We start from the raw sequence: 42,730 nt of genomic DNA, 5'->3' as shown, positions 1-42,730 counted from the left end.
TGAGTCCTAGACCCAGCACGGCGACTTCGCATTTTCGCATGAAGGCCTCGCGAGCGATGCTACGACTCGCCGATCATCCTGATGATTTCGCGGGTTTACAAGGTTTACGGGAGGACGATTACGTAGCGAAAGGGACCGCGGGGCGACAGCGGGCCAGATCCGAAGTTCTGAATAGGAGCCGCAGTCAACGGCGCCCGTCTCCATAGCTTTAGTTTCGGCCGCAGGAGCAGGTCGGTCGCGGCTTAGCGCGACCATGGCCACGATAACGACGGTTGCGGTTTTATAGCTTGCGGTCTGGCAATTGGCGCCGGCTTTGGCGCCTGGGCAACATTGGCCGACTGCCGTGGACGCGGCAATGGTACTTCCTGCATGACCTGTGGCTTTTCTGGGATCGCGTTCGTAACTTCAGGCATCATCTCCTTTGGTGCTGAGGCGTTCGCCGTGGCGCGGGCGAGTTGCTCTTGGTTTGCGTTGAGGCGATCGCTGAGCGTTTGACTTTCCCGTGCCATCTGGATCTGGATCCCTTTGATATCGTCGATGACACGGCTGTTACGTGCGAGTTCTTCCTGGCGTGTCTTGAGTTGGCGCGCGACATTTTCATTGTCGTGGACTAATTTCTCTTGCGTCACGTTAAGCTGTTCGACTGCTTGCCTCAAGGCAGCGAGATCGCGCGTCATCGACTGCAGCTGCTGCGTCAAGTCGGAAACCAGGGCGATTGCAGACGGCGCCGCGTCTTTCAGGGCCGCAGCATCTCGGGGGCCCCGCGTCAGAGGTGCAGGGTCCGAAGGGGCCCTCATCGCCGGTTGAGCGGAGGACGACCACCACCACCAAGCAGCAAAGGACACAGCCAACAGAGAGCAGACGAAGGCCACGTGGCGCTGTTTCGTCGGTTGATGGTTCGTTGCCGGTGCGCGAGACGTCTCCATGGTCGGCTGGACCGAGGGACCGTCTTCCGCCTTGCGCGTCAGGTGCGAAAGCTCCTCCGCGATCTGCCGTTCCGCGACGCTGTCGTCCCGCGTGGAAGCCATTTGGTGCTCCATATGAACCCTTGACGACGGTGCTGACTTTCGTTGTTTAGCACAGTTTTAGCCTGTGCGCTCGGGCCCAGCGCTGCACGCGAAGGCGCCGTCGGCAAATGAGTCCGATCGCCGAAAGTTCGAGGCTGATCGAGGCAGGAAAATGCGCCTAAACTCCAGAGCGGCGTGTGCTTATGCCGTTGTATGACATCGAATGGCAGGCTCGCGTGTCTTCAGCGGGCGCACTCAACCTCCAGCCAGGCGAGTCCACCACTAAGCATTGATCGATCGTCGGGCAGGGCTGCGCAGGGCCCCCGTAGCATTCCATGCGGACGGACCAGGCTTCCGCCTCCGCCCGGTCGGCTTCTCGAACGGCCTCCTGGGCGCGCTCGCGGGCTCCTTGCGCATGGATCATCGCGCCCATAATCCGGCCGCTCCAGACTACCTCTCCACACTTTTCGCGGAGGATTCCGCAGGTGGCTTGTGAGGCTAGCCGCAGCCGGGAGCCCCACACCTCACTTCGGTCAAGCGCGACTGAGCCTAGCGGCTCCCGCGATCTAATGTGTCAACGTGGCTCGAACCGTAGAAGTGGCAAGCTCCGCGCTGAAAAAACGCAGAGCGCTTTCGCGGAAGGGGGCGAGCTACTGGTCCCTGGTTCTCGCCGCGCCGAGGATATCCACTCCTCCAAACTGTGGGCGCTAAACCCTCGCGAAGACGTTCAAATTTCGCAAACCTTGGACGGCTCTAGAAATAAGCTACGGTAATGAACTACGGTTAACTCGGCCAAATCGCAATACGTGATGCCACTATGGGCATCCGCCTGCAAGGATTTGAACCTCTTCGTCCTGCTGGGTTCTCGCGACTTCGACAGGCATAGTGTCCCTTTGCACGCCTCGCGCGGCTCAACTGCGAATACTTTCTGCACACGCCGGTTTCAATTGGTAGCTTCTAAAAATCTTCCTTGCAGTCGCTCTTCGTCGCGTTCGTGCTCGGAAGGTCGATACCCCCCCGGATTTAAGAGAGCTGCCAGCCTGCACGCAGGATGCAAGTTAGATCAAGATTTCTGACCTCGCTCGGCGTCACCGTCTCGCAATTTCGCCGACGTGAACGGGCGGGGGAGCAGTTGGATCATCGCGGCGAACTGGGCTCAGGCCATGGCATGTAAAGACGCAGCCTGTGGAGAAAGGCATCGATGAGCTGCAACGGCGCACTCTCATGCGGTGACATACCGGCCGGCACGATCAAGAGCTACAAGGCCGGCACGTAGGGCAGGGAACCCCGGCTAATCGTCGAAGCAAGGTCCGCGTTGCAGAGCTGGAACTAGTTTAGACGGGCAGCCGAAGCCAAAGGTCGTTGCTGGACAGCGTACCGGCCGGCGTGGCTATCTCCATATCGACGACGCGAAATGAGCCGGGCTGATCATCATACAGGTAACGAAGATGCCAGGCCGGGCCAAGTTCTGGTGTAATGGCGAAGTCATCTAAGGCACTCGCGACGTATCGAACTGCATCCCGATGTGCTATCGGCGCGGAGAACATCGTGTCCATCAGCGTGGCGAGGCTCATACCTTCCTGGAGCATGGTTCGCGCGACTTCGTCTCCGTGGACGAGCCTAAGGGCCGATACGAGGGCCGCGATAGCGTCAGGGTTCTTTAGAGACACGGCAGATTCGTTTCAGGCCAAAAGCCGGACTGTTGACGTAAGGGCGCGTGGGCGGCCGTTGCGTGCTTTCGCAGGGCAATCTGCTACAACACCTCAGCACGAACCTGCGCAACGCCACGATTTGTAATCCCCAAGCTGCGCGCAGCCGCCAGCGAGAGGTCGAGGACACGGCCACGGACCCATGGTCCGCGGTCGGTGATATGAACGACCACCGACTTATTCGTCTCAAGATCAGTGACGCGGACTCTCGTGCCGAACGGCAGACGGCGGTGCGCCGCGGTTAGTAGATTCCGATCAAACGATGAACCGCTCGCTGTCTTGCCTTTGGAATACGAATAGTAGGACGCTTTTCCGGAAATGAATCGATTGAAGGATTGAGCGCCTGAACGATCTTTCAAAGGCTCTTTTCCGTTTAGCGACTGCGCTTGCGGCTCCTCCTTCTTTGCCTGATCGAGTCCGTCAGGAGCGGGCTCCGCGTGAGCCTTTGGAACGATGGACCATCTGTCATTGAAGGTTTGCCCGACAGCAGGGGTCGCGTGAAGCCCCGTCCAAGTTGAGACCGCTGCAATCACGATCATTCCAGAAAGCGGACGCATGGTCGACCTCGCTACAAATCACAAAACAAAGAAACAATGCATACTCATAAGGCACGTTCCGGCACATCCCCGGTTCATATGTAGAAAGGTGATGTGCTACCCATGGCGGAACGTAGACGCAGTGCAGCAAGCAGATAGCTCGCTGCAACGCACCACGTTACTCGGCAGCAGTTCTAGAGCTCTCTGGCGAAGCGAGCGTCAACACCGCCTGTAGGCGCAGGCGATTCAATCACTAGCGTGAATGTCTTCGCCCGATTGTAGACACGAGGAGGACATTGAACGGACCGCCACAGTTCGGTGGGGCGAGAGGCCGCGAGCCGCCTAAGACGCTCCGTACGTTACCTGCCATGGCTCGATGTTCAGTAGGCCCCATCCTTAGTCGGCGAATCAGCAGGGATTTGAAGGGGGCATCGAAGTGATGAATTATATTTACAGTACTCAGGGCAACGCTGTCGGCTTCATCCGCGGCCGCTACATCCACGACATGCGCGGCAATGCCGTAGGCCAACTCAGCGGCACGCACGTTCACAAGCTATCCGGAAACTGGGTCGGCGAGCTCGATGGTGACATGGTCGTAGACAAGCACATGGAACTTCGGAAACATTGGCCATCCAGGTAACCCCGGCAATGCAGGTTCACCCGGCAGTCCGGGCAGTCGAGGTGCACGAGGCAGGGGCTCCCGTGATGTTTTTACCTTTTGCAAAACTGATGTCAGATCTGCCGGAAACACTCCTGACTGTCCCGATTGGCTTGCCGCTGACGCTTACAATCGAAGAAGCGATGTGTCGTCAGGCCGACGCAGCGATCGATGCGTTCCTCCGTGGGCATTTTGACGTGGCGCTAACGCTTGCTGGAGCAGCAGAGGGAGTGATCGAGCGAACCGGTCTGCACATGTTCGGTGAACTCAGGTCGGCGCCCAAGGCTTTGGAGCGCTTTGCAACAAAGAGTGGATCGCCATCCTGATATGGAGCGGCAACTGGCACGCAGCAGCGACGGCGGAGAGGATCGGTCAGAAGAACAGCTAAAGTTCGCGGGCGCCGCTAACCTTCCGCGCTCCACAGACGACTAGTTGCCAGCTTCCCCTCGTGCCCCAAGCTATAGACAATTCGTGAGTCGGGGGGATTCATGGAACGGAAGCCGTTTGAGGGCAGGTCTGTTGAAGAGCGGTGGCGACTCCACACGCTCGTCAATGACGTTCTTGCCGTGAGGCTCGTGGCCAAGAAGGAAGAGCTGGAGCGACGGCTTGGGTTTCTCAGCCGAGAAGACAAGCCGCTCAATTCATAAGGTCGTCTGGATTGTCGGGGCCCACCGGTTCACGCTCGCGGGCCGCTGTGCTAGCATCAGGGGTGCCGCGCCGATCGTGCGGACCGTCGCCTTGTTGGTCGCAGGAGCAGCCATTAGCCGTTCCTGCGACCTTCACTTTCGAGGCTCCCGGCCCTCGATCCGCAATTGGATTGGCAGCCTGGGAGACCTTGGGGGTAACGCCGGGGCCGCTCCGCCAGCTCAGAGCGCTGAGCTAGCGCGGTTTCATGCAGAATGTGCCCGGCTCGTTCCTAACGGAGCGCCAGGAGGTCACTCCCAGGCGCCAACAGCCGCACGTATGTTCCGCTCTCATGCAGCTCTAGCCATTCCTTCTCGATGGCGCACCTGATGCCGGCGCCGAACTCCGCGCCGGTTCCCTTAAGTGGCATAGTTGACCTTCTCAGTGTGGAAGTGAGCGTCCTGCACCGGTTAAATGGCGGCCGCAAGTTCGACCAGCTCACGGGCGGCGACTTCCGGATCAGCGAAGGGACGTTCTGTCACGAGTCTCATTGCTGAAAACCTCGACCCCATGCTTGGCCTGACTTGCCCGCGACTGTCATGCCAGTTAGGGACGATATGCACAGATCCTGCGGCGCCGCATGCCGAGCAGACAGTCGCAAGCCGAAGTGTGACCACGAAGCGCGTCGAGCCGCACGTCGACCTGCGATCGCAACGACCGTTCAGGCACTGATGGCTGCAGGTCACATGGCCGTCGGCCAGCCATTCAGCAGGGCTGCAGGGCGGATATTGGCCCGCCCATTGTGTACCGACGGGGAGGCGCATACCCGCATCAAGTACAATGCAGATCATCATTTCTAGTGGCGTGCTGTGCGTGAGCGCCCGGAGTCGCGGAGCGTTGCACATTTGCAACCCGCACAGCCGTTCGGGGTAGTAAGCTGGTCTCAGAATGACCGAAACATCTTTCGTTCTCACTTCGACAAAATCAGTGGGGGCGAAAAGTGCTTGATGTCTATCTCAATTGGAAGCGTGACTTGCTAATTCTAAGCGCATGCTCCGCGATACCCGGACTCTGCGGATAAGTGGCGCAAGAGCAGACAAAGAATTCTCAAAGTAAGCGACGAGATTAGGTCAACCGTCCAGCGACAGCGGTTACGTTCGTCGCTTGCACGTCACGAAAGAGGGATCGATTTAGTTCAAACGCATGGGGCCGGATCCTGGGCTGATTGTCGGCCACGAGCAGACGAGCAGACGAGAAGACCAAGGGAAACGAACGTTTCGCAGCGTACCCCTGCCGTTTCGAAGCGCACTCCGTGAAACAAGGGAAAGATCGTCGGCGCGAAGCCACCGCTCCGTAACTCCCGCCGGATGCGGCCGAGCGGTTCCAGGGCTTTCCCTAAAGGGCAGATTGGGCGCTCCACCTCCGTCGCGCCACTCGCCCAGCTTCTTTGCACGATTCTTTTGTCCCCAAATGGGGATTGCGACGCTGCCCAATTTTCATTCAGGGTTGCGTTGCTCGAACTGTACAACAGGGACGATGGGAGGTCAGCCAAGCAAAGCACCACGAAAGCAAGCCTACCCGCATCACGAAAACCTTGAAATAAGGAGCGGAAATCATGGCACTCATCAATGGAACGGCAGGCGACGATATCCTTCCTGGAACGGCAGCCGACGACGAGATCAACGGGCTGGCAGGCACCGATACGATCACCGGGTTGGACGGCAACGACGTCGTGAATGGAGGTGCGGGCGACGACAACATCGATGGCGGCGCTGGCAACGATACTCTGAATGGCAATGCCGGTGTGGATACCATCGCCGGTGGCGACGGCGACGATACTATCAGCGGCGGCGCCGGGGACGACAATCTCTCGGGCAATGCTGGCCTCGACACGATCCACGGCAACGCAGGCAACGACACGATTGACGGCGGCCTTGGAAACGATCAACTTTTTGGCGATGCGGGCGACGACTCCATACACGGCGGAGATGGTGATGATGCCATCCACGGTGGCGCCGGAGCCGACACCCTTTGGGGAGACGCAGGCAACGATACGCTAAATGGCGATGCCGGCAATGACATCTTGAACGGCGGTCTCGGGAACGACACGTTGAACGGAGGTATCGGCGACGATATCATAAACGGCAACGAGGGAAATGACACGCTGAGCGGCGGCCTCGGAAATGACACGCTTAGTGGCGGCGCCGATGATGACGTCTTGAATGGGGGCGCCGGCAGTGACACGCTGAACGGCGACGCTGGTAACGACACCATGCATGGGGACGCCGGAGCCGACCTTATGGATGGCGGTGCCGGTAACGACACGATGTTCGGAGACGCCGGAGACGACACTATGTTGGGCGGAGCCGGAGATGACACCATGAATGGTGGTGACGGCGCGGACGAGCTCAGCGGCGGCACGGGCAATGATGCGCTGAACGGCGACGGGGGCGACGATACGCTTGCTGGCGGTGACAACAACGATACGCTAAATGGCGGCGACGGAGCCGACACGCTCGCGGGCGGAAATGGCAACGATACTCTCGCCGGCGGCGCAGGCGATGACGAGCTGAATGGCGGTAACGGCAACGACGTCCTCAGCGGGGGTACGGGAGACGACGTGCTGACAGGTGGTGCGGGCGCCGATACCTATAATTTCGGTGACAACACCACCACCAACTTCGGTAATGACGAGATAACAGATTTCAGTCTCACCGATGGTGATCTGATACACGTCGATGCTGCACCGGGATTCGATCCAAACTCGGTCGTAGTCAGCGACGATGGCACCAATACCGTGCTCGACTTCGGCTTCGGAACGATTCAACTCGACGGCGTCACGGGAGGCGCAACGCCATTCACAACGGTCGAGGATATCAATGTGGCCGCGGGAGCCACGGTCATCGAAGTCGTGTGAGGCACTTTCGGCGGGGCGGCTACCGATCCGCCCCGCCGCTGCGTTTCTGCAATCTGTAATAGTCAGTCGGTAAAGTTGCCTGCCGGTCATGTATTTGCGTTCGCCTGAGAACCCAGCGACTGGTAAGAGATCGCTGCTCGGATTGATCCCGGGGCGGTCCGCAATCGTGTGGGTCGTGGCCTTCAGCATCTCTGTGAACCTACTGCTTTTGGTCGTTCCCTTTTATTCGATCGAGGTGTTCGATCGAGTGATCAGCAGCGGTAGCGTTGAAACGCTTGTCGGTCTTACGATGATTGCTGCAGCGGCCCTAGTCTTTAGCGGCGCTTTCGATATCTTGCGTAGCCGGCTCCTCAGTCGGTTCGCAGTCGGCTTCGAGCGGTGCGTCGCACCAATTGTTCTCGAAGGCACCATCGTGGAGGCGGCAAGTCGCGGCGATGGGAGGACGCACGATCTTGTCAAGGTCCGCGAGCTAAGGACCTTTCTGTCAAGCGGCACCGTTATAACGCTCATCGATGCGCCTTTTCTCCCTGCTTTCATTCTCATTCTATTCTTCCTCCACGCCTGGTATGGCGCCATCGCTCTGGTCGGGACGGCAATTCTGCTTGTGATGGGCATCATCAGCCGGCGGATCGCGCGCACCGAGACAGCCGACGCCTCGGGAGCCGCCCTGCGGACGCAGGCCGCCCTGGATGGGATCGTCCGGAATGCCAGCCTCGTGCGCGCGATGGGGTGGACTCTCGGCGCAGTTCGCGAATTCATGCGGCTCAACGATCACGCACTGTCGCCCGTTGTGCGAGCCAGTGAACGTGTCTGTGCGATTGGCGTTGCCGCGCGCATGGTCAGAACAACCCTGCAGATTGCCGCGATCGGAGCGGGCGCTTGGCTGGTGCTCCAAAATGAAGTGCTGTCAGGCAGCCTGATTGCTAGTTCACTGCTGGTCGCGCGCACCCTCCAGCCCATGGAAAGCCTGATCTCGGCATGGCGCGCGCTCGCATCTGCGCAGGAGGCTTGGACACAAGTCCAGGCCGCCGCCGCGCCGGTGTTGGCGCGGAAGAGAAAGACCTTGCTTCCGATGCCGTCCGGCCGGCTGGTCATCGATCGCGTAGCTTACCGGCCCGCCGGAACCAAACGCCCCATTCTCGCAGGTATAAACTTTGAGTGCCGACCCTCACAAATTGTAGTTGTCATAGGTCCGACGGGGGCTGGGAAATCGACCCTGCTGCGGCTGATGGCGGCCCTCGAGCCGCCGAGTAGCGGCACGATCCGACTGGATCACGCCGCTCTCCACAACTGGGATTCCGATCAACTCGGCAAGTTCATCGGATATCTTCCCCAAGACGTACAGCTCGTTGGCGGTACCGTCGCAGAAGCGATCGCCGGATTCGACGAAAGCGCGCTCGACGAAGACATCACCTCGGCAGCGATGCTCGCGCAAGCGCATGACATGATCTTGTCCCTGCCATGTGGCTATCAGACCGAGATCGGGCGCGACGGCAGCAAGCTCTCAGGTGGCCAGCGCCAGCGGATCGGTCTTGCGCGAGCCTTCTACGGCGACCGCAAGTTGATGCTGCTGGACGAGCCGAATGCCAACCTCGACCCAGAGGGTGAGGAAGCGCTCTGCTCTGCGGCTTTGGAAGTCAAAGCGCGGGGCGCAACGCTGGTCATCGTGACGCACAGACCCCGCCTCTTGACGATCGCAGATGCCGTATTGCTGCTCAGAGATGGCATGCAGCTCGCGTTTGGTCCGCCGAGCAAGGTTCTGCCGCTCCGTCTGTCTGACGTCAGACCGATACAAAAATCGACCGACGTCCACCGCGAAGCAGAGCCCCGCGTGCTTAGGACCGGAGGAGCAGGTCGATGACCTCGCAAGACCAAGGTCGCAACATCGTCATGTCCCGCCAAGTGGTGACCGGCGATCGGTGGGCAACGTTCACCGAACCACGCTCCGACACGCGGCGCATCGTGACGTGGGGGTGTGTGTTGCTCATTCTGCAGTTCTGCTGCATTGGCGTCTGGGCGACCACCGTTCCGCTCCGCAGTGCGGTCGTGGCGTCCGGCTTCATCAAGGTGCACTCGAAGCGCAAAGCCGTGCAGCATCTAGAGGGAGGTATCATAAAGTCTATCCAGGTCAGGGAAAATGATCGTGTCCAGGCTGGTCAAGTTATTGCGCGGCTCGACACCACGCAGATCGAGGCAATGCTTGGCTCGCTCGAGACGAAATTATTCGCGGACCTTGCGATGGAAGCGCGATTGACCGCTGAACAGGCCGGCAAAAAAGCAATACGATTTCCGGACGAACTGCGAACGAGCTCTGCTGCGGCCGCGGGCGTTGCCGTGCGAACCCAGCAAGCGGAATTTGCGGCGCGGTTGACCGCGATCGAGGGCGAGCGAAAGCAGATCGATCAGCAGATGCTGCAGTCTGAAGACACTATTCGTGGACTGGAAGGCGACACAAATGGGGCAGAGCAGCAACTTGCCCTTCTGAAGGAAGAAATCGCAGACACGAGCTCCTTGCTCGCGAAGGGCCTCGCGCGCAAGCCGCGTTTACTGGCTCTGCAACGCAGTCAGGCTGAAACGGAAGGGCAGATCGCCCGCAATGCAGCATCAATCTCGCAGGCACGAACAAAGATCGCCGAATTGGACGATCGGCGTCGGCAGTTGGAGTTGAACCAGAAGCAAGACATCGCAAAGCAGTTGCATGCCACCAGCGAAGAGATTGGAGATCTTCGACATCGAATTGCCGCGTTGCGCGATCAGCTTGTTCGATCCGAGTTGCGTGCACCTGAAAGTGGAAAAGTCGTCGGCCTCAACAGCAGGGACCTCAGTGCCGTGCTTGCACCCAGGGAAACTCTTCTGGAAATCGTCCCCCTCCAAGACCGGCTTGTCATCGAGGCAACGCTGAAGCCGACGGATCGGCAAGAGGTTTACGTGGGACAGACGGCACGCGTGCGCGTCCTCGCGTTGAACATCCGGCGAATACCGATGCTAGACGCGAAGGTCGTTGCGGTTGCCGCAGATGCTCTGAATGACCCGAAGACGGGCGCGGCCACGTACATGGCGGAACTCGAGCTAACTACCACAACGCAGACGGCTTACTACCTTTCGTCGTTGTTGCCCGGAATGCCCGTCGAGGTGTTCGTCGAGACGGGAGAAAGAACTTTTGCGGAGTATTTGCTGCAGCCTATGGTGCTGCGGATCCACCGCGCCTTCAGGGAGAGTTAAGCTGCTGCCGCAAAGCCGGCTGCATTGATATTGCGGGAGGAGCGATTGCACGGGAATGGCAAGGTACTGCCCCACTGGCAGAACAGAGCTGGTTTTTTCCACGCGGCGGGCGCACGTTCGACGATTGATGCCGAAGGCCGGGTTGAACAGTCGGCGGTGCCTGCTGACCAGAGCGTCGGCCATACGACGATGGAGTGTTTTGGTAGGGGGATTGCGAAGCTCCTCGAATGCCGCAGCTGCTACGTTGCGGCGGCGGTACGCCGGGCTTCTTGCCGGGAACTGCTACAGGTGCGGATCGGGCAGGCGGCCATCGATCCCTCGTGCACGGCCATGGTGGCGCGAATTGTCGGCAAGGGCGCTAGTAAAGGTTGTACGCTTCTCGAACCCGTCCATACGCGTACTACCTTCGTGCGAAGGCTGATAGGACTCGAACCGGATCTGAAAGGTCATTCTGTGATAGGAAGGTTCACTCCTTGCGATGATGTGACGGTCGTCTTCATCGCAGGATGGCGTTCAGCGGGACTTACTCGGGCAGAGGTTCCGTGCTTGGTGCGTGCAGTGCATGCGATTTGGGAGACTGCAAACGATCTGGTACGATTGCAGCAACGCCAAGAAGATGCAGCGGCCTGGCTTGGAGTTTTGGGATTTCCCGCCCTCGTCGTTGACGAAGATCTTCATGTTCACGAAATCAACGACAGCGGGCAATCGCTATTGGCCAAGGGCGAACTCCTCAAGGCGAATGGTAACCGGTTGGCGGGGCGTAGCAGTTCGGTGACGGCTGCCTTGAGGGAGGCGATTCGCGAATCGTTGAGTTCGGGCGCCGATCGGGAGTGGCTGGGGACAACCGTGCCTCTTTCAACCGAGCGCGAGCGGTTTGCCTTTGCCAGAATTGGAGTTGCGCCGCCGCCTTGCGATAGCGGAAAAGCGCTTGTCATCGTGCCGCAGTTCGATGAGGTGGCGGGAGCGCACCGTATTGCCGCCGCTTTCGGCTTGAATTTCGCGGAAGAGCGGATTGTCACTCGGATCCTTCAAGGCAAGTGTCCACGACAGATCGGTGCTGAGCTCCGGCTGACTGAAGCAACAGTGAGAACCTACACCAAGCGCATCATGCTCAAAATGGGAATCAACCGGCAATCCGAGTTCTTTGTGCTTCATCATCTCACGCAATCGCCGTTCGGCTCTGGTCTGCGCGAGAAGTCGGTCCGCCGCCTTGGGTCCGCCTCTCGGTTGAGCGGATAGGTGCAATGCGTGGAAAGGCTTGATCGACGACTTCAAGATTTATGTGCGAAGCATTCATGATGACACCAACGCGTCCGCTCGCAGGAAGCTCATTTCCTCTTTCGTCTGGGATTGGGATCCTTGTGTTCGCAGTCACTGGAATTGCCCTTGCCGAACCCATCCAACTGGGGATGCCGATCGCCTGCGAGCCCGGCAGGACTTGCTACATTCAGAATTATACGGATCGGGACCCCTCACCGGCAGCAAGGGACTACAAGTGCGGCACGCTGACATACGAGGGACACAACGGAACTGATTTTCGGCTCCCCTCGCTGCAGGCACAACGCCATGGCGTTGACGTTCTCGCATCTGCAAATGGGCGCGTCATCCGAACTCGGGAAAATCTGCCGGACGGCGCGTTCCACAAGGCCGCCCGCGAGGCTGTGCGTGATGTCGAATGTGGCAATGGCGTTTTGATCGAACACGCGGACCGCTGGGAAACCCAGTATTGTCACTTGGCAACGGGCAGTCTTCAAGTGAAGCCCGGCGATTCGGTAACACGAGGGCAGCCGCTCGGCCGAGTAGGTCTGTCGGGTTTGACCGAGTATCCTCACCTCCACTTCACGGTACGGCACAACGGTTCGATCATCGATCCTTTCGCCTTCGGCTCGAGCCCGGAATCCTGCGGCGGAGGAGAGATGCTCTGGGATCCCACATTGCAGGCGCGGCTCCGCTATCAAGAGCGCTCCGTTCTGAACACGGGCTTTGCGAGTGCCCCGGTGACGATGGAATTCATCGAGGATGGAAGAACCGATGCGGCGGAATTGCCTTCGGCGACCTCGGCGGCCATTGTCGCTTTTGTCCGCATCATCGGCTTGAAATCGGGCGACTTGCAGCGACTTGTCGTCAGCAGTCCCTCCGGCAACGTGATCGCCCAAGATAACGCTACGCCCGTCGAGCACAATAAGGCTCAAGCTTTTCTGTTCACGGGTCGAAAACGCCCCGCCAATGGCTGGGATCTGGGCACCTACAAAGCGGAATACACCGTTGAGCACGCCGGCCAAGTGGTGCTGAGAGAATTATGGGAACTTCAGGTTGGATCGCATTGATCCAGGATCTTTTCGGCTGGCTGCTCCCAACTATCTCGGTCGTCGCCCGCGATCGTTGCGGGGGATATGGCGAAGCAGCAGCAAAAGCCCTAGCGCACGCGATGCAGGTCGCCGACCCCTGGCATTTGACGGAGAACTACAGCCGAGGGGTTCCTTTTGCCCCGACGAATTCGGATCATCACAAGATTCGTGCAAGCAGGTCACGTTTCTCGGCGACAGCGCCGATTATAGTGTCCTTACAACTGTTCGGCTGCGCTTCTTCTTCGACCTGCCGTCCACTCAAATTAGCGATCCAGCTTTGAGCTCAGCGATCGGGCTAGATGACTTGCGGACGAACGTCGCACTGACTCCATGCGTCTGATGCCCCCACCTTCAAGATTGCAGATGTGGACGGCCCCCCCACTTGTCAGGATTGTAGCAGACTTTTGGCCAGATCGCCTTAGCGTGACGCCGGTGTTCTCGCCGACAAGTGACATTCGCTTTTGCAGTTGCTCACCTCAAGCCCGCATAGGTCGTGCTGACCGTCTTCCCGGTCTCACTCGCCGTTGCAGGTTGCCGGAGTTTGGCGAAGGGTGATCCAGAATTGACAGGTGCGGCCGGACCAGCCTCGGCACCCGCGGGCTGCAAGGGCCGCTAGCTGTCTGCTCCTCAGGGTGGGTGGGCCGCCAGCATTGGATCGCTCTCTTCGTCGAGTCAGCGCTTGGAGAGGTTTTAGGAGGAAGCCCACCATTGGTCGGGGAATGGCTCCAGCAAAGTCCAATCGACTTGGTTGTCGTTGTCAGGGGGGCTGATAGCTCCTGCATTCCCGTTTAGTGGCGCGTGGCGACGGAGGCGAACAGACAAACCGCCCCGTTCACGACGTCGAACGCGGCGCGACGGTGGATGTGCCAAGCGTAATGGAGGCACACCGCGGGCGCTTCGCTCAGCTTCTTGCACCAGATCCCGAAGATCTTCCAACTCTGAGAGTTGAGAAGCGAGTTCGCTAAGTCGTTCGTAAAGGTTTGCGCGAGAGCCTCGCATAATGTCCTCCCCCAGCAAAAAAAGCACTATCAGGACGGCGTCAGAGCAATTAGCGCGAGAGTAAAAGTAGAAGTTCAATACTTCAGGCTCGGTGTCAGGCCTTCTTGAATGCGGTAAAAGAGAAACGGCTCGGTTCCGGGGGCGAGGGGCCCGACTGCATTACCCCACTCGGGGATGAGCATTGGGAAACTTGTGTCAATTGCGGCAACACATCGCAATCGATGGCGTTCGCGATGAATAGGGACTCATGCTGTCCCAGCCCTAGCCTTCTCAGCCAAGTCTTGATTTCCATGGCCGGACCCTGGTGTGTACGAAAGATTCAGCATGTCAGAGCCAAACCTTGGTTCGGCTACTTCATCGCATTCGAATCTCCATTCAAAGCAGTTCGGTCTTATCGCACCGACAATAGCATGCTGTCTGGCCTGTATATGTGAACAGCCTCGCAATTCGTCGCACCTAAATACCTCTTGAAGCATGGTAAGTGTTCCGTCCGACGGCTGCGGCTGTCGTTTCTGTCCCTACATCGCTCATGAGGAGATCCCATGGTGAGCGACGAGGGTGGCACGGTGATGTCCAGCGCTCCGCAGTTTCCAGCAATGCAGCCGGACACAGCTGCTCTTGACCACGTGTGCGCACTGAAGCATTGATCGGATAGCCGCAGACGCGTTCGGCAAGGCCAGCGGGCGCTGGTTCACACATCTCGGCCTTCACGAATGTCGGCCTAACAATCAATTAACGAAGAACCCATAGCGTGTTCCGCCGCTGACCTGCATCCCGTGACGCATGGCGAGGTGGGTCTAGGACGGGGCCGATACCATGGCGGACCTAAGGGAAAAATTGGACAAACTCCGTGCCGATGCCGCGGATTTGGCCCTTATGAGCCGGCGATCGAGCGACCCGCAAAAGCGCGCACTTTTCGAACGCTTGGCAGATGAGCTCGCCATAGAGGCTCTCGAACTCGAGCAGGTGGTGAAGCTGCAAAGCCGGCGCTCCGGTCACAGCGACCCGGACACGGTCGTGCCCCTCCAGGTGCGTCCAGATCGTCGCTGACCCAATCCCGCTTCCCTTTGTGGGCCACCGCCGCAGGCACATTGCGGACGAGGGGGCGGGGCAGTCCGGGAAGATGCCCGGCATGCCGGGCAAGTTGCCAACGCTGCTGTTGAGCGGGCCGAACAGGCGACGGGTCGCGTGCACGTTTCTCTTCATGGAGCAGAGATTGAACACGATCGAGTCTCCGAAGCTGCCCGGCGGGGACGGGCGGCCAGTTGCAGAAGAGTGGCTGCCGGTGGCCGTAAGCTCCGTCGCCGCGCGGCTTTGCTTAGTCTGCTATGGATCGCCCGGGGGCAGCATTCTTTGGCTGATCGCTATTCATGAATGCAGCGGCCTCGTCGACGGCTGCCATCACCTCGGCGGTCGCGGACTGATGGATCATGTGTCCGGCACCAGCGATGCGGTGCAATCTGCTTTGCTCGCTATTGACGTGCAGTCTGGCCGATTGTCTCTCGAAGTCAATTATCCGGTCATCTTCGCGACTATGGCCTGATCTTGGACGTCCGTCGTAATCATTGCAGTGGGCCTTCTTCCTAATGTGATCGCGGCGCTCAATTTGTCTGCCGCTTTTGAACCGAAGCCTGGTCGATTAGGAAATCGTCCAACTTCCGGCCACCTCGAAGCTGCGGCCGCAGCCATCGAGGCAGTCTGCCGCGGCCGGACCATGTCTCCGCCGGGTTCTTTGGGTTGCTATATTTGGGGCGAACGGGCGGGTATGGACGGCGCTTACGATCGAACCGTACAGCTTTCTCGGCCAGTCCAATTTTGCGGAGCCGCTCCTCCAACCGTGCTTTTTGCACCAAAATTTTCTGACTGAGGGTGGCGGCGACCTGTTGGTGAAGTATCCAAAGTTCGTCAAGGGAAAGCGAATTGAAATGCTCGGTGTTCATCGCTCGATCCAACTCTTGGCGGAAGGCCCAGGCAGACAAGTCGGGAATGAAGGAGCAGACAAGCCATCAGTTATGTAGTTGTCGTACAATCCACATTTAAATGAGGAGGTAGAACGGGAGAAAGGCGCGATGGCGGTAATATCGTGACGGAGCATTTAATTTGGTGCCAGGCGAATCCTCACCCGGCCCGCACACCGGCATCGTATTATCCACAACCTACCGCTCGACCAGTTGCGCTTCCACATTGCCATTGCGAAGGTGAGCGCAAACACCGCCGCGAGGTGATCAACCGGGCGGCCGCATCGCGGATCGCGAGCGGGATCGACGCCCCACGTAACGCATGTGGCTCGACTTAATTGAACGCGCTGCCCCGTTTTGCAACCGTAGAGTGTTGGATGGCCTGTTAACTCGGATGGCCAGGAGCACAATTAATCCATCACGTTGCCAGATTTAAGCCGCATCGGAGCCCATGTCGCCGCGAAGGTTCGTGCCGAGTAGGGGGCGCAGCACCGGGAGTTTTCGATGTCCCGTCATTTGCGATTTTACTTCGCCGGTTTAGTCCTTGTCGCAGGTCTTCCGGCGGCACCAGCGTGCTCCGACCCTTTTACTAACTTGTTCAATATTGCTCCGCGCGAGCCCGCTGCAACCTCATCGGTGCAGCCGGAATGCTTGCCGCGGCCCGGCAACTCGCATGGCCCACGCCAGCACTGGGTCTATCGGCGGGACGGCCACCGCAAATGCTGGTTCCTAGCCGAAGGCACCGCGACGGTGCGACAACCGGCTCATGGTCGTGTGGCCAACCGCGCCGCCAGCTCCGTCGAGAACGAGGCCGAGCAGCAAAGGGCGAGCCCCGTGATCGATGCGCGCGCGGAGTTGCCAAGCTCATCGGCGGCCGAGGGGGCTCAGCCGACGCCGCCGGCACGCGAACTCAACGTGGCCGATGCCGCTTCTGTTTTCGATGCTGGCACGCCGGCCCCCATGCCGGCGCGACCCGTCGCGGATCTTCCTATCACCCAGCTCACGCCCGAGCACTCCGTGCCGCCCCAAGTTGACGTGGAGAAGCTTGCCGCGGCCGCGCGAGCCGACTCACCTCCAGCTATCCCGATGGCCGCGCACAATGAAGAGGTGCGCGACGAGCCGCGCAGCTGGACGGTAACCTCGTTAGGTGTGCTGCTGATGACGCTGGGGGGCTTTTCGATTTTAAGCTCGAACCGCACGGTTCGGCAGACAGTAAAGCTACGCCACCGATGCGCGTACACTGAGCGGGTTAGTTGACGCAGCCCCGCGATCGATGAGTTCACGCCGTTATAGCCGAATTGCCACACGTACAAAGGTTCCGGGCGCCTGCACTCAGTTCGGCGCTGCCTTAGACGGACATTCGATTAACCTGACGATCCCCTTTTTGGATGGGACTGCCATCATGCGGGTACAAAGTGTTCGTGGTGGACTGCGGCAAGTGATCTGCGCAGCAAAGCTTGACTGTATTGACGAGCAAGCGGCGAGACGTCGAGCCTAGCAAATGTATGGCGAGCACGACGTGCAGCTTTGGGAAGGCGATCGGCTTCCTCAGATGCACTCGCCAGCTCTTCTGTACCGGGCGAATAAGGACGTCGTGCGGCTACCGCACTGGCCTGCATCGTAACCGCTTCCCAGTCCGCCGTTCGGGGAAGCTGGCTCGCTCGATGAAGCCAAGCGCGCCGCTTCAAGGTCGCCTGGGAGAACTCCAGCGCGAAACATCGGCCAAGCTGATCGATATCGCTTCACTGATCGGCGTCTTAACTGCGAGTGGGCCGGTGCAAAATGGGGCCCTAGCGCATTCAAGCAGCGCTAGGGCTTTTTCGTCGAGCCGCGACTCGGACCAGAGCGAACAGCTCGGGTTCACGCCACTCTATTTTTTTCGCTCGCGATCTTCGTACTTTTCACTACACCGGAAATCACCGCGCTTTACGAGGGCGACCTCTTGAAGGGGCGGATAACAGTGAAGCAGGGCGTATTCGTTGGTATATAGCGCAGGTGAGCGGACGCAAACGTTCGCGCCAACCGGTAGATGGACCAACTGGCCATCCATCAGCATGTAGCTGCAGCTGTCGATCTTCTTGGGTTTGTCTGCGGGACCATCATCGGCCGCCCCGGCTGAAACGAGCGAAGCAAGGGCGATCCCCGCGATTATGAGAGTACGCATTGGCTCCCTTTCCACTCGAACGCGGTACGAAATGTCTGGCGCGGGCCTAGTGCCCGCAACCGATGTCGGCTGTTAGCCTCCGCGACCGACATTGGAGGAAGCATTATCCAGCCATCGCCGCGTTGCGTCGTCACTCCATCCGGGGACCGCGAAGCGCGCCCGAGAATTGACATCCGGGCTCGGACGTTCCGCCGCGGGTTGGCGCGCCCGAGAGTGACGCACCTTTGCAGCGTCGGCCGAGGTGCACAGGAGCATCAAGAAACTCATCGCCAAAACCGAGCGCATAGGTCAGCTCCAATTCCGCAACCGCCCCTATCTGATACTCCGACTGTTCCCTCACGATCTGTGCCGGCTTCACAACCACGAGAAGGAGGCGAAAGCGCGCGAGCTACTGCGCGTCGCGGGTGAGGAAAAGGATAGCGCTAATTCCAATCCGGGCAAGCCGGGCAGAGTACGGTTGGGTGCCTCGGCCTCACACCGCAAGGCTCCGCCGGCTCTTGAGGCCGGCGGTTCTCACGGCGTGGAGGCTAATCTTCCAAGGTTAGATAGTGCAGCGATGTCCAGGGATTCAAATTGCCAAGGGGCAAGGTCCTTGCCCATCCTTCAAAAGCTCCTCCACCAGGGAACTGAGCTGGCTCTTGTCCGATATGAAGCCATGGTCCAGCCTCATTTGAGACTGGAATCTCCGATCAATATCTCTCGCGCTAGAGCGGGGAGACTGCGAGACGTGGCGAATGGACGGCGACGTAACGTCTATACTGCGCAGATATTGGTCGACGGCAGTCCTGCGCGGTGCAAGGTCCGACACCTCACGGATTGCTCTGCGATCGTCCAAATCGATAACGCGCCTATCGTCCCCGCGGCGTTTGGGCTGCGCGTTCCAGGTGCTGGCCTGAATATTGATTGCTCCGTTGTATGGCGTGATGAGCGCCGTCTCGCTGTGAAGTTTCTGAACTGACCCACGTCTTTGTTGACGCGCGTCCCTAGCTTCAAGTGGGACCGTATTGAAGCCGCTGCATGCTTGGCCTCGGCTGAGTTGCATCTTCTTTCACAAACCGCGCGCCCCGCGCGATCCAACGCGGCATCGCCGCAAGGCGTGAAGCCATGCGTGTGAGGGCATGCTGTAGGCCGGTACGGAAAGGGCGTGGCAGTTTTCGGACGCGATCCGCCATCGCGGACCGGTCGGTCCCAGTTTTACGCGCGTCTGCAAATCAAATGTTGAGGGGGTGTTGGCGCCTTAAGTCGATTGCCGTCGGGCAGGGTGCCGAGCCGGTTGCCTATCAAGCCGACCACAGCGGCCAAGATGATTACGACCACCAGTGGCGCGAAACCGAGTGCTCCGTCTCCCACCGCAAGCCCAACTCCCAGACTCAAAATCCCACCATCGCCCCGCTCAACCCTCGGACGTTCGACCAAACACTTCCGGTTGCGCCTTTCCGAATTCAACAACTTCGCAATGTTGTTCCCATTCCAACGTTGCCTATCGAGTGCTCAGCGAGACGCCCAGTAGCGACGCCTTGACCAGTGTGTTCGTTATCACCGCTCTGACCGCATGAAGGGGCTGCGCTCTGAGACCAAACGAAGGTCGGGGGCGGCGGCCACCGCCATGGACGCCTCGATCCGCAGGGGGGTCTCTGGGGGACGCTCAGCTAGCATTGCCCAGGCGATGACTCCGACTGCAAAAAGGGGTGCCACTATCCAAGATACCGCATCGCGTGCTCGCTAGTCTGGTATCAAGGTCCCGATCAGGTTGAGCAGCGCTTGCTGCTCAGGACCGTTAGCGCTGTCCAGTAGGAATTTGCCGATTTCAATGTACGAGGTCGGTCCTCCTGAGTTGGCATTCGGCCGATGCTTCACGACTGTCGTGCTCGAAGGCGGTTGCCGCGACAAATACCAGATGTCGCCATTGCTGCATTCATACAGAACCCGATCGCTCATAGCGACGTAATAGCGCCCGCTGTCTTCGGTGCTGTTGGACATCATGCTAACTACGGACTGCGCTCCTGCGGTGGCGCCTGCGCCGAGGCCACTGGAGGGGTCTGCCGGGCCCAACGCGGCCCGATCTGCCTTAATTGGAACTTCTTCAGCCATAGGCGTGTTCATCGGCGAATAACCCGCTAGGAGTGGCCGATGAACAGAATGCTTTTGTCGCTCGGGACAGCAACCTTGATGGCGATCTCTGTTGCCAACGCAACTGCGAAGGATAAGCAAAGCGAAACGTTCCTCAAGAAGGCAATCGAGGGCAATTTCGCTGAAGTGCGCATGGGAGAGCTGGCGCAGCAGAACGGCCAGAGCGATGCCGTCAAGTCGTTCGGCAGAATGCTCTCCACAGACCACGCTGCGGCCAATCAGAAGGCCTTAAATGCTGCCCAAGCATTGGGAATGAACCCACCCAGCGGGCCGAATGCGAAGCAAAAAGCCGACCATGACAAGATGGCAAGAATGTCCGGCGCAGGGTTCGACAAGATGTTCGCTACCCACATGGTCGCAGACCACCAGAAGGACATCGCCGAGTACAAGAAGGCATCTAAAACTAAGGATGCTGCCGGTGAATATGCCTCCGGCCAGATTGATACGTTGCAAAAGCACCTGGACGCCGCAAAATCGTTGAAGGCCGGTAGTTGATCCGACGCCTTCATGGGAGAGGCGCGAAGACTACCTGCTAGGCTGGCCAGCGTTTTAGATGATGTCGGGGCGGACCAGCAGGTGATAATTCGCGACCGGTACATCGAGTATGCGTTCGGCGGGAATGACGCGCTCGCGCTTGCAGAGGCTTAAATCTTCGCCCGCGCTCATGGCCGCACATTTCAGTACAATCGCATTGAGCAACAAGGCGTGTTCACAGTCGTATCCCGCCGGTGGCCGGGCTTAAGGTTTTAGGAACGACCGCGCAGATTCAATCTGCTTCTTTAAGCTGGAATAGCGAGATTCGACTGATGCCTGGCTACGGCCGAGTTTTGCTGCAATGTCTGTGAATGACGCTCCGCTCGCTCGCATCCGTAAAAGCATTTCGTCGTCCTCTGCGGACCAAATCGTCGAACTCTTTGGAGCTCCGGTTCGGACCATTTCCACCCGCTGCCGATCAGATAAAGTAGGATCGCGATCAGGCAAATTATGGCGGCTGGCATCCCGAAAACAACCGCTTACAGGTTGGGCAGTCGTACAGGCGCACGCCGCATCGGCAGTGTTACCACTGTGTCTCCAGCAGGAGGGCCTCACCGCGCGTTTGGCGCTGCGGTCAAGGACGCCAAGATGGCGGATGCCGGGGAGGACCCCAGCCCACCCTTTGCGCAAAAGCGCGTCCGCACCAGCCTTGCTTTGGTCTGAGTTCCAGTAGTAGTTTTCGATTTTGCAAAATGGAGAAGTTAAGTGGCTATGGGGACTGTGAAGTGGTTCAACCCGACGAAGGGCTACGGGTTTATTCAACCTGACAACGGTGGCAAGGACGTCTTCGTCCATATCTCGGCGGTCGAGAAGGTTGGCTTGAGCAGCCTCAACGAGGGAGCCAAGGTCAGCTTTGACGTCGTGAACAATCGCGGAAAAGACTCGGCGGAAAATCTGCGCGTCGGGTGAGCCTCCAAACGCGCCGTGAAGATAGGCGCCACACCAAAAGGCCGCAGCGGCGAACCACTGCGGCCCGCCGGATAAAATAAAGACGTGAAATATTGATTCCAGCCCCGGCAAGATAAGCCTACAGCGACGGCACTAGTCCGCAGTGTCGTCCATGTCACACTTGGGGAAACTTAAATGTCAGTGTTGCTGACTGAGGCAGGGCCCGCCGGGGCTGGAAGGCGAGCCCCCAACCCCAAAGCCGCGAAACTCTCCGGCGGCTTTAACGGATGCAGCGGTCTGCACGTGATCGGCGCAGATCCGAGCGCTAAACAACATCGGTTTTTGGCGGCTCGCTCAACGGACCAGTATGACCGAGGCCAGCGTCAATTTACCGCTGATGCCCGAGGCCTATTCCGAGATTGAGCGCCTTCTGACGGAGCGCACCAACGGTGCGCTTGGTTGCCTTGGATATTTTGGCGACGGGCGTTCGCGCCTTGAGTGCGCTCTAAGTTCCTTGATGTCGTCCTTCGTCCACTCGCGGCGAACTACTTGTTTCCTTTTAGGCAAAGCGACGCTCCTTCGATGTTGAAGGCGCGCTCTAACAACATAGCGCGCAGTTCGCAAGCCGCGCACTCACCCACTACGCGCAACAAAATTTAAACGCGCCTTCACCGACAGGAGTGACGCGCATGGTCAGGGTTGTAGCTGCGGCGTTATGGACTCCAACTCATCGCGAAGTTGGAGTGGCAACCCATCCGCTTTCCCTAGAAATAACCAATCCAGGGTAAGGCCGGGAATCTTTTGCACCAGCAAAATGCCGACGCTCTTCGACAACGGAAAGCCACGTTCGAAATTGTTCCAACGGGGGATTTCAATCCCGATCCGCTTACAAAATGCGGTCTGCGTCCCGGCAACGGCTTTCCGCACGAGCTTGAGCCTTTCGGCGACGTTTTCGTTACTCAATAGATTTTCGGGCATTGATTGCTAACCTTGGAGGCTGCGGTGAGGGCCATCTGAAACTGTCTCAGTGTGGGTGCCGATTTGCTTCAAGAGATGGCCCACTGCAGCGCCAGTCTCAAGTACGAGAAAAAGTAGCGGCCAATGAATAGGCCGAGGGGCGGCCATGCGATGATGCCGATGCCGAGTAGGATTATGATGCCTGAACCGATCAGCATCTCTTTGATTTCGCCGGTGCATCGCGTCAGTTTAGGCAATTCTCCGCTATCCCGTCCATTCCCTCAGGGTCAGCGCAAGTCAACGCCCTTCAACGGTACGTCGCCTCGACGGTTGCGATCGTCCAGCTGGCGCGCGCGCAACACGACGCGGCACTGCCGAGAAAGGTTGTTGCCGCGGTGAATGATGCAACGCCGCGGCGGCTGTTGTGCCGGGGAGGGACACCGCCGGCTAACCGATCCATTGCGCGAAGGCGCGCCTGCTGGTGCGGCTTACTCGGCCTCGCTGCTTGCGGAAACGTTGTAACCGACCGTAGACGGCCTGGCGACTGCGACCCAACCGCTCGGCCAACTCGGCTGCAGTCATGCCCTCATCGAGTAGCGCAAGTAGTTGCGCTTCCTCGTCGGCCGACCACGGGCGGATCTCTTGTCGATTGTTGGACATCGATTTTATGCCAGAGCGCTGCGCGGCGCCATCCTACGTCACGAACGTAAACGATAAGTTCAGGAGCCGTGGACGTCGCCCGACTCGCGCTCGCAAACCCAGGGACACGTGTAACGTCGGCCCAAGACACGCGGTCCAGGGTGCTCGCGTAACGATCTGTAAGTATTGGGCATGCAAAATAGCGCCTTTCTGCGCGTGATCAGTCCGACCAAGGAGATCGCCGTGACATCAGATAATGATGACGAACTGGCTGTATTGACGCGAGAGATCGCTGACAAGGTGACCTATGTTCAGAGCCAAACAATCCTGATCGAGGTCCTTGAGCGAGACGGATACGACGTATCCGACCATGAGAGAGAGCTAGCCAAAGAGCGGTCGGGCTTGGCAACACGGATTGCCCGGCAGTTTAGACTGCTTGAAATAGCTTCGGCCAATGAAGGACCCGAGACAGCCGCGTCAACTCAAGGATAATCATGTCGGATCGCCGGAAGATCGATCGTTCGGAGGTCGACTTGGTCGCCTACATTTTTGGAGATGGCGGCAGCCAACGCCGCCGCGTGTTCAACATCTCGGAGGACGGGGCTGGGATCGAGTTACCGACAAAGATGCACATGCGTGCCACATTCAAGATGATGTTGGAAAGAGACCGCATCATCGGAGATTGTCGTCTCGTTTGGTCTAGTGATACTCGCATCGGGGTTGTGTTCAAAGCCGATTCAGTCGGCTCTGGTGGGTTGTGAGTGCCAGCCAAGTGTAACGCGGGACAAGGTCGGGGAGTGTTACTACGCTGTCTAGCGGGACGCGTCGAGCGTTGTTGCTGCGGGTCAACGACGTCCCACGCGACGGGGGCAAGCGCTCGAAGGTCGTTGATTGCTCCCAAGCTTGCGCAGTCGAGAGCCAGTTTCCGTTCTTGTTCGGGGGACTGCTGATGATCGATTCTCAGGTAGCGGGTTTGAAGGCGATGCCCGATCATGGCATCGGTGTTCAGCTGCTGAGCCGAGATCATCACGCGCGGCAGACGCTGGTTTTCCATCCATCCCATCCAACCGAGATCGATCTCTCCCGAATTCGAAACGAAAAGCGTGACGTGGTCGTACCGATGCTCAAGATCGAAATGTCCTTGAGGGGCTGTTCGAGAAAGTACTCGGCCTCGTGGAGCGCAAGATGGTCCGGGGAGTTAGCGTAAAGCCCCCCATCGGCGAATAGCTCGCCGCGGATTTGATGAAGTGAAAAGAATGCTGGCGCTGCGGATGTGGCGAGCGCGACATCGACCACAGTCACCTTCCAGTCTCGATGGACGACGGGCGGTGGTCGGTTTTGAAGACTTGAGGTGATCCCTTCGTGAGATTGACAGCCGGCACCATGACGCGATGCTGGAGGTGTCCGATCTTTTTCTTTTCGTCGATGATGCTCGTGATCGTTGTCCGCAGCTTTCCTGCGCGGTATTTCGCACGGCGCGCGTTCGACAACAGGGCCAGGCGTTTCGCTAGATTGCTTTGAGGGGGCGGCTTGCGTGAAAATATCCTCGGGCCATCCACAGCAATAGCATTTCTGATGGCCCCAGCCTGCACCTCTGCAGCGAGACCTAAGGCAATGATGCCGCCGATCGAGGTGCCGGCGATCAGATCAAAACATCGTGCAATGGGGCGGTCGATCTCCGCTTCGAGCTCGGCCAGAACGCATGCCGTGTAGAGGCCCATAAAGCCCCCGCCGGATAAAGAGAGGATCTGAAAAGCCAGAGTAGATCTCCTAAACGATCAGCCGCCGTCGGACCCGGACCTGAGACTCTAGCGTCGCACTACAACTACCGAAGGCGATGCCATCCACGCAGCTGCGGCTGCCGACTCTTGAGCGCCTACCGATCGATTTGCGAGGTTGCGGCGCTGCTCCTCGGCTGCGATGTCCGACTGAGCTTGGGTCGCCTCTTGATTTGCTTCGGCCACGGTCAGATCGTGCGGCGCCGCATGCGGCTGCAGGTCACATAGCCGTCAGCCAACCCATTACGCGGGAGCTGCGGGGCGGATAATGGCCGGTCCATTTCGTGTACCGGCGAGTGCGCATGCCGCCATCAGAGCGGCATCGCAAGTAGCGCGCAAATTAAGATTCCTAGTAGCTGCAGACGGGCGAGAGCTACTGAGTGTCTGGGTGGGAAAAAGTCGCTTGAAGCTCTCACGCAGGCAGGTGCTCGACTGAGCCGACAAAGCCAAAATAACGCCGCCGGGTTCAAAACACATGTCCCGGCGGCGATGGGTTTAGTCCAGCCCCGAGAGGGATCAACAAAATCCCGGATACTGATACTACGAACAGAAGCGCGCGAAGTTTCAGCGCACCTCTCGGTGCATTGCAATTCGAGGGCGCGCGCCGGTTCGCGCTGGCGAGCCTCTGTGCTAGCATCGGGATGCCGCGCCGATTGTGCGGAACGTCCCGACACCGGATGAGGGTGCTTCGCCCGCATTGGTTCAGAGCAGAGCCGAGGGGCGTGCCACTATTCGTTCGCTGTTTTGATCGACTGCAGGGAGGGAGTGCGCAGGATGATTAGGCCGATTGTATTTGCTTCCATTGCAGTGGTTCTGGTCGGCGGCGCAGTTCAGGCTCAGCAGGGCGGGTCTCGCAACCCTCAGAAATGGGAGAGGTGCCAGCAGCTCGCTACCGAACACGGTTTTTCGAGCGCGGGCGGAAGAGCAAAGGGACAAGGGCACGCGAAGCGGGAGTTTGTGATCGCCTGCATGCACGGGAAGCATAACTGAGCAAGCGAGCGCCTAACAGATGCCCGCGCTGACGGCGATCGGGCGAAGGCCGCAGCAGGGGGATACTGGATTGTTTGAGCCGTGTTTCATCGCGCGAACGAAATGCTGTTCCTTTCAAGGAACTTAGGCTGTGTGGCAGTGATGCAGCGCTGAGCCTGCCAGGAACCGGCGGCCTTATGGTTTTCTATTTCAACGACGTGCTAATCGAGGTGAACTTCTTGTTCAGCGTCACGCCGAGGTTGTTGACGACGGCGATGATGGCCAGCGCGATGCCGGCGGCTATCAAGCCATATTCGATAGCGGTTGCGTCTGACTCGTCGGCGATGAAGCGGCGAAGAGTGTGCATTTTCAATTCCATTTTAATGGCAGATCAAATCTACAGCTTTTGGATTGCTGGGCCGGAACACGAACGAGCGTCAATTTGGAGTTAAACGCGCTGACACGGTCCTCCGGGATTGGCCCGACCTGCGTCCGCGGGTCCACCTTGGGCTGGGTCAATACGGACTAGGCCACGGCGTTGGTCGCAGGAGCAGCTTCTTAGCCGTTCCTGCGACCTCCACTTTGAGGCTCCGGCGCTCTGATCCGCAATTGGATTGGCAGCCGGGAGCATGGGGCTGGAAACTTAAGCCTGCCATGTTCGCCCCGTGGCGAAAATTCCTAGCGAGGCAGACTCCGGTAGTTATACCGACTCCATTTTCGGAACGGGGTGTTCTACTGTGAGAACACCGGCGCGATTTAAATACCAACCAATTTCAAGTTGCCCGGGAATGCCGCAGTGGGGCTGGAACCACGCTGCGGCTTTTCCCATGGGCCGACCTTCATTTCGAGGCTTTTTTTGGCAGCTTTCCATCCAAACTCGCTGAGGTTGTGACTGGAAATGCGCCGACTCTGAGCGCATGGTAGGCAGATGCAGGTGCAATGCCCAAAATGCAAGGTGATCGTCGCCATTGGCAAAGCCAAGTGGTTCTTCGACGGCGGCGAATGTAGGGAGCTTCGCGGTACCGTCGCGGGCGATGCTAAGGAATATGAAAAGTGCTCGGTCCTCATCGAAGCTGTGTCGACCGTCAGGAAGAATGCCGCCACCTAAGCGAGCGCCTTAGCGTCCCATGTCGCCGGTGAGCAAGAGCGAACCTCCCAAAAACCAGCCAAAGCGCGGATGCTCCCAGCTGCGTGGTTTCGCCGAGAGACGGCCCCGGCTTTGGGGAGACCTGGGGTTAAGGGGCCGGGGCCGCTCCGCCAGCTCAGGGCGCCGAGCCAGCGCGGATTCATGCCGAATGTGCCCGGCCCGTTCCTAACGGAGCGCCATGAGGTCATTCCCAGGTGCCAACAGCCGCACGTATGTTCCACTCTCATGCAGCTCTAGCCATCCCTTCTCGATGGCGCACCTGATGCCGGCGCCGAACTCCGGGCCGCTTCCCTTGAGCGTGGAGACGAAGGGATAGTTGATCTTCTCAATGTGGATGCGCCCATCCTGGACCGGCTCGATGCTGGCGGCGAGCTCGATCAGCTTGCGGGCTGCGGCTTGTGGATCGGCAAAAGGGCGTTCGGTGACGTGCTTCATCGCTGGAATCAAAACCTCACGTCCCTGCTTGGCCTGACTTGCCCGCGACTGTCATGCCAGTTCGGGACGATATGCACAGATCCTGCCGCGCCGCATCTTGAGCAGACCAGGCGCAAGCCGACGCGGGACCACGGCTGATCTGGGAGAGTGCGTCGAGTCGCACGCCGACCCTGCGATGGCAGGGGCCGTTCAAGCACTGGATGCTGCAGGTCACATGTCAGCCAACGATTCCGCGGGGCTGCCGGGCGGATAACGACCGGACCCTTTCGTGTATCGGCGAGTGCGCACGCCGCCATCAAGCGGCATCGTAAGTACATCGCAAATTATCGATTCCTGGTAGGTCCGGCCGTGCTCCTGCCACCGGCTGTCGTGGGTGAGGAAGCGCCGTGGACATTGGGAGATTTACGATCGACTTCCTGCTGGCGGTGGTGGTGATCTGCAAGGCAGCCGCTAACGTATGAAGAGTATGGATCGCGAACGCGAGAAAGAAGCACTTAGAGGTAAATTGTCGTATTGGGACGATAGTGTCGTCAATGTTAATCGGGTCACCGCCGTGGGGCTCTGCGGCTTTTTCCAAGTGAAGGAAAGTGCGATTTTGTCGTCGATTGGGCTATCGATCCGACCTGGGGCCCTGACTTGCCGCACCAAGCTTTACACCCTGACGGCACGCATCCATCTCAGGGCGGACAAAGCAACATGGAGGCAATTTACTTTCGACCTACGCTCAATTCCCTCTTTCCCTCAGTTGATTCATAGTAGAATTCGGTCTCATTCACGAGACCTGCAGGCTGTAATCGACTTCAACATTTCCCGAGGGCGCTGGGCGAACGAACTCAAGTGTTCTGATGGAACTTTATAGCCCCATGATCTTTGCGTTAGGCGCCGAAGTGAATAGGCAAACGATGCTCCGCTGGCTTAGCTCAGATCATCAAAAGATCCGAAGCGATCGAAAGCAGCTTGAAGTGAGGGCTCGCCGCCTGCTGCAGAGTTACCTGACGGCGAATGAGTGGCAAAAGCGCCAATACTATCGGGCAATCGCCGGCGCGGCTTCTGCATGTCAGCCTGGTATTGATGATCCGAGCTTAAGTAACGAGAAGCTTGCTGAACTAGCCGCTCAGGCGGCGACAAAAGTCGTCCAAGTACGTGATCGGAAAGCCAAGGATGCGCACGACCATTCAGCTGTACTAATCACGGATGCATACGCAACCGTTGCAATCGCCTCGACGAGCGGCTTCAGCCTACACTGCTGACAAGGAAATGGAGCAGCTGGGCACCGCCGCAGTACACCTGGTCACGATAGCGAATTCATTTATGAATGCTGGATCGGAGCGATCACCGACACAAATGTGAATGTGGCTTCGGCCAAGCCAACGTCCCTCTTCGCTCTGGCGTATACCTTGCGCAAACCCTTTCTCCTAAGCTGCCCGTAAGGCCTTGCTTGTACCGTCGCCCCCAATAAGAAAAGGGCGGGCGGCATGTCGATTGCATTTCGGATCGTTGTTCTCTTGTTCTCTGCTTACGCCGGTTGGGAAACCCCAGGCATTCAATTCGGCGAATTGCGAGAGCCTCAACAACAAGGGCGTTCTCCAACCGGATAAGTAAGGAATGAACAATACAACCCTTCACCTTGAACGTCCGCAACCAAGCCAAGTTCGGCGTGCTGACGTCGCGCCGGCCACCGGTTATGCGATTCTCGTCGATGGTCGTTTCAAGACCGAATTTCTTGATCAGGACGCCGCGACTAAAGCGGCCCTTGAACTGTTGGCCAAGTATCCGATGCTGAAGGTCGAGATCTACGATGCAGCATCGAAGTCACGGACGCCCGCGAAATAGCCGCTGCGTCGCAGCATGCGTGATAACCATGTCTTCTGTTTTAATCTACCTTTAGCTTTTTGCTAACAATCGAGGTCGCAAGGTCGTCGCCAAACGGAGGCGGCTGTGCCTTTGATGAAATATTTCGGATTTGTCGGCAGCGCTCTCGTCCTGTTGCTGATCGCAATCAGCTGGTGCTTCCCGCAGCAGGCGATGGACCCGGGTAACAGTGACGTAGAGCGACCGTCCATAAAGATCAGCTCCGCCGAGCGGGCACCTGAACGGGTAATAATCGATGCCAGCTTGCCGACCATTGTGGCTCCGTCGAACATCAGTCCTTCTGCATCGATGACGTCAATGCAATCTGCTCGGGTTCTGCAGAGCGCATTCTCAGAACTTGACGTTGCCCCAAAACCGGTCACTCCGAAATCAGGCGGCGAGGTCTTGAATCCGAAGCGTGCTGCAAAAGGAGAATCTGCGAAAAAAGTCTCTAACCGTCGAGCAGCGAAACCGTTGAATATTATTCCCGTACCGGCAGCGGGAGCGCAAGTTGCGGCGCCTGATACAAGACTGTCGTTACTGGAAACACTCAAGGAGCGGCTAGAGCAGACGTTGGCTGAACTGATGACGGTGCCGACTATAGGACCTCGGCGAGCGCCATTCACCGCGAACGCGCCCCGGCTCGATTGACCGTCTCGATAAATTGCCTCTGAAGATGGCATCCGGCAGCAAATCGGCCCGCTGCGTCACCGGGGCGGCTGGCGCAAGCCCGCACAAACGGCTTTAGTCCGAAGTCGAATAGCGCCACGTCGGCGGCATCGGGCTCGCGGAAGCAGCAAAACCCCGCCCGCGTAAGCCGCTTCTTTGGAAGGGCGCCTTGTCGTAGAGCGGCAGAGATAGACGTCGCGATGGCCAATCGGCGGGCACGATCGACGGCGAGGGAAGCATTACGCCTACTCCGACACTACGAATCGTGGAAAGACGGCCCCGGTCGGGCGCCTGGGTTGGGGCCGTGGCCGGTCGTCGGCAAGCTGTTGCGGATTCAGCAGAATGCGCGAGCGGTTCTCCGCCCGGCTGACGATGGTGAGACCGTTTACGCGGGCAGCCCTGCCCAAGGAGGCCTCTGACCGCAGGAACAGTTGATTATAGGCTGAGCTGAGGGAAGGTAACCCTCGGCCACAGGTCTCGGCTCCTGAGCTCGCTTTTGCGAGCCGCCATCGTCGACCTGATTCACATAGTGAAATGCAGATGCGGGTGAGAATGCGGCAACGTCCACATACCGCGACCTTGACGCTGGCAGTTTCTCCGAGGTGCTCCTCCCAGGTGCCGCCGGCTCTAGTGTTGCGCCCAACGGGACGGCGCGGCCCCTCCGACGCTGGTTGAGTCGTGCCGTCCCGGACCTGGCGATGGTCTCTCCATCGCAGGCGCGCGCCCTGCGCAAGTATTCACATGACACTGGGCACATCCGCCAACCCTCGACCGTTTTGGACCGCCCGGGCGTCTCGCGGAAATCGCACCGGCTCGCAACGGCTGCACCGGGCTGGTGGGATCTCGTCCCGCTCAGGCTCGGGCACTGTCAGCTCCAAAATCGTGCTCAGTCTGACGACATTGACGATGCGAGCTCTAGCCCGGCACGTCGTGCCAGGCGGGAGACACGTTCCCGTAGTGAGGCGCACGATCAAAAATCACTCGGCGCTTACGAAAATAGGAACGAGGTCTCCGCTTTCACATTCCTTCCGAAGTGCAATCGGGAGCCTCAGCATGGCAACGCAGATCGTGATGGATCACAGCGGCGACAGCCGCTACTTTTTCGACAATTCCAGCGCTGATGCTCTGGTACAGGCGGAGAGACGTTTTCTGGAGTTCACCGGGAAAGGATACACTGCAGCGGTGCGGAGTAGCCCGGAGGAGGTAACCAGGATCACCACGTTTGATCCGACCGCCGAAGAGACATTGTTTTTTCCGCGCCTAGTCGGTGGGTGATGGCCAGGTGAAGAGGAACTTAGCTCGACTCAGCCGGTGGCCCCTCCGTAGCCTCTCTATTGGGAAGCTCTATGAAGCATCCAAGGACGAGAAATCGATTCACGCTCGTGCGCTACGCCTCCTTCGTTCTTGGCTTTCGCCTCAGCAGAGGGCGGACTTTGATAGGAAGGGATATTTTGATGTCGTGGGATGCGATACTGGGAAGCGGTACCGAATCCGGCGCGGGACGTCCGCCAACGTGAACGAGATAGACGAATACGGGCGGCTCGGAACGGGGCGCTGCTTCGTCCCGTTAGGTGGCTTGGCTCAGGGCGACGTCATGCTTGCCCAGAAAATAGCTCTTGAAACCGACGAGAACCGCGCGTTGAGCATCGCCAACAGCTTTCCGGGACCGCTAGGCTGGCGCCTGCCCAGGCGTCGCCCGGCAGATGCTAGGAGCTCGGGCGTACGCCTTTCCCCGAGCTAGAATTCGAGCCACGGTGTTGCTCATGCGGCGACGCTACAGCGGCCTCTCGATTGCACCACAACCTCGATGGCTGACGACTGTTGGATCATCTGTCCGGTACCACCGATGGCGCCCATTGCCTTATTGATTCGGATTGCAGCCCTGACCGATTGGCTCTTGAAATCGGCAATACGGGAAAAGTCTTCGTCATCTGCTGCGTAAGCCGCTATTCGGCCTGAGCCGACGAGCCAGGGACTGGGCGTTCGAACGGGAGCTATTTTGTTTCAAACAATGCCGTTCTGCACCTCGTTTTCTTGAACGCAGCCCTGGATAAAAAGGGCTGAAGAGCTGAAGGGCTGCGGCGACGGGCTAGAACAGTCCGCCGCCTTCGAATTGGGTTCTCCGTGCAGTGACAGTGCCCGGACGCGCGGGAAAGCTCGCAGGCGGCGCGACGTGAAAGCCTTCAGGGTCGATGGAATTCCACCGCCCGCTGTTTCAGAGAAACTCTAGCCGCGAAGCCTGCCTGCAGCCACGCCGTGGCCCGCGTGTGCCCCAGCCTTGCGCGAACTCTCATTTCCCCACCAGGCACTGAACTTGTAAGCTGACGGCGGTCACGACCTCCCGAGAATTTCCTCGATTTCCGAGAACGTGAGCCGAATAGTTTGCGCCCTTGTGCGCCCCAGCTCCCTGGATAGCGGATCGTAAACGGACATGACGCTCGGCTCGTCACGTCGGTCTATCATCGCCGCTTGCGGGGATGTTGAACCCCCGGGCGGCAAGTTCCAGCTCAAGCTCAGTGATCCGCTCGAAGATGCGAGCAGCAATCGCCTCGGAGTCTTCAACGCTTAATGATTGAATGCCCCTTGAAGATAGCTCGTCCCTGAGAACCTTCGCCACAAGCAATTGAATTGCCATTGGATCAATCCTAAAAAGACGATCCAACCGCAACCGAAGGGCGAGCGCAAGTGTTTAGGTCGTGCTGCCGTGCTTCGGCTAGTTGTCTCTCGGCTCCGAATGCTGAAGCCGCGCAGCTGCTCGCATAAGCTTTTCTGCCGCAGCCCTTAACAGCAACCCGTGTGCCGCATCGCGTGTCCTACCCTGCGTGATCTGTAGCCGATTGGCCGTCTCGCTTTGCTTGAGCACGAGTCGTTAGCCTATCCAGCTTCGATTGCTCCTCGCTCAGACGTCTTTCGACATACTGCCGTTCGAAGTCCGTCAGAGTGGTTTGCAATAAGAGGTGATAGCGTTGAATATTGTTGCGATGTGCCCGGACCAAATCGTCGTCAATCATCGTCGTCGCCTTTTCCGCTACTGAGACAAAAAACGATTCATGATCAAGCTGGATGGGCAGGCGAACGAGCAACAGCCCGGAGCATCTCCGCCGCACTCTTCATGGTAGCGAGCTTTGGTTTCCCAATCTGTGAACTATTTCACACGGCCTTGCGATTGTCGCCTAGGTGGCAGCAGACATAGTCCAGTTGGTTTAGCGGGCGTGGGTCGGCTGCATCAGCCCGATAACAGCGGTATGGATGCCTAGCACAGTGGGGCGCGCCGGGTCATCGAGCTTGGCTGAAGGCCAGAATGGTTTCTTATGAAGTCCAAGTCGATCAAAAGCGCAGGAAAAAAGCCGTCAAGTCTATGCATCTGACGACTGCGGCGCCAACGCGTGGCGGTTTGATCACTGCATTTTCTGCCCGAGGTCTCTCAGCAGCGTGTGAAGAAAGTCGCTGGCATGGTCATACTGCGCGTTGCCGTTCGTGATTTGACGGACGAGCGGATCCAATAAGCGGCCAACGGTTTCGGAGCCGAGCATCTCAGCTCTGTCCGACCACTGCTGCAGCAACGTATCGGGTATATCGTCCGCAGATCCGAACATCCGCAAAAGGGAATGTTCGGCCTCGGCCTTATGGTCGTGATGAGCCTTCGCCGCATACAAAGCGAATAGTCCCCGGAAGGCATCACGGGAAACGGCAGGTTTTCCCATCGCAATGCCCCTAAAAAAATACGTTCTCAATGGACGCAAGCTTGACGCCCCCAGTTCGGGAAAAGCTAGAAAAAACCAAAACCCTGTGCTCAACCGTTTTCGAAGAATTTGCCGTTGGACGCTGAGTGCAATGCCAACCCGTCAATGATCTTGACCGATTTTGACGACGGCCTGGTTGGGCATTCGAGGCGCTCTCTGGCTCTTGTTGTTCCCCAGCCGCTCCATTGCTGAAGCGCAAGCCGGCGGAGAGGCATCCTGTACAAAGCCAGCGCCGAAGTTGCGCCGACCGGGCGGCTTGCAATAAGCTTCATTCATTAGATCCGAATTATTTTTGTGGAGTAGCGTCATGTCGAGTGCGATTGAGTTGATTGTGGACGGCTACGCGAGAGTGAAGGACCGCCAGTCGCTTGAAGAGCTGAGGATCCATCGCCGGCGACTTGCCGGAGACCTGAAAGCCTGGGTGGGCTTTGACTGCAGGTTGTCGATTGCGCAGATCGAGCAGGACATCGCGGCAATCGAGGCGGGACTGAAGACGTTGTCGGGTCCGGTCGGCGGCTAAGCTAAGGAGTCAACCCGACGGCGGCGTGCGCGCAAGGAGCCAAGTGCTGCGATCGTTCATCATGGCTGCCCTCGCACTGGTTTGGGATCCTCGTCCGCGCTCAGCCTGACGTCGGAGGAGATTATCGCTAAGCTTCGCGCCGCCGGCTATTCGCACATCCAGGAACTACCAGCCGGAAAGATAAAGACCTACAAGGCCGTCAAGCAAGGCACCGCGCGCTCGCCGATTGGCGACAGCACCTGCCACATCGCAGAGGTGGCGAGATAGCTAGACGGGCAGACGAAGCCAGACGTCTTTACTGGACAGTGTGCCGGTCGGCGTCGCAATCTCCATATCGACGAAACGAGCCATGACTTTCGTAAACGTAGCGAAGGTGCTAGACGGGGCCGGGTTCCGGCGAGATGGCGAAGTCGTCCAAGGCAGACGCAACGTATCGAACGGCATCGCGTCGCTCAACCGAGGCGGAGAACATCGCCTCTATCAGAGCGGCCAGGTTCATGCCGCCGACCAGCATGGCTCGTGCCGTTTCGTCGCCGTAAGTAAGCCGCAGCGCAGTCACGACTGCCGCAATAGCGTCGGGGTTCTTCAGAGCCACGGTAGATCCGCTTCGCCCAGCAAAACCATAATGCGGATTCCGCCCCTTTCGTGCAACCGGCATCGATTGGGCGCCAACTGTCCCAACGGCTAAATGCCCAGGGCGAGCCGCTCCCGCGAAACTCGATCAGCGGAGCAGACGGAAAACTGCGGCTGGAGACGCTTGAGCCGTTCTCACGGTCCTCCGACTCTGAGGCCCCAACGACAGGCGTACCCTGAGGGGCTTGCCGGGCGTCCCGTGCGGCGAAGGCCGCAGCGGGAGGTTAAATCGCTGCGGCCCACGCGTCGTCAAATGAAGCCGGGTTAAAAACACCAAGGCGGGCATTCTGTTCCGAAGGCGGAACAATTCCGTTTTTCACGGCTGCGAAGCGAGAGGGCGCGGCACAGAGTCCCGGTCATGGTGGGCTCGGTTGAGACCCGGTTACTGGCATTTCCCTGATAGGACCGACTGCGGACGCAAGAGTTGCCTTAAGTCCTCAGCCCCTCGCAGAAATTAAGCTTTCCGGCGGGTTCTTTTTGACTGTGCGGGATTGAGCGCATTCACTCCATGACGTTGATGGAGACGAGCGTGATCAGTTGGCTGCTAGTCATCATACTCGCGGCCAGCGTTGCGGTCCTGATAGCTCACGCGATTGACGCCATCCGTTCCTGAAGCCGAGCGCAGCGACGGAAAGTGGCACCCAATCTGATGACAATTTGAAGGACGGAGCATCACTCGGCTTGCTTGTATCAATCCGAAGCGGAGATACTGTTCTAGACCGACAAGCATTGTCGGCAATCCTTATCGGTCAGCAGCAGGTTTAACTTAAGCAGGACGGCCGCAGAAGCCGAATAGCCTTCAATTGACCAAATTGTTTTTTAGCCTCTGCAGGCGGGGCAGGACACGCGTAGGAGTCCTGCATGTTGAAACTAGTCTTTTTCACTTCGCTTGTTTTCATCACCGGCTCAATCCCATCTGAAGCGCGTCCCTTCCGCAATCAGCAAATCGCCGAATGCAACGTGTCGATGCGGTCGTGTCCCAGGTGGTGGTGTAGCTCGGTAGAGCAAAGCCGGCCGGACGCGCCCCTCAAATAGCGCTGTAGCGGGCGGGCGGCTTTGCGGTGGTCACCGGCAGTTCTCCGGTAGGATCGGGCTGCGACACGCCATCGCGAGCGAGCCGGAGGGGGCGCGTGATCCGCGGTCGTCCGGCCGGCTGCCCTTCCTCATATTGCGGTTGTGGCGCCGCGCTCCGCGTGTTCGGTCGGGTGATTCCGGAGCTGAACCTTGCGGCGAATTGGCTCCGTTTTCCCCGTACATCGCCAGCACCGGGGATGGTCGCCGCACGCCGCGGCCACGTGTTTGTATTGGAACAGCACGTTGGTGGCGACATGTGGATGGCGTACGACTCCAACTCTGGCGGGCATGCAACACGGGTTCATGCTCGTTTATTGCGCGGATATACAGTCGTGAATCCACACGCGACCTAATCGAGGAACCCATCGGCTTAATGCGGCGACTCAGCAACGAAGCCTTTGTCTCGGAATTTGTCAGGCGTTCGCGCGCAAATGATAGGGGCCGAATGATGCCAACGTGGCAATACGGTTGCTACTGATTACCGGCTGGTGAGTCTGTGGGGGATTGGATTTCCGCGCCGACGCAAGTCGGGCGCTTGTGAGCCGGCCGTCGTCGGAGCAACGAGCCATCCCAGATGCTGCGCCATCGTGACGCTCACATTTCTACGACCCTGACTGTGGCGCAAGAGAGCAACACCCCGCACGGCGTTGCGCGAGACTACAAATGTTAATTTGCGCAACGACCGCGAGTCAGGCCACCTCTGTGCAATGAACCACCAAGTACGGAGGTAGCAATGAAGGTCGCGTCGGGAATCGGAGCTGCCGTTTTGTTCCTCATCACGATGAGCTCTGCCGCGTATGCCGCACGCCAACACAGGCCCGGCGACCGGATCTCCTGCTCGGAAGTCAGATACTACGTTGCAAGGTATTCAGCAGCGCTGGCTGAAATGTATGCCCGTAGTCAGGGTGCCACCAACGTCCAGATAGAGCGGGCGCGGCGTTGCTTGGCCTCGAACGAGACGGCCGAATCGGGGCAACAGCGATCCTACAGTGAATGAGCAGGGCCAATGAAGCCGCAGCTGTGATGGCTCAGTGTTATGCAAACGGAGGCGGTTTTCGCCGCCAGTAGGCTTCAAGTAAACCGCGATTGGACGGCGACCTCCACGGAAGCACCGGACGAAGCCAGATGCGGACACAGAATTCTCGACCTGCGGAGGCAATCGAGCACGCAGAGAGCAAATTACTACTGCCAATGAGACGGTGAGCGCACCGTATCACGCTGCGGTTGGTCGAGGCGCCCGTCACGGGATGGCGGGCTTAGAAGTGTCCAGTGGGCGTGCGAAGCTATGGCTGCAGCGCCTCGAGCTTGGCGCTCTTGCCGTCGACTACCTTGAACATAACATAGTGCGGCTGCATCTGCCCGTTCGGCAGGAACTGGACGTCGCCGAACACCGTCCCCTTGACTGGCTTGCCGCGGATCGCCTCCGCAACGGTCTTGCGATCAAGCGACTTTGTCGACTCCACCGCCTGCGCCCACACCTGCACGGCAGCGGCGCCCAACGCGGCGCTCTTGTCGGGAGCGGCCCCATAGGCCTTCGTGTAAGCGGCCACGAACGCTTTACTCTCTGGAATGGTCGTGAACGGCGGCAGGTCGGGGAAGAAGATGTCCGCCGATATCACGCCGTTATTCGCATCGCCGGCGACCTTGAATACGGTGGTCAACATGATGCCGACCGCGCCGACGAAGGTCGACTTGATGTCGGCCTGGCGGTACTGCTCGACCATCGCCGGCAGGCCCGAAGAGTTCGAGGAGTTGGTGACGATAACCGCGTCCGGATTAGCGCCTTTTAAATTGGTGAGCTGGACGCGGAAATCAGTATCCTTGAATGCGAATTTCTCAGTCATGACGACCTGGCCGGAGAAATTCAGCTTCTTGAACTCGGCTTCGACCGCGGATTGGAAGCCGTTGCCGTAGACGTCGTTCTGAGTCAGGAAAGCCACCTTCTTCGCTTTCATGGTCTCGACCACATATTTGGCGATCACGGCAGCGTCAAAGCCGTTCGAGCTGTTGATGCGGATCGCGTACGGATTGGTTTCGCCGCTGAGGATCAGCTCCGATTTCGAGACCGCCGTGATGTCGAGAACGTTGCCGCGAGCGAGGATCGGCTGCATCGCGAGCGTTACTGGTGAGTTCCAGCCTTCAATGACCACGTCGGCCTTCTCGGCAATCATTTCGTTGGCGCGGCTGACACCAACTGCGGGTGTGCTCTCGTCGTCCTTGGAGATCATCGTGAGCTTGCGGCCGAGCAGGCCGCCCTTGTCGTTGATCTGCTGCACCATCAACTTGACCCCATTGGTCACGGTCTGTCCGTCTGGGCCGGCGCCGCCGCTCAGCGGGAAGATGGTGCCGACCTTGATGTCCTGCGCCATCGCCGGCATTGATGTGAGCCCCGCCAGCAGCGCGAGAGCCAGTTTCGTCTTATGCATGCTATTCCTCCCAATATGTGTCTTTAGGACTTCTTGGTAATACGGCGATAGAGGCCTACGAGACCGGTGGGCCAGAAGATCAGGACCAGTGCGAGCACGGATCCCAGCACGATCTTGTTCCAGTCACCGCCGAGCGAGAACAGGTTCTGCTGGGCGATCAGGAGTGCGGTGCCGATCAGGGGCCCCAGCAGGATGCGGCGTCCGACCAGCACGATGGCGGTGAGCATAAGGACCAGAAAGTAGGATTCGAACATGTCCGGGCCGACATAGGCGCGCTGATACGCGTACAGCCAGCCGGCGAGCCCCGTGATCGGCGCGGATATCACGAATACTGCGAGCCTGATCCGGCGTGGATCGACGCCAAGGCTCGCGGCGAGTGCCGGGTTCATCTGCACCATCAGCGCAGTGGTGCCGAGGCGGGAGCGACGAAAGCGTGCGATGAAGGCCAAAGTCAACACAAGCAGAGCGAAGGCGATCGGCCAGAGATCCTCTTGCATCGCGCCGGAGAAATTCGTGAAAATCAAAGGCAACTTTAAGGGCGGAATGCCGACGATGCCATCGGAACCGCCCACCGCGTCCCAGTTGAAGGCGATCTCGTAGGCGACGACGGCGGCCGCGTAGGTCACGAGCGAGAAAACGAATTCGCGGGTCCGCAAGGTGACTGCGCCGAGGAAAGCAGCTGCCGCGAGGCACAGCGCGATTGTCGTCGCAGCTGTGATCCATCCGTTAACGCCGTAGCTGACGGACAGGTTCGCGGCTGCATAGCCGCCGATGGCCCAGAACACGGTGTGCCCGAGGCTGACCTCGCCGAGATAAGACAGAATGATATCGGCACCGTAGCACATTACCGCGAAGATCGCGATCGTGGTCAGCGTCGAATAGGCAACCGAGGTGCCGCCGAGCAGGCGCGGCAGGAAGAAGCCGATGACGACGGAAGCCGCGATTGCGACCAGGCGCAGGAACGGGATCGATAGCGGCCGGGGGGCTTCGATAGTGGTCATCTGGTCGCAAGCCCCGCGGGACGGATCACCAGCAAAGCCAGCAGTAGCGCAAAGGCAGCCGCCGTCGTGTAGGCGGGCGCAACGAATGCGCCGAAGAAAGCCGTAAACAGGCCGAGCCCGATGCCGGCCGCGAGCGCGCCGCCGATCGAACCGATACCGCCCAGCACGACAACGACGAAGGTCATGATAACCTCGTTAAAGCCCATGCTGGTCAAGATCGGTGAACGGGGCGCAACCAGCGCCGCGCCCAGAGCCACCGCAGAACATTCGAACATGAAGACGAGCAGATAGACCGTCTTGGCGTTGATCCCGAACAGCTCCGCGAGCTTGGGGTCCTCGGCGACGGCGCGAATGACTGCGCCGAAGCGGGTACGCTGCGTGAATACCCAAACGGCGCCATAGAGCAGAATCGTCACGACAAGCACAAGCACGTCCTGCCAAGTGAACCACAGCGTACCAAGATCCACCTTGGCGCGCGCCAATGTTCCGGGAAGGATTTGCGGATTGCCGCCGAAGATCAGGGCGCTTACGCCCTGGAGTACATAGCCCAGCCCGAGTGTCACGATCATCAGGCTGGTTAGGTTCTGGGTCATCACCAGGCGCATCATCGCGCTTTGCATTAAAAAGCCGGTTGCTCCGAGCACCACAATTGCCACGAGGATGGCGAGCGGATAGGGCAGACCAAGCTTGGTGATGGCGTACAAGGTGACGAACGCCCCGAGCATATAGAGCTGACCGTGTGCGAAATTCACGAGGCGCGCCACGCCTAGCAAAATGGTCCAGCCGAGGGCGATGCATGCATAGCCGGAACCGAGCACGATGCCGTTGATGATCTGCTGCGCGACGTTCATGGCGGTGCATCCGCGATCGTGCCGAGGTAGGCCTCGATGATGCGGTGATCGGCCGCCATTACCGCGGCCGCACCTTCGCCGACGACCCGGCCGCGTTCCAGCAGATAGAGATGATCGACTACCTTAAGCGCCGCTTTCACATTCTGCTCGACCAGCAGCACCGGTAGCCCGCGATCGACCAGCAGGCGGATGCGGGAGAGCAGGTCGGTGATCAGTCGAGGCGCGAGCCCCGCGGAGGGCTCGTCCAGCATCAGAACGCGCGGTCCAGCGAGCAGTGCGCGTCCCACAGCAAGCATCTGCCGCTCGCCGCCGGACAGTGCCGCGCCCTTGTGCGAGCGGCGCTCGGCTAGGCGTGGAAAAAAGTCGAAGACCTCCGGGGTGGTGAAGAGGTGCCTGCCGGTCGCGTCGGCCGGGGGACGCACCAGCTCGAGGTTCTCGTCCACCGTCAGTTCGGCGAAAATGTTCTTGCCTTCCGGTACCAACGTGAGGCCGCGTCCCACCCGCTCGTGGGCCGCGAGCCTCTCGATGTTGCGGCGCTCAAGCTGGACCTGACCTGTTACAACGGCGTGGCCGCGTGACCAGCCGGCCAGCGCGTTGACCAGCGTGGTTTTGCCGGCACCGTTGGCGCCCACAAGGCCGACCATCCGGCCGGCGGGAACGTCGATACTAACGCCTGACACCGCAACATTGCCGGCGTAGCGGACGCAGAGATTGTCGCTGCTCAGCACGCCGGTCATTCGTCCCGCCCCAGATAAGCTTCGCGAACCCGGGCATCGCGTTGGATCTCGGTCGGCGTTCCCGTCGCCAGCATAGCGCCCTGGTCGATCATGACGATGCGGTCGGCGATTGACATGATCAGGTCCATGTGATGCTCGATCACCACGAGGGCCAGCCCGCGCTTGCGCAACCCGATCAGGACGTCGGCAAGCTTCTTCATGTCGCCACCGCTAAGGCCGGCGGCAGGCTCGTCCAGCAGCAGCACTTTTGCTCCGGTGCCATAGGCAAGCGCCACCGACAGCAGCCGCTGCACGCCGTAGGGAATGTCGCCCGGAAGCTGGCCATGGTAATGCCGTGGGATGCCGAAGAAGTCGAGTAGTTGTGCGGCGGCGGTCTCGGCGGAACGGCGGGTCGTGGCCTCGCGCCACGGTGCGAAAAGCGAAGTCATCAAATTGGTCGAGAAGTCGCGGAAGATCGACGAAACGGCATTCTGCAGGACCGTTAACTCGCCGAAGAACGAGTTCTGCTGGAAGGTTCGGCGCAGGCCGCGGCTGGCGAGATCAAATGTTTGGAGCGCGGAGACTTCGCTGCTATCGAGGAAGGCACGGCCTCGATAGGTCACGGCGTTGGTAACGGCTGCAAAGCAGGTGCTCTTGCCGGCGCCGTTAGGGCCAATGATGCCGAGGATCTCGTTGCTATGAACCGACCAGCTCATGTCGCGCAGCGCGACCAGCGCGCCGTACTGGACGGTTAAACCTTCGACGCGCAGCACCTCGCCGGCACTCGTGCGGGTTTCCCCGGAATTTGCCACCCGGCTGTCCATCCCTCGTTGTTCTGATCGCAGCGGTGGCGACCGGTCTTATTGGCGGGCAGCTAACGGAGCAATCGATGGGGATCAAATCGCAGGAGAAGCTGCCTCGCATAGGGATCGTATCGCTGACAGACAGCGAAAACTTGTGCTGACTGGTTGCCTTCGACACCCTGGGGTCTAGCTACTGCGAGGCCCGCAACCTGCACGGAAAAAAACTGGTTCGTCGGCAAGCTCCTGCAGAACGGTCGCTCGGGCAAAGGTTCGAGGTACGGCAAAAGGCCACCGAGCGCGCGCGTCGCGAGGCCGAGAATAAAGAAGTTGGGGCACCGCATGCACATCGCGCTTGCAAGACTAACGAAGCCATGATGCGCGCCAGGTCACGCGAAGAGTTCTACGATCTTCGCCGAAACGGCGCGATTGCATCGAGACGGGACGTCGATTGTGATGCCCCAATAACAATCCAGCTATGGGTCCTGGTTTAGCCGCAAGTAGGCCATTGAGGAAGGCTGTCTCACTCGAGAGCGTCATTTCCTTTCGGCTCTTGCAAGAACTTCGGCATGTGGTTACGCGGTTCACGATCACGCGGAGCGGGACGTTCGGACGGGTCGCGGCCGAGCTTGGACTGCAGCTCGACGAGGTCGGTGAAGACGTCGGCCTGGCGGCGCAACTCGTCGGCGATCATCGGCGGCTGGCTGGCGATCGTGGAAATCACGGTGACCCGCACGCCGCGGCGCTGAACGGCCTCGACCAGGGAGCGGAAGTCGCCGTCACCCGAGAATAGCACCATCTCGTCGATTTGCTCGGCGAGCTCCATA

General features: G+C 59.1%; 46 protein-coding genes. 22 read left to right on the top strand and 24 right to left on the bottom strand.

Going from position 1 to position 42,730, the window contains the following annotated elements:
* Window positions 1-242: 242 nt before the first annotated feature.
* The 3 genes from ACFQX9_RS16450 to ACFQX9_RS16440 all read right to left on the bottom strand — a co-directional run bounded on the left by ACFQX9_RS16450 (window position 243) and on the right by ACFQX9_RS16440 (window position 3,273).
* Window positions 243-1,028: a hypothetical protein gene (locus ACFQX9_RS16450; protein ID WP_377789509.1), complete on the bottom strand. Its 786-nt coding sequence runs from the start codon at window positions 1,026-1,028 to the stop codon at window positions 243-245.
* 1,313 nt (window positions 1,029-2,341) lie between these two features.
* Window positions 2,342-2,581 carry a hypothetical protein gene (locus ACFQX9_RS16445; protein WP_377789507.1) on the bottom strand — a complete coding sequence of 80 codons (240 nt, stop codon included), beginning with the start codon at window positions 2,579-2,581 and terminating at the stop codon, window positions 2,342-2,344.
* 179 nt (window positions 2,582-2,760) lie between these two features.
* Window positions 2,761-3,273: a septal ring lytic transglycosylase RlpA family protein gene (locus ACFQX9_RS16440; protein WP_377789506.1), complete on the bottom strand. Its 513-nt coding sequence runs from the start codon at window positions 3,271-3,273 to the stop codon at window positions 2,761-2,763.
* Window positions 3,274-3,691: 418 nt separating this feature from the next.
* On the opposite strand from ACFQX9_RS16440, the gene ACFQX9_RS16435 reads away from it, so the two are divergent.
* From ACFQX9_RS16435 to ACFQX9_RS16400, 8 genes are all read left to right on the top strand, one after another.
* Window positions 3,692-3,892: a 4-fold beta flower protein gene (locus ACFQX9_RS16435; RefSeq protein WP_377789504.1), complete on the top strand. Its 201-nt coding sequence runs from the start codon at window positions 3,692-3,694 to the stop codon at window positions 3,890-3,892.
* 65 nt (window positions 3,893-3,957) lie between these two features.
* A complete protein-coding gene (locus ACFQX9_RS16430; RefSeq protein ID WP_377789502.1) occupies window positions 3,958-4,236 on the top strand; it encodes a hypothetical protein in 279 nt (92 codons plus the stop codon).
* Between the two features lie 1,913 nt (window positions 4,237-6,149).
* On the top strand, window positions 6,150-7,451 hold the full coding sequence (locus tag ACFQX9_RS16425; protein ID WP_377789500.1) for a calcium-binding protein: 1,302 nt from the start codon (window positions 6,150-6,152) through the stop codon (window positions 7,449-7,451).
* A gap of 88 nt (window positions 7,452-7,539) precedes the next feature.
* Window positions 7,540-9,312, top strand: a complete 1,773-nt coding sequence (locus ACFQX9_RS16420) for a type I secretion system permease/ATPase (RefSeq protein WP_377789498.1) — start codon at window positions 7,540-7,542, stop codon at window positions 9,310-9,312.
* Window positions 9,309-10,673: an HlyD family type I secretion periplasmic adaptor subunit gene (locus ACFQX9_RS16415; protein WP_377789496.1), complete on the top strand. Its 1,365-nt coding sequence runs from the start codon at window positions 9,309-9,311 to the stop codon at window positions 10,671-10,673. Before ACFQX9_RS16420 ends, ACFQX9_RS16415 begins: the two co-directional genes overlap by 4 nt.
* 45 nt (window positions 10,674-10,718) lie before the next feature.
* Window positions 10,719-11,912: a helix-turn-helix transcriptional regulator gene (locus tag ACFQX9_RS16410; protein ID WP_377789494.1), complete on the top strand. Its 1,194-nt coding sequence runs from the start codon at window positions 10,719-10,721 to the stop codon at window positions 11,910-11,912.
* 56 nt (window positions 11,913-11,968) lie between these two features.
* On the top strand, window positions 11,969-13,000 hold the full coding sequence (locus ACFQX9_RS16405) for a M23 family metallopeptidase (protein ID WP_377789492.1): 1,032 nt from the start codon (window positions 11,969-11,971) through the stop codon (window positions 12,998-13,000).
* Window positions 12,997-13,302, top strand: coding sequence for a hypothetical protein (locus tag ACFQX9_RS16400; RefSeq protein ID WP_377789546.1), 306 nt, complete (start codon window positions 12,997-12,999; stop codon window positions 13,300-13,302). Before ACFQX9_RS16405 ends, ACFQX9_RS16400 begins: the two co-directional genes overlap by 4 nt.
* An 812-nt stretch (window positions 13,303-14,114) precedes the next feature.
* Here the strand turns inward: ACFQX9_RS16400 and ACFQX9_RS16395 are convergent.
* On the bottom strand, window positions 14,115-14,312 hold the full coding sequence (locus ACFQX9_RS16395; protein WP_377789490.1) for an SAM domain-containing protein: 198 nt from the start codon (window positions 14,310-14,312) through the stop codon (window positions 14,115-14,117).
* A 524-nt stretch (window positions 14,313-14,836) separates the two neighbouring features.
* On the opposite strand from ACFQX9_RS16395, the gene ACFQX9_RS16390 reads away from it, so the two are divergent.
* Together ACFQX9_RS16390 and ACFQX9_RS16385 are read left to right on the top strand one after the other, a co-directional pair.
* Window positions 14,837-15,070, top strand: a complete 234-nt coding sequence (locus ACFQX9_RS16390; RefSeq protein ID WP_377789488.1) for a hypothetical protein — start codon at window positions 14,837-14,839, stop codon at window positions 15,068-15,070.
* Window positions 15,071-15,152: 82 nt separating this feature from the next.
* Window positions 15,153-15,563 carry a hypothetical protein gene (locus ACFQX9_RS16385; RefSeq protein WP_377789486.1) on the top strand — a complete coding sequence of 137 codons (411 nt, stop codon included), beginning with the start codon at window positions 15,153-15,155 and terminating at the stop codon, window positions 15,561-15,563.
* 58 nt (window positions 15,564-15,621) lie between these two features.
* Here ACFQX9_RS16385 and ACFQX9_RS16380 read toward each other — a convergent pair whose 3' ends face one another.
* On the bottom strand, window positions 15,622-15,960 hold the full coding sequence (locus tag ACFQX9_RS16380; protein WP_377789484.1) for an H-NS family nucleoid-associated regulatory protein: 339 nt from the start codon (window positions 15,958-15,960) through the stop codon (window positions 15,622-15,624).
* A 522-nt stretch (window positions 15,961-16,482) separates the two neighbouring features.
* Between ACFQX9_RS16380 and ACFQX9_RS16375 the strand changes: the two genes are divergently transcribed.
* Window positions 16,483-17,235, top strand: coding sequence for a hypothetical protein (locus ACFQX9_RS16375; protein ID WP_377789482.1), 753 nt, complete (start codon window positions 16,483-16,485; stop codon window positions 17,233-17,235).
* Window positions 17,236-17,848: 613 nt separating this feature from the next.
* Here ACFQX9_RS16375 and ACFQX9_RS16370 read toward each other — a convergent pair.
* Together ACFQX9_RS16370 and ACFQX9_RS16365 are read right to left on the bottom strand one after the other, a co-directional pair.
* A complete protein-coding gene (locus ACFQX9_RS16370) occupies window positions 17,849-18,142 on the bottom strand; it encodes a hypothetical protein (RefSeq protein WP_377789480.1) in 294 nt (97 codons plus the stop codon).
* Window positions 18,143-19,864: 1,722 nt separating this feature from the next.
* Entirely contained in the window at window positions 19,865-20,233 is a 369-nt protein-coding gene (locus ACFQX9_RS16365) for a hypothetical protein (RefSeq protein ID WP_377789478.1), read from the bottom strand.
* Window positions 20,234-20,272: 39 nt separating this feature from the next.
* On the opposite strand from ACFQX9_RS16365, the gene ACFQX9_RS16360 reads away from it, so the two are divergent.
* A complete protein-coding gene (locus ACFQX9_RS16360) occupies window positions 20,273-20,767 on the top strand; it encodes a DUF4142 domain-containing protein (RefSeq protein WP_377789477.1) in 495 nt (164 codons plus the stop codon).
* A 54-nt stretch (window positions 20,768-20,821) separates the two neighbouring features.
* Here ACFQX9_RS16360 and ACFQX9_RS16355 read toward each other — a convergent pair whose 3' ends face one another.
* Window positions 20,822-20,974: a hypothetical protein gene (locus ACFQX9_RS16355; RefSeq protein ID WP_377789475.1), complete on the bottom strand. Its 153-nt coding sequence runs from the start codon at window positions 20,972-20,974 to the stop codon at window positions 20,822-20,824.
* Window positions 20,975-21,511: 537 nt separating this feature from the next.
* On the opposite strand from ACFQX9_RS16355, the gene ACFQX9_RS16350 reads away from it, so the two are divergent.
* Window positions 21,512-21,715 carry a cold-shock protein gene (locus ACFQX9_RS16350; RefSeq protein WP_377789473.1) on the top strand — a complete coding sequence of 68 codons (204 nt, stop codon included), beginning with the start codon at window positions 21,512-21,514 and terminating at the stop codon, window positions 21,713-21,715.
* A 672-nt stretch (window positions 21,716-22,387) separates the two neighbouring features.
* Here the strand turns inward: ACFQX9_RS16350 and ACFQX9_RS16345 are convergent.
* The 3 genes from ACFQX9_RS16345 to ACFQX9_RS16335 all read right to left on the bottom strand — a co-directional run bounded on the left by ACFQX9_RS16345 (window position 22,388) and on the right by ACFQX9_RS16335 (window position 23,311).
* A complete protein-coding gene (locus ACFQX9_RS16345) occupies window positions 22,388-22,672 on the bottom strand; it encodes a hypothetical protein (protein ID WP_377789471.1) in 285 nt (94 codons plus the stop codon).
* Between the two features lie 68 nt (window positions 22,673-22,740).
* Window positions 22,741-22,908 (bottom strand): hypothetical protein, encoded by a 168-nt coding sequence (locus tag ACFQX9_RS16340; protein WP_377789469.1) that lies wholly within the window; start codon window positions 22,906-22,908, stop codon window positions 22,741-22,743.
* A gap of 190 nt (window positions 22,909-23,098) precedes the next feature.
* Entirely contained in the window at window positions 23,099-23,311 is a 213-nt protein-coding gene (locus ACFQX9_RS16335) for a helix-turn-helix domain-containing protein (RefSeq protein ID WP_377789468.1), read from the bottom strand.
* 171 nt (window positions 23,312-23,482) lie between these two features.
* Between ACFQX9_RS16335 and ACFQX9_RS16330 the strand changes: the two genes are divergently transcribed.
* Complete coding sequence (locus ACFQX9_RS16330) at window positions 23,483-23,782, top strand: hypothetical protein (RefSeq protein ID WP_377789466.1); 300 nt, start codon at window positions 23,483-23,485, stop codon at window positions 23,780-23,782.
* A 2-nt stretch (window positions 23,783-23,784) separates the two neighbouring features.
* The gene (locus ACFQX9_RS16325; protein WP_377789464.1) at window positions 23,785-24,051 is read left to right on the top strand and encodes a PilZ domain-containing protein; all 267 of its coding nucleotides are present in this window, start codon (window positions 23,785-23,787) and stop codon (window positions 24,049-24,051) included.
* Window positions 24,052-24,316: 265 nt separating this feature from the next.
* Here ACFQX9_RS16325 and ACFQX9_RS16320 read toward each other — a convergent pair whose 3' ends face one another.
* The 3 genes from ACFQX9_RS16320 to ACFQX9_RS16310 form a co-directional block, all read right to left on the bottom strand.
* A complete protein-coding gene (locus ACFQX9_RS16320) occupies window positions 24,317-24,592 on the bottom strand; it encodes a patatin-like phospholipase family protein (protein ID WP_377789461.1) in 276 nt (91 codons plus the stop codon).
* The gene (locus ACFQX9_RS16315) at window positions 24,589-25,038 is read right to left on the bottom strand and encodes a patatin-like phospholipase family protein (RefSeq protein WP_377789542.1); all 450 of its coding nucleotides are present in this window, start codon (window positions 25,036-25,038) and stop codon (window positions 24,589-24,591) included. Before ACFQX9_RS16315 ends, ACFQX9_RS16320 begins: the two co-directional genes overlap by 4 nt.
* 1,204 nt (window positions 25,039-26,242) lie before the next feature.
* On the bottom strand, window positions 26,243-26,404 hold the full coding sequence (locus tag ACFQX9_RS16310; protein WP_377789459.1) for a Flp family type IVb pilin: 162 nt from the start codon (window positions 26,402-26,404) through the stop codon (window positions 26,243-26,245).
* Between the two features lie 588 nt (window positions 26,405-26,992).
* Here ACFQX9_RS16310 and ACFQX9_RS16305 point away from each other — a divergent pair.
* The gene (locus ACFQX9_RS16305) at window positions 26,993-27,145 is read left to right on the top strand and encodes a hypothetical protein (RefSeq protein ID WP_377789458.1); all 153 of its coding nucleotides are present in this window, start codon (window positions 26,993-26,995) and stop codon (window positions 27,143-27,145) included.
* A gap of 204 nt (window positions 27,146-27,349) precedes the next feature.
* Here the strand turns inward: ACFQX9_RS16305 and ACFQX9_RS16300 are convergent, their stop codons facing one another.
* A complete protein-coding gene (locus ACFQX9_RS16300; RefSeq protein WP_377789456.1) occupies window positions 27,350-27,619 on the bottom strand; it encodes a hypothetical protein in 270 nt (89 codons plus the stop codon).
* 845 nt (window positions 27,620-28,464) lie between these two features.
* Here ACFQX9_RS16300 and ACFQX9_RS16295 point away from each other — a divergent pair.
* The 5 genes from ACFQX9_RS16295 to ACFQX9_RS16275 all read left to right on the top strand — a co-directional run bounded on the left by ACFQX9_RS16295 (window position 28,465) and on the right by ACFQX9_RS16275 (window position 31,880).
* On the top strand, window positions 28,465-28,869 hold the full coding sequence (locus ACFQX9_RS16295; protein ID WP_377789454.1) for a hypothetical protein: 405 nt from the start codon (window positions 28,465-28,467) through the stop codon (window positions 28,867-28,869).
* A 355-nt stretch (window positions 28,870-29,224) separates the two neighbouring features.
* Window positions 29,225-29,452, top strand: a complete 228-nt coding sequence (locus ACFQX9_RS16290; protein WP_377789453.1) for a hypothetical protein — start codon at window positions 29,225-29,227, stop codon at window positions 29,450-29,452.
* 111 nt (window positions 29,453-29,563) lie between these two features.
* On the top strand, window positions 29,564-30,121 hold the full coding sequence (locus ACFQX9_RS16285; RefSeq protein WP_377789451.1) for a hypothetical protein: 558 nt from the start codon (window positions 29,564-29,566) through the stop codon (window positions 30,119-30,121).
* 1,071 nt (window positions 30,122-31,192) lie between these two features.
* Window positions 31,193-31,414, top strand: coding sequence for a hypothetical protein (locus ACFQX9_RS16280; RefSeq protein WP_377789449.1), 222 nt, complete (start codon window positions 31,193-31,195; stop codon window positions 31,412-31,414).
* Window positions 31,415-31,421: 7 nt separating this feature from the next.
* Window positions 31,422-31,880, top strand: coding sequence for a hypothetical protein (locus ACFQX9_RS16275; RefSeq protein ID WP_377789447.1), 459 nt, complete (start codon window positions 31,422-31,424; stop codon window positions 31,878-31,880).
* A gap of 705 nt (window positions 31,881-32,585) precedes the next feature.
* Here the strand turns inward: ACFQX9_RS16275 and ACFQX9_RS16270 are convergent.
* The gene (locus tag ACFQX9_RS16270; protein WP_377789445.1) at window positions 32,586-32,774 is read right to left on the bottom strand and encodes a hypothetical protein; all 189 of its coding nucleotides are present in this window, start codon (window positions 32,772-32,774) and stop codon (window positions 32,586-32,588) included.
* A gap of 763 nt (window positions 32,775-33,537) precedes the next feature.
* Window positions 33,538-33,843: a hypothetical protein gene (locus ACFQX9_RS16265; protein WP_377789443.1), complete on the bottom strand. Its 306-nt coding sequence runs from the start codon at window positions 33,841-33,843 to the stop codon at window positions 33,538-33,540.
* Window positions 33,844-34,189: 346 nt separating this feature from the next.
* Here ACFQX9_RS16265 and ACFQX9_RS16260 point away from each other — a divergent pair, with 346 nt between their 5' ends.
* Window positions 34,190-34,402, top strand: coding sequence for a hypothetical protein (locus ACFQX9_RS16260; protein ID WP_204511713.1), 213 nt, complete (start codon window positions 34,190-34,192; stop codon window positions 34,400-34,402).
* Window positions 34,403-34,778: 376 nt separating this feature from the next.
* Here the strand turns inward: ACFQX9_RS16260 and ACFQX9_RS16255 are convergent, their stop codons facing one another.
* The 7 genes from ACFQX9_RS16255 to ACFQX9_RS16225 all read right to left on the bottom strand — a co-directional run.
* Window positions 34,779-34,997 (bottom strand): hypothetical protein, encoded by a 219-nt coding sequence (locus ACFQX9_RS16255; protein WP_377789441.1) that lies wholly within the window; start codon window positions 34,995-34,997, stop codon window positions 34,779-34,781.
* 2,395 nt (window positions 34,998-37,392) lie between these two features.
* Window positions 37,393-38,535: an ABC transporter substrate-binding protein gene (locus ACFQX9_RS16250; RefSeq protein ID WP_377789439.1), complete on the bottom strand. Its 1,143-nt coding sequence runs from the start codon at window positions 38,533-38,535 to the stop codon at window positions 37,393-37,395.
* Window positions 38,536-38,558: 23 nt separating this feature from the next.
* Window positions 38,559-39,536, bottom strand: coding sequence for a branched-chain amino acid ABC transporter permease (locus ACFQX9_RS16245; protein ID WP_204511710.1), 978 nt, complete (start codon window positions 39,534-39,536; stop codon window positions 38,559-38,561).
* A complete protein-coding gene (locus ACFQX9_RS16240) occupies window positions 39,533-40,387 on the bottom strand; it encodes a branched-chain amino acid ABC transporter permease (RefSeq protein ID WP_377789437.1) in 855 nt (284 codons plus the stop codon). Before ACFQX9_RS16240 ends, ACFQX9_RS16245 begins: the two co-directional genes overlap by 4 nt.
* Window positions 40,384-41,124: an ABC transporter ATP-binding protein gene (locus ACFQX9_RS16235; RefSeq protein WP_377789435.1), complete on the bottom strand. Its 741-nt coding sequence runs from the start codon at window positions 41,122-41,124 to the stop codon at window positions 40,384-40,386. Before ACFQX9_RS16235 ends, ACFQX9_RS16240 begins: the two co-directional genes overlap by 4 nt.
* Window positions 41,121-41,915, bottom strand: coding sequence for an ABC transporter ATP-binding protein (locus ACFQX9_RS16230; protein ID WP_231190562.1), 795 nt, complete (start codon window positions 41,913-41,915; stop codon window positions 41,121-41,123). The genes ACFQX9_RS16235 and ACFQX9_RS16230 overlap by 4 nt, the downstream gene beginning before the upstream one ends.
* 511 nt (window positions 41,916-42,426) lie before the next feature.
* A partial coding sequence (locus ACFQX9_RS16225; protein ID WP_377789433.1) for an NYN domain-containing protein occupies window positions 42,427-42,730 on the bottom strand: 304 nt, incomplete at its 5' end.

Origin of the sequence: Bradyrhizobium sp. GCM10028915, assembly GCF_042666195.1 — a bacterium.
In the GTDB taxonomy this organism is placed as follows: Bacteria; Pseudomonadota; Alphaproteobacteria; order Rhizobiales; family Xanthobacteraceae; genus Bradyrhizobium; species Bradyrhizobium canariense_D.
This window is presented reverse-complemented; position numbering and strand designations above follow the sequence as displayed.

Excerpts from the sequence above, each read along its gene's own strand:
- ACFQX9_RS16385 (WP_377789486.1), top strand. The coding sequence starts at position 15,153 with ATGCCGGGCAAGTTGCCAACGCTGCTGTTGAGCGGGCCGAACAGGCGA.
- ACFQX9_RS16450 (WP_377789509.1), bottom strand. The coding sequence starts at position 1,028 with ATGGCTTCCACGCGGGACGACAGCGTCGCGGAACGGCAGATCGCGGAG.
- ACFQX9_RS16370 (WP_377789480.1), bottom strand. The coding sequence starts at position 18,142 with ATGCGTACTCTCATAATCGCGGGGATCGCCCTTGCTTCGCTCGTTTCA.
- ACFQX9_RS16290 (WP_377789453.1), top strand. The coding sequence starts at position 29,225 with ATGAACAATACAACCCTTCACCTTGAACGTCCGCAACCAAGCCAAGTT.
- ACFQX9_RS16335 (WP_377789468.1), bottom strand. The coding sequence starts at position 23,311 with ATGTCCAACAATCGACAAGAGATCCGCCCGTGGTCGGCCGACGAGGAA.
- ACFQX9_RS16245 (WP_204511710.1), bottom strand. The coding sequence starts at position 39,536 with ATGACCACTATCGAAGCCCCCCGGCCGCTATCGATCCCGTTCCTGCGC.
- ACFQX9_RS16295 (WP_377789454.1), top strand. The coding sequence starts at position 28,465 with ATGGAACTTTATAGCCCCATGATCTTTGCGTTAGGCGCCGAAGTGAAT.
- ACFQX9_RS16360 (WP_377789477.1), top strand. The coding sequence starts at position 20,273 with ATGAACAGAATGCTTTTGTCGCTCGGGACAGCAACCTTGATGGCGATC.
- ACFQX9_RS16260 (WP_204511713.1), top strand. The coding sequence starts at position 34,190 with ATGTCGAGTGCGATTGAGTTGATTGTGGACGGCTACGCGAGAGTGAAG.
- ACFQX9_RS16330 (WP_377789466.1), top strand. The coding sequence starts at position 23,483 with ATGCAAAATAGCGCCTTTCTGCGCGTGATCAGTCCGACCAAGGAGATC.
- ACFQX9_RS16250 (WP_377789439.1), bottom strand. The coding sequence starts at position 38,535 with ATGCATAAGACGAAACTGGCTCTCGCGCTGCTGGCGGGGCTCACATCA.
- ACFQX9_RS16310 (WP_377789459.1), bottom strand. The coding sequence starts at position 26,404 with ATGCACACTCTTCGCCGCTTCATCGCCGACGAGTCAGACGCAACCGCT.
- ACFQX9_RS16380 (WP_377789484.1), bottom strand. The coding sequence starts at position 15,960 with ATGAACACCGAGCATTTCAATTCGCTTTCCCTTGACGAACTTTGGATA.
- ACFQX9_RS16430 (WP_377789502.1), top strand. The coding sequence starts at position 3,958 with ATGTTTTTACCTTTTGCAAAACTGATGTCAGATCTGCCGGAAACACTC.
- ACFQX9_RS16395 (WP_377789490.1), bottom strand. The coding sequence starts at position 14,312 with ATGGAAATCAAGACTTGGCTGAGAAGGCTAGGGCTGGGACAGCATGAG.
- ACFQX9_RS16445 (WP_377789507.1), bottom strand. The coding sequence starts at position 2,581 with ATGAGCCTCGCCACGCTGATGGACACGATGTTCTCCGCGCCGATAGCA.
- ACFQX9_RS16420 (WP_377789498.1), top strand. The coding sequence starts at position 7,540 with ATGTATTTGCGTTCGCCTGAGAACCCAGCGACTGGTAAGAGATCGCTG.
- ACFQX9_RS16440 (WP_377789506.1), bottom strand. The coding sequence starts at position 3,273 with ATGCGTCCGCTTTCTGGAATGATCGTGATTGCAGCGGTCTCAACTTGG.
- ACFQX9_RS16345 (WP_377789471.1), bottom strand. The coding sequence starts at position 22,672 with ATGCCCGAAAATCTATTGAGTAACGAAAACGTCGCCGAAAGGCTCAAG.
- ACFQX9_RS16235 (WP_377789435.1), bottom strand. The coding sequence starts at position 41,124 with ATGACCGGCGTGCTGAGCAGCGACAATCTCTGCGTCCGCTACGCCGGC.
- ACFQX9_RS16415 (WP_377789496.1), top strand. The coding sequence starts at position 9,309 with ATGACCTCGCAAGACCAAGGTCGCAACATCGTCATGTCCCGCCAAGTG.
- ACFQX9_RS16300 (WP_377789456.1), bottom strand. The coding sequence starts at position 27,619 with ATGAAGCACGTCACCGAACGCCCTTTTGCCGATCCACAAGCCGCAGCC.
- ACFQX9_RS16240 (WP_377789437.1), bottom strand. The coding sequence starts at position 40,387 with ATGAACGTCGCGCAGCAGATCATCAACGGCATCGTGCTCGGTTCCGGC.
- ACFQX9_RS16405 (WP_377789492.1), top strand. The coding sequence starts at position 11,969 with ATGATGACACCAACGCGTCCGCTCGCAGGAAGCTCATTTCCTCTTTCG.
- ACFQX9_RS16270 (WP_377789445.1), bottom strand. The coding sequence starts at position 32,774 with ATGGCAATTCAATTGCTTGTGGCGAAGGTTCTCAGGGACGAGCTATCT.
- ACFQX9_RS16280 (WP_377789449.1), top strand. The coding sequence starts at position 31,193 with ATGGCAACGCAGATCGTGATGGATCACAGCGGCGACAGCCGCTACTTT.
- ACFQX9_RS16375 (WP_377789482.1), top strand. The coding sequence starts at position 16,483 with ATGTCCCGTCATTTGCGATTTTACTTCGCCGGTTTAGTCCTTGTCGCA.
- ACFQX9_RS16390 (WP_377789488.1), top strand. The coding sequence starts at position 14,837 with ATGGCGGACCTAAGGGAAAAATTGGACAAACTCCGTGCCGATGCCGCG.
- ACFQX9_RS16425 (WP_377789500.1), top strand. The coding sequence starts at position 6,150 with ATGGCACTCATCAATGGAACGGCAGGCGACGATATCCTTCCTGGAACG.
- ACFQX9_RS16265 (WP_377789443.1), bottom strand. The coding sequence starts at position 33,843 with ATGGGAAAACCTGCCGTTTCCCGTGATGCCTTCCGGGGACTATTCGCT.
- ACFQX9_RS16365 (WP_377789478.1), bottom strand. The coding sequence starts at position 20,233 with ATGGCTGAAGAAGTTCCAATTAAGGCAGATCGGGCCGCGTTGGGCCCG.
- ACFQX9_RS16325 (WP_377789464.1), top strand. The coding sequence starts at position 23,785 with ATGTCGGATCGCCGGAAGATCGATCGTTCGGAGGTCGACTTGGTCGCC.
- ACFQX9_RS16435 (WP_377789504.1), top strand. The coding sequence starts at position 3,692 with ATGAATTATATTTACAGTACTCAGGGCAACGCTGTCGGCTTCATCCGC.